The following is a 40,784-nucleotide window of genomic DNA, read 5'->3' as shown; positions in this document are numbered from 1 at the left end:
AAAGCCTGGGCGACCTATCTCCTTTACAGGCTCGAGGCCATTCGGTCCTACTCGGGATACACCCAGGCTGTGAGCGGTGGTAGCTAATCACCTCTCACTGGAGAGACACAAGGTCCTACGCCAGGGGTGAGGAGGATTCCTTCGAACGGGCTGGCCATGGATGGCCAGCACCGGTCCTGCAAGCGAAGCGGGACGCGAGAGCGCAGCAGGGCGTCGGTAGCGCCCAGGGAGGGGTTTACAGCGCCTCATCGCTGGTCCGACACTTCGGGGCTAGTCGCCAGGTCAGCCTCGAGCTACCGAGCTGTCAAACTCTCTGCGATAGCCCTGCGCAGGGAGTAGTTGCCGTGACCTTCCCCGCCGGGGCCGCTATGATGTGGCCCCGGTTTTTCTTGCGCCGTTGTTCCCTACGGCGCTTTTTCCACCAGATAGCTTCAGGACGTGTCGATGAGCATCAAATCCGACAAGTGGATCCGCCGCATGGCCGAGCAAGAAGGCATGATCGAGCCCTTCGAACCCGACCAGGTGCGCTACGTGAACGAGCGGCGAGTGATCTCCTACGGGACGTCCAGCTACGGCTACGATGTGCGCTGCGCCGACGAGTTCAAGGTCTTCACCAACATCCATTCGGCGGTGGTGGACCCCAAGAGCTTCGACGAGAAGAGCTTCGTCGACATCAAGGGCGATGCCTGCGTGATCCCGCCCAACTCCTTCGCCCTGGCGCGCACCGTGGAGTACTTTCGCATCCCGCGCAGCGTGCTGACCATCTGCCTGGGCAAGTCCACCTACGCCCGCTGCGGCATCATCGTCAACGTGACGCCGCTGGAGCCCGAGTGGGAAGGGCACGTGACCCTGGAGTTCTCGAACACCACCAACCTGCCGGCGCGCATCTACGCCAATGAAGGCGTGGCGCAGATGCTGTTCCTGGAGTCCGACGAGGTCTGCGAGACCTCCTACAAGGACCGCGGCGGCAAGTACATGGGGCAGAGGGGCGTCACCCTGCCGCGCACCTGAGAAGCGCCGCAGAGCTACAAGCGCAGAGCTACAAGCGCTGAGCTACAAGCGCTGAGCTACAAGCGCTGAGCTACAAGAAGACCCCCAAGGCCGAGGCCTTGGGGGTCTTCTTTTGCTTCGGGCGATGTCAGGCTGCCGCTAGGCCGCTTACTCCTTGACGTCCTCGTCGAGCTCCTCGGCGGCATCCTGATGGGAGAGTCGCATGCCGGTGGGCGGCAGCGCGACGCCGTCCATGGCGGCAGCGTTGCCCTTGAGCTGCAGGCGCCCCTCCAGGAACCATCGCACGGCGATCGGGTAGATCAGGTGCTCGCGTGCCTGGACCTTGGCCTGGAGGCTCTCCTCGGTCTCGTCCGGCACCACGGCCACCTCGGCCTGCAGGGCCACCGGACCCCCGTCGAGTTCCTCGGTGACGAAGTGAATGCTGCAGCCGTGCTCGGTCACGCCGTCGGCCAGCGCCCGGGCGTGGGTGTGCAGCCCGGTATAGGCGGGCAGCAGCGAGGGGTGGATATTGAGCATCCGGCCCAGGAAGCGGTTGACGAAGCGCGGCGTGAGGATGCGCATGAAGCCGGCCAGCACGATCAGGTCGGGCTCGTGACGCTCGATCACCTTGATCAGCGCGCCGTCGTAGGCCTCGCGGCTGTCGTACTCGCGATGGGGCAGGGCGACGGCGTCGATGCCGGCGTCCCTGGCGCGCTTCAGGCCGTAGGCGTCCGGCTGGTTGGAGATCACCGCGACGATCTCGCCGCCCAGTTCGTCATGCGCCTGGGCGTCGATCAGCGCCTGGAGGTTGCTGCCGCTGCCGGAGATCAGTACCACCACCCGCCGGGCCTCGCTGGGCTCGGGGGTGAAGGCGTTCAGGGTGTCGCTCTGATAGTCGGTCCCGCTCATGCCTGGAGGTTCTCCAGCTGGACCGGCTCGTCACCCTCGCCCCGGGCGGTGATCACCCCGATGCGGTGGACCGTCTCGCCCTGGGCCTGCAGGTGGGCGCGGGCCTGGTCGGCCTTCTCGGCCGGCACTACGATCACCATGCCGATGCCGCAGTTGAGCACCCGATGCATCTCCTGCTCGTCGACGTTGCCCCGCTCCTTCAGCCAGTCGAAGATCGCGGGACGGGTCCAGCTCGCAGCGTCGATGCGCGCGCCCAGCGTCTCGGGCAGCACGCGGGGGATGTTCTCGGTCAGGCCGCCGCCGGTGATGTGCGAGAGCGCATGCACCGGGATGTCGGTCTCCTTGATCAGCGACAGCAGCGGCTTGACGTAGATCTTGGTGGGCGCGAGCAGCGCCTCGCCCAGGGGCTTGCCATCGACGGCGGTGTCCAGGGCGGCGCCGGAGACCTCGAGGATCTTGCGGATCAGCGAGTAGCCGTTGGAGTGGGGGCCGGAGGAGGCCAGGCCCAGCAGCACGTCGCCTTCGCCGACCTTGCTGCCGTCGAGGATCTCGGATTTCTCCACCACGCCCACGCAGAAGCCGGCGAGGTCGTAGTCGTTGCCCTCGTACATGCCGGGCATCTCCGCGGTCTCTCCACCCACCAGGGCGCAGCCCGCCTGTTCGCAGCCTTCGCCGATGCCGGTCACCACGTCGGCGGCGATATCCACGTCCAGCTTGCCCGTGGCATAGTAGTCGAGGAACAGCAGCGGCTCGGCGCCGGCCACGACCAGGTCATTGACGCACATGGCCACCAGGTCGATGCCGATGGTGTCATGGCGGCCGATGTCCATGGCCAGGCGCAGCTTGGTGCCCACGCCGTCGGTGCCGGTGACCAGTACCGGCTCCTGGTAGCCCTTGGGGAGCTCGCACAGGGCGCCGAAACCGCCCAGGCCGCCCATCACCTCGGGGCGGGTGGTGCGTTTGGCGACGCCCTTGATGCGGTCGACCAGGGCATTGCCGGCATCGATGTCGACGCCGGCGTCCTTGTAGCTGAGCGAGGTCCCGGTCGGGCGGTTGGTGGAATCGGTCATGACGCTTCCTGTATGAGAATGGCGGTCGCGAGGCCTGTCGCAGGGCGAGGCGCGACGGTCGGGTTCGGGGAAGGAATTGTAGCATCACGGCGCGCGGCTGGCAGCCTGACGGCCGCGTCGATACAGGGAGGAGGCGATGCGCAGACAGTGGTGGATAGTGGCGGCGTGCACGGCGCTGGCGCTGTGGTTCCTGATCAGCATCGAGCCGGTGCTGATGCCGTTCTTCGTCAGCATGATCCTGGCCTACCTGGGCGACCCCCTGGCCGATCGGCTGGAGGGCAGCGGGCTTTCGCGGCGCCTGGCGGTCTCGCTGGTGTTCCTGCTGCTGACGCTGGTCATCGTGCTCACCCTGCTGGTGGTGGTGCCGATCCTCGGGCGGCAGCTGGGCCAGCTGATCGAGTCGCTGCCCGCGGTACTCAACTGGGTGCAGCAGACGGTGGTGCCTCACATCCAGGCGTTGACCGGGCTGGACCTCTCCACCGACATCGACCAGATGCGCCAGGCCTTCGTCGACAACTGGAAGGAGACGGGCACCTTCGCCGCCAGCCTGCTGGCCCAGGTGTCGCGCTCCGGCCTCGCGCTGGCGGCCTGGGTCGCCAACCTGGCGCTGATCCCGGTGGTCACCTTCTACCTGCTGCTCGACTGGGACATCCTCGTCGCCAAGGTACGCGGCTCGCTGCCGCGGGCGTGGGAGCCGGCCGCGGTGCGCCTGGCCGGCGAGTGCGACGAGGTGCTATCCGCCTTCCTGCGCGGTCAGCTGATCGTCATGCTCTGCCTGGGGGTCATCTATGCGGTGGGGCTGACGCTACTCGGCGTGCGGTTTGGCCTGCTCATCGGGCTGCTCGCCGGGCTGGCCAGCATCGTGCCCTACCTCGGCGTGATCGTGGGCATCTCCGTGGCCGGGGTGGTGGCCTTCTTCCAGTTCGGCGACCTCCTGATCCTGCTCGGCGTGGGTGCGGTGTTCGGCTTCGGCCAGCTGATCGAGAGCGTGGTGCTGCAGCCCAAGCTGCTCGGCGACAAGATCGGCCTGCACCCGGTGGCGGTGATCTTCGCGGTGCTGGCGGGGGGGCAGCTGTTCGGCTTCACCGGCGTGCTGCTGGCGCTGCCCGTGGCCGCGATGCTGATGGTGGTGTTGCGTTATCTCCACGATCACTATAAAAACAGTACCTTGTATGATGCCGGTCGTTCACGAACCCACGACGAGGAGTCGCCATGAGTCGAGCACCCGCGCAGTTGCCACTGGGCGTGGGGCTTCGCGACGACGCCACCTTCGCCAACTTCCACCCCGGGCCCAACGCGACCCTGGTCGACCGGCTCGTGCACCAGCTCGACGATGACGGCGAGCCCTTCCTCTACGTGTGGGGCGCCTCGGGCACGGGTCGCAGCCACCTGCTGCAGGCCGCCTGCCATGCCGCCTCCGACCGCGACGGCCGGGCGCTCTACCTGCCGCTGGCGGAGCTCGGCCACTTCCCGCCGCTGATGCTCGAGGAGATCGAGCGGCTGGACCTGGTGGCGATCGACGATCTCGAGCGGGTCGTCGGGCGCAAGCGCTGGGAAGAGGCGCTGTTCCACGCCTTCAATCGCCTGCGCGACGCCGGCAAGCGGTTGGTGATCGCCGCCGAGGCGCCGCCGCGCCAGCTGCCGGTGAAGCTTCCGGACCTGGCCTCGCGACTCACCTGGGGCATGACCTTCCACCTGCAGGGGCTCGACGACGCCGGCCGCCTCGCCGCGCTGCAGCTGCGGGCGAAGGGGCGCGGCATGCAGCTGCCCGACGAGGTGGCCCGCTATATCCTGCACCGCGGACCGCGTCGCCTGGACGCGCTGTTCGCCACCCTGGAGACCCTGGATCGCGCCTCGCTCTCCGCCCAACGCAAGCTGACCATTCCCTTCGTCAAGCAGTCGCTGGGCTGGTAGGCGCCGCCGCGCCTAGCGGCTGAGTTCGAGGCGGCGCGACTGCCCGTTGCCCAGGCTGACCTGCTGGATGATCACCCGCGTCTTGCCGCTGACGGGGTCCTGTGCGCTTGTCGAGACATAGAACTCCCCGGCCGGCAGGCCGTCCAGGCGGAAGCGGCCGTTGCCGTCGGTCCGCGTGGTGTGGGTGTAGGCTCTCGCCCGAGGATCGGCGGGCTCCACGGCGCGGCCTGCCAGCGCCTGCTCCGCCGCCTCGGCGGAGTAGGTGGTGATGGGTGCCACCGCGACCGGGCGGTCGGCCATCGGGCGGCCGCCGATCGTCAGGCGACCGCTGATTGCGGCGCTGCCGCGCTTTTCAAGCGCTGCGTATTCGTCGGCCGGGAAGGCCACCTGGCGGGCGACACGTCCATCGCTGGAGGGACGATCGGCGCGCTCGCCGGGCTCGGCCGCGTCCGGGGCCGAGGTACCACGCTCGATCACCTCGACGCGCTCGCTCTGCCCGCTGGGATAGCGAGGCTCGATGACCTGGCACCCGGAAAGCGCAAGCCCTACCAGGGCGAGAAGGATCCAGCGTGTCATGTTCACTCTCCGCAGGTGATGGATGAGATAGCGTGAGCGGAGAGCATAGCGCAAACGGGCCGCCGATCGATGATCGGCGGCCCGTTCTCGTTGTCCAGCGATGCTGGTCAAGCTGGCGTCGGCAGGGCCGACGCGGTCAGGCTTACTTGGCGGCCTTGGTGGCCGTGTCGGTGGCCTGCTTGACGCTCTCTTCGGTCAGCTTCTGGCTCTGCTGAACGAAGTCCTGCTGCAGGGAGACGACCTTCTCGGCGTCGCCCTTGAGGCGCTCGGTCAGGTCCTTGGCGACCTTCTGCTGGCCTTCCATGTAGGACTTCAGGCCTTCGGCATCCTTGACGTTCATCAGGCTGCGCAGCTGGGCCAAGCCGGTGTCGGTGTAGGCCTTGCCGGCGTCAAGCTGGGCGTTGACCAGCTTCTCGGTGTAGTCCACGGACAGGGCGGCGTAGGCGCGGGCCGGGCCGAAGAACATGGATTCGAACTGTTCGGTGAACTGCTTGGTGTCGAAGTTTTGCATCGTGATTCCCTCCCAGGGATTTCGGATCGTTTCGAAGGCCGTGGCGGGTTGCCGATGCCTTCTCCATCTCTGTTGCAATGCACAATAGCAGAGAGGTTTGTGCACTGCAACATGCGAAACATCAATTCGCTTTCACGCGCCGAATCGTCGACGCTCCATGCCGGGTGCCGTGCTCCGCGCTCATATCCGGGGCAGCCAGGGAGGCGAGGACCTTGCAGCCTGCCGATGCCGCCACCATGGTGAGAGGACAGGCGAAAAAAGGCCGTTCAGCGCAGGGCCGCGAGCCCGACAGAGGAGGAGCCGGACATGAACGATCATCGTATCGAGCGCGACAGCATGGGCGAGCTGGAGGTGCCGAGGGAGGCCCTCTACGGAGCCCAGACCCAGCGCGCGGTCAACAACTTCCCCGTTTCCGGCCAGCCCATGCCGACGGCCTTCATCCACGCTATCGCCCGCATCAAGCTGGCGGCGGCGCGGGTCAATCGCGAGCTGGGGCAGCTGGACGACGCCCGGTCCCGGGAGATCGTTGCCGCCGCCGAGGCGGTCCTCGCCGGGCATCTCGACGACCAGTTCCCGGTGGACGTCTTCCAGACCGGCTCGGGGACCTCGAGCAACATGAACGTCAATGAGGTGATCGCCCGGTACGCCAGTCGCGACGGGGTGAAGGTCGGCGCCAACGACCACGTCAACATGGGGCAGTCGAGCAACGACGTGATTCCGACGGCGATCCACCTCTCGGCGGCACTGGCGGTGACCAGCGAGCTGCGCCCGGCCCTCGAGCACCTGCGCGCGACCATCGATACGCGGGCCGCCGAGCTCGACGACGTGGTCAAGACCGGCCGTACGCACCTGATGGACGCCATGCCGCTGCGCATGAGCCAGGAGCTGGGCGGCTGGTCGAGCCAGGTGGGCCAGGCCATCGAGCGCTTCGACAGCGCCCTGATCCGGCTCTGCCGCCTCGCCCAGGGGGGCACGGCGGTGGGCACCGGCATCAACGCCCACCCCGAATTCGCCTCCCGCATGGCGCGCGAGCTGAGCGAGCAGACGGGGCTCACGTTCTCGCCCAACGATAGCTTCTTCGCGAGCCTGGGCTCCCAGGACGCCGCCGTGGAGCTCTCAGGGCAGCTTCGGGGACTGGCCTGCGTGATCATGAAGATCGCCAACGACCTGCGCTGGATGAACTCCGGCCCCCTGGCCGGGCTCGGCGAGATCGAGCTCGAGGCCCTGCAGCCCGGCAGCTCGATCATGCCGGGCAAGGTCAATCCGGTGATTCCCGAGTCCGCCGCCCAGGCGGCCGCACAGGTGATCGGGCTCGACACGGCGGTGACGGTGGCCGGCCAGAGCGGCAACTTCCAGCTCAACGTCATGCTGCCGCTGGTGGCCAGCAACCTGCTGACCTCGATCGCGCTGATGACGAACACCAGCCGGCTTCTGGCCGACCGGGCCATCGCCACCTTCAGGGTGCGTCACGACCATCTCGAGGGGCCGCTGGCGCGCAACCCCATCTTGGTCACGGCGCTCAATTCGGTGATCGGCTACGACGCGGCGGCGGCCATCGCCAAGCAGGCCTATCAGGCGGGGCGCCCGATCATCGAGGTGGCCGAGGAGCAGACCGAGCTGTCGCGGGGCGAGCTCGAGCGCCTGCTCGACCCTGCCGCGCTGACGCGGGGCGGCGTACCGGAATAGGCCGCCACGCCGCGCCGGCAGGAGGGGCGCGCCCCCCTATAAAGCAGCACACCCCCGGACCTCTCGTTCGCGGGGGTGTGTCGTGGGTGGGCCGGCTGCCACCGGCCCATGTCATCGAGGGGGCTAGAGTGCCTTGCGGCGCAGGAGGCCGGTCACCGCCTCGCCGACCAGCACCAGCGCGATGATGGCGATCAGGATCGTCGCCACGGTGGGCCAGGCGAAGGTGTCGATGGAGCCCTGCAGGATCACCCCGATGCCACCGGCGCCCACCAGCCCTAGCACCGTGGACTCGCGGATGTTGATGTCCCAGCGCAGGATGACGATGGCGAAGAACGCCGGCATCACCTGGGGCACTACCGCGTAGGCGATCACCTTGGCCTTGGAGGCGCCGGTGGCCTCCATGGCCTCCACCGGACGCCTGTCGATCTCCTCGATGGCCTCGCCCATCAGCTTGCCGATGAAGCCCACCGAGCGAAACATGATGGCGAGTATCCCCGCCAGCACGCCAGGGCCGAAGATCGCCACGAACAGCAGCGCCCAGATGATGGTGTTCACCGAGCGGCTGGAGACCAGGATGAAGCGCCCCAGCCACAGGCAGGCGCGGTTGGGGGTGGTGTTCTGGGCGGCGATGTAGGAGACCGGCAGGGCGATGAAGACGGTCAGCATCGTTGCCAGGGTGGCGATATGCACCGTCTCGATCATGGCGTCGACGATCTCGCCGAGTCGGCTCGGGTCGGGCGGCCACATGCGTGCGCCCAGGCTCGAGATCTGGTTAGGCGCGTCCCACACCCAGGGCCAGAAGATGTCGATGTCACGCACCGCCCAGACGACCACCATCAGGGTCAGCAGCATCACGCCATAGCGGATCAGCTGCTCTTTGGGGTTGTGCCGTCGCCAGACGCGATCGGCCAACAGGTCGGCATCATCTACCATATCTTCTTCCTCACCCAGCCGCTGACGCCCTCACTGGCCAGGATCACCGCGATGATCACCAGCAGGATGGCGAAGGCAAAGTCATAGTCGTAGCGCCCGAAGGCATTCATCAGCGTGCTGCCGATGCCGCCGGCCCCCACGATGCCTACTACCGCGGAGGCCCGCAGGTTGCTGTCGAGCTGATACATGGAGAGCCCCACCTGGCGGGGCAGGATCTGCGGAAAGACGGCGTAGTACAGCGTCGCCAGGTAGCCGGCCCCGGTGGAACGCATGGCCTCCACCTGCCCCCAGTCGATCTCCTCGATCTCCTCGGCAAGCAGCTTGCCGACGAAGCCGATGGAGTAGAGGGTCAGCGTCAGGATCCCCGCCAGCGGGCCGAAGCCGACCGCCGCCACGAACAGGATGGCGACGATCACCGGGTGGAAACTGCGCGAGATGATGATTACCGCGCGCCCCAGCAGGTAGATCGGCAGCGGCGCGACGTTGCGCGCCGCCATCACCGCGAAGGGCACCGACAGCAGCACGCCGAGCAGGGTGGCCAGAATGGCGATCTGCAGGCTCTCGGTGAAGCCGGTGAGCAGCAGGTCGAAGCGCGACAGGGTGGGGGGGAAGCCGCCGCCGAAGATGCGCGCCGCCCGCGGCAGCCCCTCGCTGATCCGCTCCCAGTTGAACGGCAGGCTGCCGAAGGCCCAGACCAGATAGGCCACCAGCACCACCAGCAGGCCGTAGCGCACCAGCGGGTTGGCGATGAAGGGCGGCTTGCGCCAGGTGCGCGGGAGGGCGGTCTGCTCGCTATCAGGCTTGGCCATCGCGCACCTCCTCGGGCGGTGGAGCCGCCTCGTCCTCCGGCGCCTCGATGCCGCCGTAGATAGCGTCGAGGGCGTCCTTGTCGAAGTCCGAAGGGGCCCCGTCGAAGATCATCGTGCCGTGGCGCAGCCCGACGATGCGGTTGGTGTAGGTCCTGGCCTGCGCCACGTTGTGGATGTTGATCAGCACCGGCAGCGACAGCTCGCTCGCCAGGCTCTGCAGCAGCACCATGATCTGCTCGGAGGTGCGCGGGTCCAGCGAGGCCGTGGGCTCGTCGGCGAGCAGCACCTCGGGTTCCTGCATCAGCGCCCGCACCACGCCGACACGCTGGCGCTCGCCGCCGGAGAGCTCGTCGGCGCGCTTGTTGGCGTAGTGGGCGATGCCCACGCGCTCCATCAGCACGAAGGCGCGCTCGATGTCCGCGGCCGGATAGCGGCGGGTGATGGCCTGGAACAGGTTGACGTAACCGAGCCGTCCGGCCAGCACGTTCTCCATCACGGTGAGGCGATCGATCAGGTTGAAGCCCTGGAAGACCATGCCGATCTTGCGTCGGGCGCGGCGCAGCTCGGCACGGCGCAGCGTGACCAGTTCAATGCCGTTGAGCTTGATCGAGCCCGAGGTGGGCTCCACCAGGCGGTTGATACAGCGCAGCATGGTGCTCTTGCCGGCGCCGGAGGCGCCGACGATGGCGACGACGCTGTTGTCCTCCACGGTCAGGTCGAGCCCCTTGAGTACCGGCTCGTCGCGGCCGTAGCGCTTGATCAGGTTGGATATCTCTAGCATGGGGGGTCCGTCGAGAAAGGGTCACCAAGACGACGGCGCCGGCCTTCCGGGAAGGCCGGCGCCGCTGACTCGCGAAGGTTACTGGAGGTTGTCGGGGGTGTACTCGACGCCGTTGGCATTCTGGATGGTGCGGATGACCTTCCAGTTGTCCTGATAGTTGATGGGGATGAACTTCTCGACGCCCTCGAACTCCTCGCCGAGCTCGGTGCCCGCGAAGTCGAAGCTGAAGAAGGCCTCCTCGATCTTCTCGACCAGATCCGGATGCAGGTTGTGGGCGTAGTTGTAGGAGGTGGTCGGGAAGCTGTCGGACTCGTAGATGATCTTGACGTCTTCCGGGTCATAGAGGCCGCGGGCGGCCATGCGATCGACCACCTCCGAGGCCACCGGGGCGGCGTCGTAGTCCTGGGCCACCACGCCGAGCATGGACTGGTCGTGGCTGCCGGAGTAGACCACCTCGTAGTCCTCGCCGGGCACGATGCCCATCTCGGGGAACAGCGCCCGCGGGGCCTGGTTGCCGGAGTTGGAGGTCGGCGAGGTGTGGGCGACCCGCTTGCCCTTGAGGTCCTCCATCTCGTCGATGCCGGAATCGACGTGGGTGTAGAGCTGCAGGGTGTAACCGAAGCGTCCGTCGTCCGAGCCCATCAGCGCGAAGGGCACCGCGCCCGCCAGGTTGACGGCGAAGGGCGTCGGGCCGGTGGAGAAGCCGGCGATGTGCAGGCGGCCGCTGCGCATGGCCTCGACCTGGGCCGAGTTGGACTGCACGGCGAAGAAGCGCACGTCGCGATCGGTGACCTCCTCGAGGTGCTCGATGAACGGCTGCCAGATGTCGGAATAGATGGCCGGATCCTCGACCGGGGTGTAGGCGAAGATCAGGGTGTCGGGGTTGGCCCATTCGGACTCGTCTGCCGGCCGGTCGGCGACCATGTCGCCGTTCTCGTCGCAGTAGATATCCGCCAGGGCGCCGCGCTCGCACTCCTCCTGGGCCTGTGCCTGGCTTGCCAGCATGGCCAGCGGCAGCAGCGTGGAGAGGGCGAGGGGGGCGAGCGGGAGTTTTCCGGATCGAGCGGAAGGGTGGATCATGGCGTGCCTCACGATTATTGTTCTAGAGCATATGTTGTGTTGCATGTTCGGATATCGACATGGCTATCTGCCGATGATTGATTCCGAATAACCTCCTTCAATCTAGGGTTTGTCACAAAACCATGTCAAACACTTTCCCCCCCGCCGAGGGCGCGTGGCGCAATCACTACCTGCTGATGCGCCACGGCCACAGCCTGGCCAACCAGGAGGGGCGAATCATCAGCGCGCAGCCGCTCGGCCTGACGGGGTTCGGCCTCTCCCCCCGCGGTCGCGCCCAGCTCGATACCCTGCTGGCCGACTGGCGCTGGGCGAGGCCCCAGCGCATCCTGCATTCGGACTTTCTGCGTACCACAGAGACCGCCGAGCGCGTCGCCGCGCATTTCGGCCTCACGCGCACCCTCGAGCCGCGCCTGCGAGAGCGTCACTTCGGCGAGCTCGAGGGACAGAGCGATACGCGCTATGCCGAGGTCTGGGCGCTCGACGCCCAGGACCCGACCCTGTGCCAGGGGGGCGTCGAGGCCGTGGCCGAGGTGGCGGCGCGCATGCGTGAGGTGATCGACGAGCTGGAGCGTCGTCATCGCGGCGAGACGATCCTGCTGGTCAGTCACGGCGACCCGCTGCAGATCCTGCTGACCGCCCTGGAGGGGCGCGCGCTGAGTCTCCACCGGGAGCGAGAGCCCCTGGCGCCGGCCAGTATCACTTCGCTAAAAGCTTCTCTGAAAGCGTAGCTAAAAGCTTCGCCGTGAGTCGTGCTTTAAGTCGCTCGGCTCAGGCCGTACGGCGAGGGCTCGGTCCCGACGGCGCAGCGCCGGGCGTGGCGTGCGGGACCGCGGCCTGGAGGTAGTCGGCCAGCCGCTGCCGCTCGCTTTCGGTGAGGCGCAGGGCCAGCTTGGTGCGCCGCCACAGGATGTCCTCGGCGCTGCGCGCCCACTCCTGCTCGACCAGGTAGTCGACCTCGGCGGCGGTCAGGCCGGCCCCGAAGGCCTCGCCCAGCGCCGCCTTGGAGTCCCGGCCGTCAAGGAACTCCCGGCACAGGGTGCCGTAGGTGCGGGCGAAACGCCGTGCCTGGCCGGCATCCAGGTAGGGATAGTCGGCGAGCAGTAGGTCCTCGAAGGCGGCGTGATCGCCAATCTCGCCCCCCGGCAGCAGCGCCACGGCGGTCCAGGCAGGCTGCATCTCGGGAAGATGCGGCGAGAGCGCCTCGAGGGCCGCCTCGGCCAGCTTGCGATAGGTGGTGATCTTGCCGCCGAAGACCGACAGCAGCGGTGCACCGCGGGTGTCCAGGTCGAGCGTATAGTCGCGGGTCATGGCGGAGGGATCGGCCGATTCGTCGTCGCACAGCGGCCTGACACCGGAGAAGGTACGGATCACGGCCTCGCGAGACAGCTGGGTGCGAAAGTGCGCATTGACCACCGAGAGCAGGTAGTCGATCTCCTCCTCGGAGGCCTCGATCCGTGAGGGATCTCCCTCATAGCGGCGATCGGTGGTACCGATCAGGCTGAAATCCTCCTCATAAGGCAGCACGAAGACGATGCGTTTGTCGGTGTTCTGGAGGATATAGGCCCGCTCGTCGTGGTTCAGGCGCGGCACGATCAGGTGGCTGCCCTGGATCAGGCGCACGCCGTAGCGGGAGTGGCGATGGGCCTTTTCGCGCACCACGCTCTCCACCCAGGGACCGGCGGCGTTGACCAGCGTTTTGCAGCGGCGCGTCAGGCGCGCTCCGCCCTCGCTCTCCTCCAGGGTGAGCTCCCAGAGCCCGTCGCGCTCCCGGGCATCGATGCAGCGGGTGCGCACCAGGATCTCGGCGCCGTGATCTCGGGCCTGGATGGCGTTGAGGGCCACCAGGCGGGCGTCGTCCACCCAGCAGTCCGAGTACTCGAAGCCGTGGGTGATGGTGGGGGCGAGCCCCTGCCGATGATCCAGCCGGATGCTTCGGGAGCTCGGCAGCCGCTTGCGCTTGCCCAGGTGGTCGTAGAGAAACAGCCCGGCGCGCAGCATCCAGGCCGGGCGCAGGTGGGGGCGGTGGGGCAGGATGAAGCGCAGCGGCCAGATGATGTGGGGGGCCTTGGCCATCAAGACCTCGCGCTCGCGCAGGGCTTCGCGCACCAGCCGGTATTCGTGATGCTCCAGGTAGCGCAGGCCCCCATGGATCAGCTTGCTGCTGGCCGAGGAGGTGGCGCCGGCCAGGTCCCCCTGCTCGCAGAGCCCGACGGAGAGCCCCCGGCCGGCGGCATCGTTGGCGATGCCGGCGCCGTTGATGCCGCCGCCGATCACGAAGAGGTCGAGGACCTCGTCTGGCCTGTTGCTCATGGAGACTCCCGTCCGGCCTGTCGTCGGACATTCGATGATGTTCGAAAACGAAAATAGATGAAATCAACTCGAACATCAAGGCGCGTGACGTGGTCACACGCCAACACGAGGCGGCGTGAGCGGTTCAGGAAACCGACGTGAAGGGGGTCTCAAGGAGGAGGCATGCGAGAAAGCCGGGCGGCACTTATTCGAGAGGGCCGGGCGGCCCTCAGGCCAGGTGCAGGGCGACGTCGTGCTGCTTCAGCAGGCGCATGATCGCCTCGGGCGGCTCACGATCGGTGAACAGGGCATCGAGCTGGGCCAGGTTGCCCTGGCGGACCACCGGATTGCGTTGGAACTTGGAGTGGTCGGTGGCCAGGAACACCTGCCGGGAGTTGCGCAGGATGGCCTGGGCCACCCGCACCTCCTGGTAGTCGAACTCCAGCAGCGAGCCGTCCTCGTCGATGCCGCTGATGCCGATGATGCCGTAGTCGACCTTGAACTGGTTGATGAAGTCGATGGTGGCCTCGCCGATGATACCGCCGTCCCGCGAACGCACCTGGCCGCCGGCGATGATCACGTTGAAGTCCTCCTTGTGCTGGAGGATCGCCGCCACGTTGAGGTTATTGGTGATCACCTCGAGCCCCTGGTGGTCGAGCAGCGCCTCGGCGATCACCTCGTTGCTGGTCCCGATGTTGATGAACAGTGACGAGTGATCGGGCACGTGACGAGCGAGCAGGGTCGCGATGCGCTGCTTGGCTTCCAGGTTGAGGGTCTTGCGGGTCGAATAGGCCGTGTTGACGGTGCTCGACTCCAGGCCGGCGCCGCCGTGCACGCGTCGGATGCGCCCCTCGGTGGAGAGCGTGTTGAGATCGCGGCGAATGGTCTGCGGGGTAACCGTGAAGTGCTCGGTGAGCTGCTCGATGCTGGCATATCCCTGGCGGCGGACCAGCTCGATGATGGCGTCCTGGCGTTGCTGCTGGTTCATGGTGTCTCCTTGGCTGCCCCGATTCTATGCCATCGTGAACGCGGATGCAGGCGCCCGGTGGGCCGCAGCGGCGTTCCTCCGAGGTCGGCTCGTGTCGTTCCTGAGCCCGCTACCTACGCGGTCGGAGGCTCGCCTGGCCGCATTTGAGCGCGGCGTCGGGCTGGAGTAGGCTTGATGATCATAAGCGAACATTAGCGTTAAAAAGCGAAATTGGCACGCCACGACAACCACAACAGGATGCTTGCTATGGCTTCTTATCTTCTGGCCATCGACCAGGGCACCACCAGCTCCCGCGCGATTCTGTTCGACCGCGAGGGGCGCAGCGTCGCCACGGCTCAGCGAGAGTTTCCCCAGCACTTTCCCCATGATGGCTGGATCGAGCATGACCCCGAGGATATCTGGGATACCGTGCTCGCCACCTGTCGCGAGGTGATCGAGAGCAGCGGGATCGGGCTTGCCGAGATCGCCGGCGTCGGCATCACCAATCAGCGCGAGACCACCGTGCTGTGGGATCGCGAGACCGGCAAGGCGCTGCACAACGCGATCGTCTGGCAGGACCGCCGCACCGATGAGACCTGCCGGCGGCTGCGCGAGGCGGGCCACCTGGAAGATGTCCAGGCGCGCACCGGCCTGTTGATCGACCCTTACTTCTCGGCGACCAAGCTCGCCTGGCTGCTCGATGAGGTGCCCGGCGCCCGGGCGCGGGCCGAACGCGGCGAACTGGCCTTCGGCACCGTGGATAGCTTCTTGATCTGGCGGCTCACCGGGGGGCGGGTGCATGCCACCGACGCCACCAACGCCTCGCGCACAGCGCTCTTCAATATCCACGAGCAGCGCTGGGACGAGGCGCTGCTCGCCCTGTTCGATATTCCGGCGAGCCTGCTGCCCGAGGTGAAGGACTCCAGCGACGATTTCGGTCGCGTCGATGCGCAATGGCTGGGCGGTGAGCTGCCCATCGCCGGGGTGGCCGGCGACCAGCAGGCGGCGCTGGTGGGGCAGGCCTGCTTTGCCCCCGGCATGGGCAAGAGCACCTACGGCACCGGCTGCTTCATGATCGTCAACACCGGGGAGGTGGCCGAGATGTCGCGCAACCGGCTGCTGACCACGGTGGCCTATCGCCTCAACGGCAGGCCGACCTATGCGATGGAGGGCAGCATCTTCGTCGCTGGCGCCACGGTGCAGTGGCTGCGCGACGGCCTGCAGCTGTTTGCCGATGCCGCCGAGACCGAGGCGCTGGCCTGCCAGACGCGCAGCGGGCACAGCGTCTACCTGGTGCCGGCCTTCACCGGCCTGGGCGCGCCCCACTGGGACCCCAAGGCGCGCGGGGCCATCCTGGGGCTGACCCGCGATACGGGGATCGCCGAGATCGTCGCCGCCGGCCTTCAGGCGGTCTGCTACCAGACCCGCGACCTGCAGGTCTGCATGGACGACGACATGGCGGCGTCGCCGGGCATCCTCCGGGTCGATGGCGGCATGGTGGCCAACAACTGGGTGATGCAGTTCCTGGCCGATATGCTCGGCGTGCAGGTGGATCGCCCCACGGTGCTGGAGACGACGGCGCTGGGGGCCGCCTACCTGGCGGGGCTGCATCTCGGCTGGTATCGCGATCTCGACGAGATCGCGAAGATGTGGCGCTGCGAGCGAAGCTTTACCCCGCAGATGGATCAGCCCGAACGCGAACGTCTCTACAGTGGCTGGAAGGAGGCCGTCGAGCGCGTCCGTACCCAGTAGCCGACAGCGCCGGGGAAAGGCCAACTCGCTGATTCGCCGGACAAGAAAGCGCACGACGGACTTGCATTTCTTATCCGGGGGCGTAGAATACGCATCCGTTGCCACGGCGAAGTCATGCCGAACACAGCATGCAGGACCATAGCTCAGTTGGTTAGAGCGCCACGTTGACATCGTGGAGGTCGGCGGTTCAAATCCGCCTGGTCCTACCATCACGCTTAATGGCACACCTTGTTGCAGGACCATAGCTCAGTTGGTTAGAGCGCCACGTTGACATCGTGGAGGTCGGCGGTTCAAATCCGCCTGGTCCTACCAGATTCGAGAACGCCCCTCAGCCACTGGCTGCGGGGCGTTTTTCATGCTGCGCGGTTTTCGCGAGCGCTTCGTCTCGACGGTCTGGTCGCGGGCGATGTGCTGTCGGTATGACGAGGTGCCCGGCGAGGCCGATCGCCTCGCCAGGCCGGGAGTCACGCCAGGTCGCTCTGTGCGACGAAGACGTCGACCAGCGCCTCGATGCCCGCGCGGTCGTCGTCAGTGAAGCGGCCCTGGGTCGGGCTGTCGAGATCCAGCACGCCCCACAGGCGATCCGCCACCACGATCGGCACTACCAGCTCGGCGCGGGAATCCGCATCGCAGGCGATGTGGTCGGCGACGGCATGGACGTCGTCGACGCGCTGTGTCTCGCGGCTGCGCGCCGCGGCGCCGCACACGCCCTTGGTGAAGGGGATGGGGTGGCAGGCCGGCTTGCCCTGGAAGGGGCCGAGGCAGAGCAGCTCGGGCTCGCGCTGCAGGTAGAAGCCGGCCCAGTTGAGCGCGGGAATCTCCTGCATGATGAAGGCGCAGGTCTGGGCGCTGTTGGTCAGCCAGTCGCGGGTGTCGAGCAGCGCACCGAGCTGGCGGGCGAGCAGGGGATAGTCGGGCTGGGGGCGATCCGGTGTCATGTGGGCTCCTTGAACAAGAAAGGCCGGCGCAGCGGCCGGCCTTGTTGCTTCGTTACATTCGTTTTCTATCGGGCGGCCCTTACTTCCAGCCGGGCACGGCCTGCGGCCCGAACAGCTCGCTCGCCTTGGCCTCGACCGCTTCGGTCTGGTAGGCCTCGACCAGCTGCTGGATGGCCTCGCGATCCTCGTCGCCGCCGCGCACCGCGATCAGGTTGACGTAGGGGGACTCGGCGCCCTCCTTGATCAGGGCGTCGTCCAGGGTCAGGCCGGCCGGCTGGGCGAAGGTGTTGTTGATGAAGGCCATGTCCACGTCGGGCAGCACGCGGGGCAGCTGGGCAGCTTCGATCTCGCGGAAGTCGAAGTCGTGCGGGTTCTCGGCGATGTCCAGCGGGGTGGCTTCCAGGAAGGTCGGGTCCTGGAGCGTGATCAGCCCCTCGTTGTGCATCAGGATCAGGGAGCGACCCTCATTGGAGGGGTCGTTGGGCAGGGCGATGGTGGCGCCCTCCGGCAGCTCCTCGATGCTGTCGTACTTGTCCGAGTAGGCGCCGATCGGGTAGACGAAGGTGTAGCCGGCGATGGCGAAGTCGTAGCCGCGGTCCTCGACCATGGAGCGCATGTAGGGCTCGTGCTGGTAGGCGTTGGCGTCGAGGCTGCCGTCGGCCAGGGCGGCATTGGGCGTCACGTAGTCGGTGAACTCGATGATCTCGACCTCGAGGCCGTAGTCGCGCTCGGCGATCTCGGCGGCGACCTTCATGACGTCGGTCTCGGGGCCGGCCACGGTGCCGACCTTGAGGGCGTGCTCATCGGCCAGGGCGGCGCCGGCGGAGAGGGTCAGGGCAGAGGCGGTCAGGGTGCCGATCAGGGTCTTGCGCATGTCGCGATGCTCCTTGTGAAAGACGAGTCGAGATCGATGTTAACGGAATAAGCAGAAAATTTGTAATGCATTTCGGTTATTTAAGAGGGCGCGTCACTTATGATCGCTCTTGCGCACCAGATAATCGCCCAGGCTCTGGAAGCCCTGCACCATCACCACCAGGATCACCACGGTGATCAGCATGATGGTCGGGTTGAAGCGGTTGTAGCCGTAGCGGATGCCCAGGTCGCCAAGCCCGCCGCCGCCCACGGCACCGGCCATGGCCGAGTAGCTGACCAGGGTGACGGCGGTCACCGTCAGCGCGGTGAAGATGCCGCCGCGCGCCTCGGGCACCAGCACCTTGGTGATGATCTGCCACGGCGTGGCACCCATGGACTGGGCGGCCTCGACGAGCCCGGGCGGGATCTCGTTGAGCGCCCCCTCGACCAGACGCGCCACGAAGGGGATGGCGGCGATGGTCAGCGGCACAGCGGCGGCGTTGGTGCCGATCGACGAGCCCACGAGCATCCGCGTGAGGGGGATGATGGCGACCATCAGGATGATGAAGGGGATGGAGCGACCGATGTTGGTGATCGCGCCCAGGACCCGGTTGAGCACCGGCTCGGCCAGGATCTGCCGCGGCCGGGTGACGTAGAGCAGCACCCCCAGCGGGATGCCGACGAGGGCCGAGATCACGCCCGACACCGCCACCATGTAGAGGGTGTCGAGGGTGGCCTCGAGAATCAGTTCAATCATCGCGCTGGACATGGCCGAGCACCTCCACCTGCAGGTCGTGGGATTCGAGATAGTCCAGGGCTTCGCGGGTCTTCTCCGCCGGCCCCATCAGTTCGGCGATCATCAGGCCCAGGGTGCGATCCTGGATCGACTCCACCTTGGCCTGGAGGATGCTGACGTCGACGCCGCACTCGCGGGCGAGCCGCGAGATCAGCGGGGTCGAGACGGCATCCCCGGAGAAGGCGAGGCGCACCACCGGGTGGCTGGCGGGGCCGGGCGTCTCCTCGAGGCGCTCGATGAGCGCCTGGGGCGGCTCGAGCTCGAGGAAGTCGTTGAGGAAGTCGCGGCCGAGTCGGGTGCGGGGCGCGGTGAAGAAGTCGCCGACCTCGGCCTCTTCGACCAGTTCGCCGTCGGAGATCAGGCTGACCCGATGGCAGATCGACTTGACCACCTCCATCTCGTGGGTGATCAGCAGGATGGTCAGGCCGAGCTGGCGATTGATATCGCGCAGCAACTCCAGGATCGAGCCGGTGGTGTGGGGATCCAGCGCCGAGGTGGCCTCGTCACACAGCAGCACCTTGGGGCGGCTGGCCAGCGCCCGGGCGATCGCCACGCGCTGCTTCTGGCCGCCGGAGAGCTGGGCGGGGTACTGGCGCGCCTTGTCGGCCAGGCCGACCAGCTCGAGCAGCGGCATCACCCGCTCCTTGATCTCGGCGCGCTTCATGCCCATCAGCTCCAGCGGCAGGGCCACGTTGGCGAAGACGGTGCGCGAGGTCAGCAGGTTGAAGTGCTGGAAGATCATGCCGATGCGGTGGCGGGCCTGGTTGAGCGCCGCGCCGGAGAGGGCGGTCAGCTCCTCGCCGTCCACGGTCACGGTCCCCGTGGTGGGGCGCTCGAGCAGGTTGACGCAGCGGATCAGCGTGGACTTGCCGGCACCGGAGAGGCCGATCACGCCGTGGATCTCGCCCTTGGGCACGTGCAGGTTGGCATTTTTGAGCGCCGTGACGGCGTCGGGGCCGCCGCTGCGTCCCTTGGGATAGTAGGTCTTGGAAACGTCGTGTAGTCGAATCATCGCAGCCGCCGGTGGGGCGCCGGCCGGGCGGGCGTGGCAGCGTCGGGCATAAAAAAAGGCCACCCTGACGGGTGGCCATCAACGCTGGACACACCCTTTTAGCTGCACTTCACGCCGCGGTTTGCCTCGAGAGGCGCTCCACGACGTCGGCGCCCGCAATCCGGGTACAAATCGGCGCCTTCAAAATGTAGCGCAATATTCTATGTTTCAAACGCCCGATCGTCAAGCTCGCCAGGGCATGTGCCCGGCGGGGTGGCGCTGTCGTGGTGATTTTTTCTGTCGCTCGGCCCGGCAGTGGTGATCCTTGCGCGTCGAACCGCACCGTGGCGGTCGTCGGGCGGCGCGGTCAATGGACGCGCCGGGCCGGGTTTCCTAGACTGGCCGTTTTGGCGCCCCGCCAGGGGGCGACGCGCACGAGGAGCAGTCATGTTCACAGGCATCGTACAGGGCACCGCCGAGGTGGTGGCCATCCAGGAGGCCGAGGCCTTCCGTACTCACGTGCTGGCGCTGCCGGCGCCGCTCAACGAGGGGCTGGCGCTGGGCGCCTCGGTGGCCCACAACGGCGTCTGCCTCACGGTGACCGCCATCGACGCGGAGCGGATCAGCTTCGACCTGATGCGCGAGACCCTGCGCGTGACCAATCTCGGTGCGCTGAAGGAGGGCGACCGCGTCAATATCGAGCGCGCGGCCCGCTTCGGCGACGAGATCGGTGGCCACGCGATGTCCGGCCACGTCATGGGCATGGCCGAGCTCGTCGAGCTCGACGAGGCGCCCAACAATCGCCGCCTGTGGTTCGAGGTCCCCGCGGCCCTGGGGCGCTACCTGTTCGACAAGGGCTACATCGGCGTCGACGGCATCAGCCTGACCATCGGCGAGACCCGCCGCGCCAGCGCCGAGCACGGCCCGCGCTTCTGCGTCGACCTGATCCCCGAGACCCTGGCCAGGACCATTCTGGTCGACCGTGTCCCTGGCGACCTCGTCAACATCGAGATCGACCCCCAGACCCAGGCCATCGTCGAGACGGTGGAGAGGGTGCTCGAGGCGCGCGGGGTCTGATCGCACGGGACGGATCGGGCGGGGTGCGTCGCTGCGTTGGCAGGCCGGGTGGCGAATGGCCCGGCGATTGCTTAACTGTGGGGGAGCGTGCCGCCCGGACGCCTCGCAACGCGCAGAGGCTTTGGGTACCATAGGCCGCTTTTCTCGCCACCCTCCGGTGTTCCGGGCCATGAGACGGCTCATGATATCCGGACGCCCAGACGTCACCGCGCGCAGGAAGGACACCCATGTTGAAACGCCTCATCGACAACCACTTCAAGCTCACCGAGCACCGTACCGACGTGAAGACCGAGGTCATCGCCGGGATCACCACCTTCCTGACCATGGCCTACATCATCTTCGTCAACCCGAGCATCCTCTCCCAGACCGGGATGGATTACGGGGCGGTGTTCGTCGCCACCTGCGTGGCCGCGGCCGTGGGCTGTCTGATCATGGGACTGTGGGCCAACTATCCTATCGCTCAGGCGCCGGGCATGGGCCTGAACGCCTTCTTCACCTACGGCGTGGTGCTGGGCATGGGCTACACCTGGGAGGCGGCGCTCGGCGCGGTCTTCTTCTCCGGCTTCATCTTCTTTTTGCTCAGCGTCTTTCGCATCCGCGAGTGGATCATTAACTCGATCCCGCTCTCCCTGCGCCTGGGGATCGCCGCGGGCATTGGCCTCTTCCTCGCGATGATCGCGCTCAAGAACGCCGGCATCGTGGTGGCCAACGAGGCGACCTTCGTGTCGCTTGGCGATCTCACCGAGCCGTCGGCCCTCTACGCGCTGCTTGGCTTCTTCGCGATCACCGCCATGGCCTACCTGCGGGTCACCGGGGCGGTGATGATCGGCATCCTCGGCGTGACCGCGCTGGCGATGGTGCTCGGCCACAATGAATTCGGCGGGCTGATGTCCATGCCGCCCTCCATCGCGCCGACCCTCATGGCCCTGGACCTCGCCGGGGCGTTCGACGTGGCGATGCTGAGCGTGATCTTCGCCTTCCTGTTCGTCGACCTCTTCGACACCTCCGGCACTCTGGTGGGCGTGGCCCACAAGGGTGGGCTGCTCGACGAGAACGGCAAGCTGCCGCGCATCGGTCGCGCCATGATGGCCGACAGCGGCGCCTCCATGGCGGGCGCGGTGCTCGGCACCTCCACCACCACCAGCTACGTCGAGTCCACCGCGGGCATCGTATCCGGCGGGCGCACCGGCCTCACCGCCGTGGTGGTGGCGGGACTGTTTTTGATCAGCCTGTTCTTCGCGCCGCTGGCCGGTTCCATCCCGTCCTACGCTACCGCCGGGGCGCTGCTTTACGTGGCGGTGCTGATGGCCGGCAGCCTCTCCCACGCCGACTGGGACGACCCGACCGAGGCCGCGCCGGTGCTGATCGCGGCCCTGGCGATGCCGCTGACCTTCTCCATCGCCGAGGGCATCGCGCTGGGCTTCATCAGCTTCGCCGCCATCAAGGCGCTCTCCGGGCGGTTCAAGGACCTGAATCCGGCGGTGATCGTGCTGGCGCTGCTGTTCGCCGCCAAGTTCCTGTTCCTCAGCTGATCCTGGCTGACCGCATTCACTGATCGAGGCTGCATCCGATGAGCATCTACGGCGACTACATCAAGTCCGTGATCCGCACCGTCCCCGACTGGCCGCAGCCGGGGGTTAACTTCCGCGACATCACCCCGCTGCTGCAGAACAGCGCGGCTTTCCGCAAGCTGATCGACAGCTTCGTGCATCGCTACCAGGAGATGGAGATCGACGCCATCGCCGCCATCGATGCGCGCGGCTTCATCGTCGGTGCGCCGCTGGCCTACGAGCTCGGCTGCAGCTTCGTGCCGGTGCGCAAGAAGGGCAAACTGCCGTTTCGTACCATCAGCGAGACCTACACCCTGGAGTACGGCGAGGCCGAGGTGGAGCTGCACTCCGATGCCTTCCGCGAGGGCGACCGCATCCTGGTGGTCGACGACCTGATCGCCACCGGCGGCACCATGCTGGCCGCCGCCAAGCTGATCACCCGCAGCGGCGGCCAGGTGGTGGAGACCGCCACCATCGTCGACCTGCCGGACCTCGGCGGCGCGCAGCGCATCCGCGACGCGGGCTTCAGCGTGTTCGCGGTCTGCTCCTTCACCGAGGACGAATGACGCCATGAGCGGCTCTCGCTATCACCAGCGCCTGATCATCTCCTGGGACCAGCTGCATCGCGACGTACGCGAGCTCTGTCAGCGGCTGGTCGAGCGGGATATCAAGGGTATCGTCGCGATCACCCGCGGCGGGCTGATTCCCGCTGCGCTGATCGCCCGCGAACTCGACGTGCGGCTGATCGATACCGTGTGCATCAAGAGCTACGAGCGCATGGAACAGGGCGGCCTGGAGGTGATGAAGGGCGTCGATCACGACGGCGCGGGTTGGCTGCTGGTCGACGACCTGGTCGATACCGGGCGCACCGCCCGGGCGGTGCGCGACCTGCTGCCCAAGGCGCACTTCGTGACCGTCTATGCCAAGCCCGAAGGCAAGCCGCTGGTCGATCAGTACCTCACCGAGGTGGCCCAGGACTGCTGGATCCAGTTTCCCTGGGACATGGGCGTGGCCTATGTCGAGCCGCTGATCGACCAGGGGAAGCGCTGAGTCATGACGTGTCCGCTTCCCGACAGCTGGCAGCAGTGGCTGGGCCCGGAGTTCCACGCGCCCTACATGCAGTCGCTGCGCGATTTCCTGGCCGCCGAGAAGGCGGCCAGCAAGGTGATCTATCCGCACTCGTCCAATTGGTTTCGCGCCTTCGAGCTGACGCCGCTTGATGAGGTCAAAGTGGTGATCCTCGGCCAGGACCCCTACCACGGGCCGGATCAGGCGCACGGCCTGTGCTTCTCGGTGCGCCCCGGGGTGCGGGTGCCGCCCTCGCTGGTCAACGTCTACAAGGAGCTGGCGGCGGACGTCGGCACCCATCCGGTGGCGCACGGCAACCTGGAGGCCTGGGCGTGCCAGGGGGTGCTGCTGCTCAACACCTCGCTGACGGTGGAGCAGGGCAGTGCCGGCTCCCACCGCGGCAAGGGCTGGGAGACCTTCACCGACCGCGCCATCGCCACGGTCAGCGAGCACGCCGCGCCGTCGGTGTTTCTGCTGTGGGGCGGCCATGCCCGCCAGAAGAAAGCGCTGATCGATACCCGGCGCCACCTGGTGCTGGAATCCCCGCACCCCTCACCGCTCTCGGCGCATCGTGGTTTCTTCGGCAATCACCACTTCTCGCGCGCCAACGCCTTCCTCGTCGAGCAGGGCCGTGAGCCCATCGATTGGCAGTTACCGGCCACTGTGTAGCAGCGTGGCTCCCGCGAAACTGGCGACTCCTATCGCCTTGCAAGCAAGGCTCCCACGCAAACCAGCCGAGTGGTACCGAAGCCCTGTGGGAGCGCTGCTTGCAGCGCGATCCGCTGCGCAGCGGCGGCTGAGCCGGCACCATTACCGAAGATCACTTGGGCGTCGCCTTGCAAGCAAGGCTCCCACAAGAGCAGCGCCCAGCCTTAACCTCGGCGCCGGATGCGTTTAGAATGGCGCGCAATTTGCCGCCATCGTCCATCCGACGATGGTCGCCGTCTTCCCGCCGCCGTCGAAGAGGTCATCCCCATGAGCGTCCACGCCATCCAGCATCCCCTGGTCCAGCATAAGCTTGGCCTGATGCGCGAAGCCGGCATCAGCACCAAGAGCTTCCGCGAACTGGCCGGCGAGCTGGCCAAGCTGCTCACCTACGAGGCGACCAGCGATCTCGAGCTCGAGACTCAGAACATCGACGGCTGGAGCGGCGAGCCGATCCCGGTGCAGCTGCTCAAGGGCAAGAAAGTCACCATCGTGCCGATCCTGCGCGCAGGATTGGGGATGCTGGACGGCGTCACCGACCTGATTCCCAGCGCACGGGTCAGCGTGGTCGGGCTCTACCGCGACGAGGAGACCCTCGAGCCGGTGCCGTACTTCGCCAAGTTCGCCAATGACCTGGACGAGCGCATGGCCATCGTCATCGACCCGATGTTGGCCACCGGCGGCACCATGGTGGCGACGCTGGACATGCTGCGCGAACGCGGCTGCAAGCACATGAAGGTGATCGTGCTGGTGGCGGCCCCCGAGGGGATCAAGCGCGTCCAGGAGAGCTATCCGGACATCGAGCTCTACACCGCGGCGGTCGACGACCACCTCGACGAGAACGGTTACATCGTCCCGGGCCTGGGCGACGCCGGCGACAAGATCTTCGGCACCCGCTGAGCCTTCCGCTTTATCCTCCCACACCCGCAGGACCTTGCCTGCGGGTTCACCCTTTCCCGTCACATACCCTTCGCCATCCCTTCTCGCTCCGTCCTGAAGGCATACGTTCCCTGCCATTCCCGTCTCGCCCGGTCGCTCCGTCTGCTTCCGTCGTGTCTGCCCGCTATCGCCTTTCTCGAGTCGAATGTTTGTGGCGTGTTGTATCATGTTCGTTTTCGCACATGACGTCCCGCCGGCGTCCGGAGCCTGTCGCTCCCGTCTTTGATTAGACAAAAGTTTAACATCGAAGAAAAATCAAGCCTTTCATTGGCTTGCGAAAGAAGATTCGATGTCGGAGGGAAGGGTGCCAATATTTTCGCTTGGCGACATTTGTGTTTGAAAGTGAATCTCGACTACGTTGGATGGACGAGTCCTTGCACTCGCCACATAACAACGACACCTCGAGATCCGTATGTCCCTGATCCTAGACAACATCGATCATATGGTCGGTGGCTCCACACATATCGCGGGCGTGAACCTGGAGCTCGGGCCCGGCTCCTTCAACGTCCTGCTGGGACGTACCTTGTCTGGCAAGACCACCCTGATGCGGCTGATGGCCGGGCTGGACGTTCCCAGCAAAGGCCGCATCGTGATGAACGGTGAAGACGTCACCGGCCGCTCGGTGCGCAAGCGCAACGTCTCCATGGTCTACCAGCAGTTCATCAACTATCCGGCCCTCTCCGTCTTCGACAATATCGCCTCGCCCCTGAAGCTTGCTCGGGTACCGCGGGCCGAGATTGACCGGCGGGTGCGCGAGGTGGCCGAGATGCTGCACATCGAACACCTTCTCGACCGCCTGCCGCTGGAGCTCTCCGGCGGCCAGCAGCAGCGCACCGCCATGGGGCGGGCACTGGTCAAGGATGCCGACGTCGTGCTCTTCGACGAGCCGCTGGTCAACCTGGACTACAAGCTCCGGGAGGAATTTCGCGACGAGCTGCGCAGCGTGTTCAGCGAGCGCAACTGCATTGCCGTCTATGCGACCACCGAACCCGCCGAGGCGCTGGCGCTCGGCGGCAACACCGCCGTGCTCCACGAGGGGCGCCTGCTGCAATACGGACGCACCGAGGATGTCTACCATCGCCCGCGGGATATCTTCGCCGCCGAGATGTTCTCCGAACCGCCGATCAACATCGTGAACGGCATCATCTCCGGGGCCGAGGTGACCTTCGATGAGCGCACGCACTTTCCCCTCAACGACGATCTGCGCTCGCTGCCCCCCGGGGAGTACCGCTTCGGCGTGCGCGCCTCGCACATCTCGCTTGCCCCCCGGGCCAAGGACGACATCGAGGTGCCGATGATCGTCGACCTGGCCGAGATCAGCGGCTCCGAGACCTTCCTGCACGTGCACAACGACCGCTTTCACATGACGGTGCACCTGGCGGGCGTTCACGAGTTTGGCGTCGATGCGCCCGTGACCCTCTACTTCCCGACCCACAAGGTCTATGCCTTCGATCGCCACGGCGACGTGGTGCATATCCCGACCCACCTGGGGGGCGTGTGACATGGCCGAGATCACCCTGAAGTCGCTGGCCCACACCTACCTGCCGAACCCGACGTCGCCCGAGGACTATGCCATCCGCGAGATGGATCACGTCTGGCACCAGGGCGGCGCCTATGCGCTGCTCGGGCCTTCCGGCTGCGGCAAGTCGACCCTGCTCAACATCATTTCCGGCCTGCTGGAGCCCTCCAGCGGCGAGGTGCTCTTCGACGGAGAGGTGGTCAACGCCCTGCCGCCGGAGGCGCGCAACATCGCCCAGGTTTTCCAGTTCCCCGTCATCTACGACACCATGACCGTCTACGACAACCTGGCCTTCCCGCTGCGCAACGTGAAGACGCCCCAGGAGAAGGTGCATGAGCGGGTGATGGAGGTCGCCGAGGTGCTGGAGCTGACCGGCCAGCTCAAGCGCAAGGCGAAGAACCTCACCGCCGACGAGAAGCAGAAGGTCTCCATGGGCCGGGGGCTGGTTCGGGAAGACGTCTCGGCCATCCTCTTCGACGAGCCGCTGACCGTCATCGACCCGCAGCTCAAGTGGAAGCTGCGCCGCAAGCTCAAGGAGATCCACCAGCGCTTCGAGATCACCATGGTCTACGTGACCCACGATCAGCTCGAGGCCTCCACCTTCGCCGACAAGATCGCCGTGATGTACGAGGGCCAGGTGGTGCAGTTCGGCACGCCCCGCGAGCTCTTCGAGACCCCCAACCACACCTTCGTCGGCTACTTCATCGGCAGCCCCGGCATGAACTTCCTGACGGTCACGACCCACCAGGGGTGGGTGATGGCCGGCGAGACCCGGATCGAGGTGGGGAAGGGCGTTCACGACGCCGTGGCCGGGGCGCGCTCGGCCAACGTCAAGCTCGGCATTCGCCCGGAGTTCATCGAGGTGCACGCGGAACCCGTCGTCGGGGCCATGGAGGCCCGGGTGGAGCACGCCCAGGATCTCGGCACCTACTCGATCGTCACTCTGAGCCTGGGCGGCACGCCCCTCAAGGCGCGCATCGAGGAGGGCCAGCCGGCCCCGAGCGGCCGCGCCTGGCTGCGCTTCCCCGACGACCGGCTAGGCCTGTACGTCGACGAGTTCCGCGTGGAGTTCGACCATGAATAAAGTCTACAACAACCGGGCCTGGTGGCTGATCCTGCCCATGCTGGCGCTGGTGGCCTTCTCCGCGGTCATCCCGCTGATGACCGTGGTGAACTACTCGGTGCAGGACGTCTTCGACGCCAATACGCGCTTCTTCACCGGCACCGAGTGGTTCAAGGAGATGCTCAACGACCCGGCCCTGCAGGCGGCCGTGCTGCGCCAATTCGCCTTCTCGCTGACGGTGCTGGCCATCGAGGTGCCGCTGGGCATCGGCATCGCCCTGATCATGCCGAAGAAGGGCTGGCAGGCCTCCGCGGTGTTGATACTGGTGACCATGCCGCTGCTGATCCCCTGGAACGTGGTGGGCAGCATCTGGCAGATATTCACCCGCGGCGACATCGGCCTGATGGGCTGGAGCCTGCGTGAGCTGGGCTACGGCTACAACATCACGGCGAGTCCGGTGGATGCCTGGGCGACCATCGTGCTGATGGACGTCTGGCACTGGACGCCGCTGATCGCGCTGCTCTGCTACAGCGGCCTGCGCTCGATTCCCGACGCCTACTACCAGGCCGCGCGCATCGATCGCGCCTCGAAGTGGGCGGTGTTTCGCTTCATCCAGCTGCCCAAGCTCACCAACGTGCTGGTCATCGGCGTGCTGCTGCGCTTCATGCACTCCTTCATGATCTACGCCGAGCCCTTCGTGCTCACTGGCGGCGGGCCCGGCAGCTCCACGACCTTCCTGAGTCAGTCGCTGACCACCATGGCGATTGGCCAGCAGGACCTGGGGCCCTCGGCCGCCTTCTCGCTGATCTACTTCCTGATCATCCTGCTGGTCACCTGGGTCTTCTACACCGCGATCATGAACATGCAGAAAGACAGCCACCAACAGGAGGCCCGCGATGAGTGATTCCTTGCCCACGACCCCGGATGCCGTGCGCAAGCGTGCCGCCGCGGCCGACAATCGTCGTCGTCGCCGGGCGCGCCCGGCCTCCCGTCAATGGCGCCGTCGGGGCCTGATGACGGCCTACATCGTCTTCGTGCTGCTGCCGATCTACTGGCTGCTCAACATGTCCTTCCAGTCCAATACCGAGATCCTCGGCGGGCTGACCCTGTGGCCCGAGGACTTCACCCTGGAGCACTACGCCAAGATCTTTACCGAGCCCAGCTGGTACATGGGCTACGTGAACTCGATCACCTACGTGCTGATGAACATGCTGATCAGCATCGCGGTGGCGCTGCCCGCGGCCTACGCGTTCAGCCGCTATCAGTTCATCGGCGACAAGCACCTGTTCTTCTGGCTGCTGACCAACCTGATGGCGCCGCCCGCGGTCTTCCTGCTGCCGTACTTCCAGCTCTATTACACGGTGGGGCTCTTCGATACCCATATCGCCGTGGCCCTGGCCCACTGCCTGTTCAATATCCCGCTGGCGGTGTGGATCCTCGAGGGCTTCATGAGCGGCGTGCCCAAGGAGATCGACGAGACCGCCTTCATCGACGGCTACAGCTTTCCGCGCTTCTTCGTGAAGATCTTCATTCCGATGATCAGCTCCGGGATCGGCGTGACGCTGTTCTTCCTGTTCATGTTCTCCTGGGTTGAGCTCTTGCTGGCCAGCACTCTGACCTCCACCGGCGCCCAGCCCATCGCCTCGGTGATGACCCAGACCAAGGGGGCCTCGGGGATCGACTGGGGCACCCTGGCCGCGGCCGGCACCCTGACCATCCTGCCGGGCATCGTGGTGGTCTACTTCGTGCGCAATCACATCGCCAAGGGCTTCGCCCTGGGCCGGACCTGAGGAGGGGCGACATGGAATGGATGGTCTGGACCACGCCCACCACCGTCTTCTTCGCGGTTATCGCCGCCATGCTGGTCGGCATGACGGCCTGGGAGGTGGCCTCGCCGACGGTCGAGCGAAAGGGGTTCCTGCCGATCGCGACCACCCGCGGCGACCGACTCTTCATCGGGCTGCTCTGTGCCGCCTACATCCACCTGCTGGTCGTGGGCTTCACCCCGCTCAGCATCTGGCTGGCCCTGGGGGCATCGGTGATCTGGCTACTGATCCTGATGCGCTGGGGCTGACTGCAAGGCCATGGGATCCCGCCATGGAAACCACGCCATGGAACACAGGCTTCATGGACGAATGACCACAACCAACGAGGTCAACATGACAGCAATAACAATACGACGCTCACTGGTGGCGGCCAGCATCATGCTGGCCAGCGCCTCCCTTCACGCCGACAACCACGATGCCCGGGCGATCGCCGAACGGCTGATCGATGAGCATTTCCAGGACTCGACGCTGACGCGCGAGCAGCAGATCGAGGAACTGCTGTGGTTTGCCAAGGCGGCCGAGCCGTTCCGCGGCATGGAGATCAACACCGTGGCGGAGGGCCTGACCACGCACATCTACGAGCGTGATGTGCTGGCCGAGGCCTTCAGCGAGCTGACCGGCATCGAGGTGACTCACAACATCATCGGCGAGGGGGACGTGGTCAATAACATGCAGACCCAGATGCAGTCGGGTCGCAACATCTACGATGGCTACGTCAATGACTCCGACGCCATCGGCACCCATATTCGCTACGGCACCACCATCAATATCTCCAACGCCATGGAGAATGAGTGGGCCGATGTCACCCTGCCGACCCTGGATCTCGACGACTTCATCGGCCTGCAGTACGGCACCGGACCCGACGGCAGCCTCTACCAGCTGCCCGACCAGCAGTTCGCCAACCTCTACTGGTTCCGCTACGACTGGTTCCAGCGCGAGGACCTGCAGGACCAGTTCCGCGAGCTCTACGGCTACGACCTGGGCGTGCCGACCAACTGGACCGCCTACGAGGACATCGCCGAATTCTTCACCGAGCACGTCGGCGAGATCGACGGCACCAAGGTCTATGGCCACATGGATTACGGTCGCCGCGACCCGTCGCTGGGCTGGCGCTTCCACGACTCCTGGCTCTCCATGGCCGGCATGGGCAGCCCCGGCGTGCCGTTCGGCAACCCGGTCGACGACTGGGGTATCCGCGTCAACGAGCAGAGTGAGCCGGTGGGCGCGAGCGTCAGTCGCGGCGGTGCCACCAACTCCCCGGCCTCGGTCTTCGCCGTGACCAAGATGGTGGATTGGCTCGAGAAGTACGCGCCGCCCGAGGCCAGCGGCATGACCTTCGGCGAGGCGGGACCGGTGCCGGCCCAGGGCCAGATCGCCCAGCAGATGTTCTGGTACACCGCCTTCACCGCCGACATGACCGATCCCGCCCTGCCGGTTACCGACGAGGAGGGCAACCCCAAGTGGCGCATGGCGCCGTCGCCCGCCGGTCCCTACTGGGAGGAGGGCATGAAGGTCGGCTACCAGGACGTGGGCTCCTGGACCTTCTTCGACTCCACCCCCGAGGATCGTCGCACCGCGGCCTGGCTGTTCGCCCAGTTCACCACCGCCAAGACGGTGTCGCTGGAGAAGCTGATGGCGGGCCTCACGCCAATCCGCGAGTCCGACATCTTCTCCGAGCAGATGACCGAGATGGCGCCCCGCCTCGGCGGCCTGGTCGAGTTCTATCGCAGCCCCAACGAGTCCAACTGGACGCCGTCCTCCACCAATGTGCCGGACTATCCGCGCATGGCGCCGCTGTGGTGGCAGAACCTGGCGCCGGCGGTCAGCGGCGACATCTCGCCCAAGGAGGGGCTGGACAACCTGGCCGCGGACCTCGACAGCATCATGGCGCGCCTGGCGCGGGCCAAGGTCTTCACGACCTACGCCCCCAACCTGAACGAGGAGCGCGATCCCGAGTACTGGCTCTCCCAGCCCGGCTCGCCCAAGGCCAAGCTGGACAACGAGATGCCCCAGGGTACCACCGTGCCCTACGACCAGATGATGGAGGAGTGGATGGCCGCCGGCTCGCGCGAATGATCGGCGGGCGGGTCGCCTGACCCGCCCCATCCGACGCCGGGCCTGCCCGGCGCCGAATCAGCACGTGTGACCGGTTGCCTGAACGGGACCCAGGGTCCCGCTCGGTGCACGCCGAGCGGGACCTGTTCGTTTGAGGTCGTCGTCTTTCGCCTCGGCGCGTGCTGCCCGCTGTGCTTCGAACGGGGCGCGTCGATGCCAGTGCTTCCTACGAGGCGCTTCGAAAAAAGGGCCAGACATGCAACTCAGAGAGAACAACCTTCGCAAGCTTCCCGAGCGGGTCTTCGATGCGCTGATCATCGGCGGCGGCATCAACGGCGCCGCCGCCGCGGCCGCGCTGAGCGGCAAGGGCGCCCGGGTGGCGCTGATCGATCGCGGCGACTTCGCCGGCAGCACCAGCATGCACTCGTCCAACCTGGTGTGGGGCGGCATCAAGTACATGGAGAGCGGCGACTTCGCGCTGGTGCGCAAGCTCTGCAAGAGCCGCAACCACCTGATCGAGAGCTATCCCTCCACGGTGCAGGAGATTCGCTTCCTGACCACCATCAACAAGGGCTTTCGCCACCATCCCCTCTACCCCTGGGCCGGCACCTGGCTCTACTGGCTGATGGGCAGCGCCTTCACCCGGAGGCCGAATTTCCTGAGTCCCGGCGGCATCAAGGCGCGGGAGCCGATCATCGACACCGGCCAGGCGCAGGGCGGCTTCGAATATTCCGATGCCTACCTGCACGACAACGATGCCCGCTTCGTCTTCAACTTCGTGCGCGGGGCGCTGGATTTCGGCACCGTGGCGGCCAACTACGTCGAGTCGATGGGCGCGCGGCGCGAGGGCGAGCTGTGGGTTACCCAGATGCGCGACCGCATGGACGGCCACACCTTCGAGGTCCGCTCGAAGGTGCTGATCAATGCCGCCGGGCCCTGGGTCGATCAGCACAACAGCCTCTCGGGGCAGCAGACCGACCACCGTCATGTCTTCTCCAAGGGCATCCACCTGATCGTGCCGCGGCTGACCGGCAGCAAGCGGGTACTGGCCTTCTTCGCTGACGACGGCCGGCTGTTCTTCGTGATCCCCATGGGGCCGCGAACCTGCATCGGTACCACCGATACCCGGGTCGAGAAGCCCGAGGTCGGGGCCACCGAGGACGATATTCGCTTCGTGCTCGATAACATCAACACCCGCCTCGCCCTGGACAAGCCGCTTGGGAAGCAGGACATCATCGCCACCCGCTGCGGCGTGCGTCCGCTGGCGGTGAAGCCCAGCGGCGGCGACGACCGGGACTTCCTCAATCTGTCACGCAAGCACGCCATCGATATCGACCCCGAGATGGGCCATCTCAGCATCTTCGGCGGCAAGCTCACCGACTGCCTCAACGTCGGCGAGGAGGTCGTTGCGGAGGTGGCCCGCCTCGGCGTCGAGATCCCCTATCCGGATGTTCGCTGGTACGGCGAGCCGGATGCCTCGGTGCGCGAGGCCTTCATGCACCAGGCACGGCTGATGGACCTGGACGCCATGACCGGGGAGGGTGCCTCGGAAGCGCTCAGCATCCGACTGTGGCGGCGCTACGGGGCTCAGGCGCTGGAGATGCTCGAGGACATTCGCCAGGACCCGCGACAGGGCGAGGTGCTGATCGAGCACACCGAGTACCTGCGCTGCGAACTCAAGCTGGCCAGGCGTCGCGAGATGGTGACCAAGCTCGAGGATTTCCTGCGCCGCCGCTCGAAGATCTCGCTGGTCGTCCCGGAACAGACCATCCGCTCCTCCCCCGGGCTGCGCGAGGCCTGCGACATCCTCTTCGATGACCAGGCCGAGGAGCGACTCCAGGAGTATCTGGTGACCGCCTCGCCGGAGTCCGCGGGGCTCGAGCGTGAGGGGTAGGGCGGTCGGGGTCCCAAGCCGTGGAGAGGCTGGTAGAATGCCGCGCAACTCGACTGCCCCTCCCCGGATTTGATGGAGTCCATGACCATGAACGACCAGACGGCGGCTTCCCCCCTGCCGACGGAAAGCCCCCTCCGCATTCTGCTGACCGGGGCGCAGATGCTCTTCGTCGCCTTCGGCGCCCTGGTGCTGGTGCCGCTGCTCACCGGCCTCGACCCCAACGTGGCGCTGTTCACCGCGGGCATCGGCACCCTGATCTTCCACGGCGTCACCCGGGTCAGCGTGCCGGTCTTCCTGGCCTCGTCGTTCGCCTTCATCGCGCCCATCCAGGGCTCGGTTGCCAACTACGGCATTCCCGCCACCCTCGGCGGGCTGATGGTCGCGGGCCTGGTCTACGTGGTGATCTCCCAGTTCGTGCGCCTCAAGGGCACCGTCTGGCTGCATCGCCTGCTGCCGCCGGTGGTGGTGGGGCCGGTGATCATGGTGATCGGCCTGGCACTGGCGCCGGTGGCGGTGGACATGGCCACCGGCGAGACCAGCGAGGCCATCGGCTACGGCACCGCTCTCTTTCTCTCCATGGCCAGCCTGCTGGTCACGCTGGTGCTGGCGGTGTTCGGGCGCGGCCTGATTCGGCTGATCCCGATCATGGGCGGCATCCTCACCGGCTACGCGCTGGCGACGCTGATGGGCGTGGTGGACTTCTCCCCGGTCAGGGACGCGGCCTGGCTGGCGCTGCCGTCCTTCACCGCGCCGAGCTTTCACTGGGCGGCGATCCTGTTCATGATTCCGGTGGCCATCGCCCCGGCGGTGGAGCACATCGGCGACATGGTCGCCATCGGCTCGGTGACCCGCAAGAACTACCTGGAGAAGCCGGGCCTGCACCGCACCCTGCTGGGCGATGGCCTGGCCACCGCCGCCGCGGCGATCTTCGGCGGGCCGCCCAACACCACCTACTCCGAGGTCACCGGCGCCGTCACCCTGACCCGCGCCTTCAACCCCTGGATCATGGTCACCACCGCCTGCATCGCCATCGTGTTGGCCTTCGTCGGCAAGCTCGGCGCGCTGCTGCAGACCATCCCGGGGCCGGTGATGGGCGGCATCATGACGCTGCTGTTCGGCTCCATCGCCGTGGTGGGCATGAACACTCTGGTGCGGGCCGGCAAGCCGCTCACCGCGCCGCGCAACCTGGTGGTGGTCTCCCTGGTGCTGGTCTTCGGCATCGGCGGCATGCAGTTCGGCAACGGCCAGTTCACCCTGCAGGGCGTCAGCCTGGCCGCGCTGGTCGGCATCGTGCTGAACTGGGTGCTGCCCCGCGCCGAGGAGGAGTGATCCCGCTCAGGCGTGGTGCCGCTCCTGGCCCGCGTCGGAGAAGGTTGGCGGGGTGCTGGCGCTGACGATCACGCACTCCTCGTCGCCGACGTTGCGAAAGCGATGGGGCAGGCGTGAGTCGAAGTAGTAGGCGTCGCCGGCGACCAGCACGCCCACTTCGCCATCCACGGTGATCTCGATGCGCCCCGAGATCACCACGCCGCCTTCCTCGCCGTCGTGCTCGAGCATCTCTTCGCCGCTGTCGGCGCCCGGCGGATAGCGCTCGTGGATGATCGACATCTGGCGGTCCGGGCGGCGGGCTGCCACCAGCCCCCAGGAGAGGGTGCCATCGCCGATCTCGGTCAGCTCGTCCGCCCGGTAGAAGGGCTTGGGCTGGGTCGGCTCGTCGCCGGCGAAGAAGGCGCTGATCGAAACGGGTAGGGCGTCCAGGATCTTCTTCAGCGAGCTCACCGACGGGCTGACGTGGTTCTGCTCCACCAGTGAGACCGTGCTGTTGGTGACGCCGGCGCGCTTGGCCAGTTCGCGCTGCGACAGGCCGCGGGCCAGCCGCAGCTGCTTGAGTCGGGCGCCTACGTCGAATGCCGCTTCCGTGTCTTGATCCATGTCTCGGTCCTCGGGACGTTCGCCGCCGTGTTCGTGGAATATTTTCAACATATCATACCGCCTCGTCGGCAGCCGGATAAGGGGCCCTTGACCCGCATCAGGGTCGCGGGCCGAGCCGCTCGCTCGGCATGGCACCCGTGAGCGGGCTAAGGCATCATGGGGGCTGACACGATCGATTCGTCAGGAGAGCCCATGATCACCCGAGAAGCGCTCACCGGCATGATCCTGGCCGGCGGCCAGGGTCGCCGAATGGGCGGTCGAGACAAGGGGCTCGAGCCCTTCGCAGACCGGCCGCTGGTGGCCCATGTCCGCGAGCGATTGGCGGGGCACGTCGCCGAGGTGCTGATCAACGCCAACCGCAACGTCGAGCGCTATCGGCCGCTGGCCGACCGCGTGGTGACCGACGCCGAGGGGGGCTATCAGGGCCCGCTGATGGGCATCTATACGGGCCTGCGTGCCGCGAACACCCCCTGGCTCATCGTCACGCCCTGTGACACCCCTGTGCTGCCCAATGATCTGGTCGAGCGCCTGGTTGCCGGTATTTGTGAGCATGAGGGCGAGCACGACATCGCCGTGGCCTTCGATGGCGAGCGCCTGCACCCGGTGGTGGCGCTGATGCGCACCTCGCTGGCCGATGATCTGGCTGCGGCCCTGGCCGACGGCGAGCGCAAGATCGACCGCTGGTACGCTCGCCACGCCTGGTGTCGGGTGGACGTCAGCGACTGCCCCGATGCCTTCGCCAACCTCAATACCGATGACGAGAAACAGCGCCTGGAGCATGCCCTCGGCGAGGCGGCTCGGGCGACGAGAGTAAGCCCATGAGCGAGCGCGTGCCGGCTAGCCTGCCCTTCGACGACGACCTCCCGGTGCTGGGCATCGCCGCCTGGAGCGGCACCGGCAAGACCACCCTGCTCGAACGGCTGCTGCCTGCCTTGCGGCGCCGGGGGCTAGGGGTGGCGGTGATCAAGCACGCCCATCACGCCTTCGATGTCGACCAGCCCGGCAAGGACAGCCATCGCCTGCGCCAGGCCGGTGCCTCGCCCATGGTGGTCGCCTCCCGGGCGCGGGTGGCGCTGATGATGGAGACCCCGGATCGCGAGGAGGCTGACCTGGCCGCGCTGATCGAGATGGTGCGCCCCCAGCGTCCCGACCTAGTGCTGGTGGAGGGCTTCAAGGCCTGGCCGCTGCCTAAGCTGGAACTTTATCGGCCCGAAGTGGGCAAGCCGCTGCGGGTCGCCGAGGACCCCTGGGTGCGGGCCGTGGCGAGCGATGCCACCCTGGCGCTGCCCGAGGGCGTCGAGGCACTGGACCTCAACGACCTAGAGGCGCTCGCCGACTGGATCGCCGCCTGGCCCGCCCGCTGGCCGGCCCGCCAGCGCCCGCGCGAGGAGGTCGTGTCATGACGCTCTCCTGTTTCGATCTCGGCGAGCGCATGCTGACGGTGGAAGAGGCGGGCGAGCGACTGGCGACCCTGATCGAGGGGCCGCTGCCCGTCGAGCGAGTCGCGCTATCCGAGCTCCACGGGCGTGTGCTGGCCGAGGACGCCGTCTCGCCCATCGACGTACCACAGAATACCAACGCCGCCATGGACGGCATCGCCCTGGCCTGGCCCGGTGATTCCGCGCGGCACGGCGAGTGGCGCCTGGTCGGCGAGGTGCTCGCCGGCGGGCGGCGCCTCGAGAGGCTGGCGGCAGGGGAGTGCGTGCGCATCACCACCGGCGCCCCACTACCGCCCGGGGCCGACACCGTGATCATGCGCGAGCAGCTCGATGAGCGGTTTTCCGAAGAGCAGGGTGATGCCGTGGTGATCGACAGGCCCGAGCGCGTCCGCCGCGGCCAGCACGTGAGACAGGCTGGGGAGGACATTTCTCATGGTCATCGGGCGCTTCACGCCGGCACGCGGCTGGGTGCCGCTGAGCTGGGGCTGCTGGCCTCGCTGGGCCTGGCCGAGGCCCGGGTCCATCGTCGGCCGCGGGTGGCGCTCTTCTCCACCGGCGATGAGGTCATCGCCCCGGGCGCGCCGCTGCCGCCGGCCGGCATCTATGATGCCAATCGCCACACCCTGGCGGGCCTGCTGGTCGAGCAGGGCGCCGAGCCGATGGATATCGGTATCCTGCCCGACGATCGCGAGGTCATGGAGGCCGCGCTGCGCGAGGCCGCCGGACAGGCCGACATGGTGATCACCAGCGGCGGCGTCTCGGTGGGTCATGCCGATTTCACCCGGGCGGCGCTAGAAACGGTCGGTCGCCTGGCGTTCTGGCGCATCGCCATCCGCCCCGGGCGCCCCATGGCCTGCGGCCTTTTGGGGGAGCGCGGCGTCCCCTTCCTGGGGCTGCCCGGCAATCCCGTCGCGGTGATGGTCACCTTCCTGCAGTTCGTGGCACCGCTGCTGGCGCGACTGCAGGGGCGAGGGGCCGTCGGCCCTCGGCGGCTCACCGCTATCGCCGATGAGGCCCTGAAGAGTCGCCTCGGCCGGACCGACTTCCTGCGCGGACGCTTTCACGCCGCCGACGATGGTCGCCTCCACGTGCGCAGTACCGGCGCCCAGGGCTCCGGCATCCTCTCCTCGATGGTGGCGGCCAACTGCCTGATCGAGCTCGCCGACGACCGGGAGGGTGCGGCCCCCGGCGAGGCGGTGAGCATCCAACCCCTTCACCGATTGCCTTGAGGCGCCGACTCCCCATGTCCATGACCGACCAGCCCTTGACCCACCCGTCCCTGACCCATCTCAACGCCCGCGGTGAGGCGCACATGGTCGATGTCGCCGACAAGCCGGAGAGTCGCCGGGAAGCCTCGGCCTCCGGGCTCATTCGCATGCGGCCCGCGACCCTGGCGCTGCTCGCCGAGGGCGGGCTGCCCAAGGGCGATGTGCTGGCCACGGCGCGCATCGCCGGCATCCAGGCCGCCAAGCGGACCCACGAGCTGATTCCTCTCTGCCATGCCCTGGCGCTCTCGAAGGTGGCCATCGACTTCGGCCTCGACGAGCACAACGCCTGCGTGCACGTCACCGCGACCTGCCGCCTCAATGGCCGCACCGGCGTCGAGATGGAGGCCCTGACCGCGGTCTCCGTGGCCTGTCTGACGCTCTACGACATGTGCAAGGCCGTGGACAAGGACATGGAGATCGGCGCCATCCATCTGGAGACCAAGACCGGCGGCAAGTCCGGCGACTACCGGCGCGAGGCACCATCGGCGCCGGCCACCTCCGTCATCGAGGCCGCCACGGCGCCCATCGTCACCGGCGAGGGGGCCGCCGGCGAGGTCTCGGTGGGCACGCGCTGCGACATCGCCGCCCCCTGCATCCGGGTCAAGTGCCTGGCCGAGCTGCGCGAGCGCCTCGGCGTCGGCGACATCTCGGTGCCCTTCCACGATCTGCCAAGCGCCGACGTGGCAGGGCTCAAGGCCGCGCTCAAGGCGCAGGATCCGAGCTTTGAGGGGCTCGATCAGGGGCGCGTGCTGTGCGCCGTCAACCAGGTGATGGCCGGCGATGCGACGCCGTTGACCGACAACGACGAGGTCGCCTTCTTTCCCCCGGTCACCGGAGGCTGAGTGATGATACGCGTGCAGCGAGAGACCTTCGACGTCGGCGCCGAGCAGCGCGCGATCCTCGACGGTCGCAGCGATGTCGGGGCGGTGGTCAGCTTCACGGGGCTGGTGCGCGACTTCAACGAGCGTCCCGAGGTGCAGGCGTTGACGCTTGAGCACTATCCGGGGATGACCGAGGCCGCCCTCGAGGAGATCGTGCAGGAAGCCGAGGGTCGCTGGCCGCTTCAAGGGGTGAGCGTGATCCACCGGATTGGACGCCTGGCCCCCGCGGACCCTATCGTGTTGGTAGTGGTCGCCAGTGCCCATCGACGTGCCGCCTTCGAGGCCTGCGACTTCATCATGGACTATCTCAAGACCCGCGCTCCCTTCTGGAAGAAGGAGCACACGGCCAGCGGGGACTACTGGGTTTCGGAACGCGACGGCGATCATCATGACGCCCGTCGCTGGGAGTTCTCTTAATGACCGATGAGCTGATCGACGATTTCGGCAGGCGGGTGAGCTACGTGCGCATCTCGGTCACCGATCGCTGTGACTTTCGCTGCGTCTACTGCATGAGCGAGGAGATGACCTTCCTCCCGCGGGCTCAGGTGCTGACCCTCGAGGAGCTGGCGACGGTGGCCCGCGCCTTCACCGAGATGGGCGTGGAGAAGATCCGCCTGACCGGGGGCGAGCCCCTGGTGCGTCGTGACATCGATCGCCTGGTCGATGACATCGGCGCGCTGCCCGGCCTCAAGGATTTCGCCATGACGACCAATGGCGCGAGCCTGCCGAAATTCGCCGGCCGCCTGCGCGACGGGGGTCTCAAGCGGCTCAATATCAGCCTCGATTCACTCGACCCCGAACGCTTTCGTCGTCTGACCCGCACCGGCGATCTGAACAAGGTCATCGCGGGCATTCGTGCCGCCCGAGAGGCCGGTTTCGAGCGCATCAAGCTCAACGCTGTGATCCTCAAGGGTCGCAACGACGATGAGGTGATCGATCTGGTCGACTTCGCGCGTGCCGAGGGGCTCGATATCAGCTTCATCGAGGAAATGCCGCTGGGCGATGTCTCCGACCACTCTCGGGCCGAAACCTTCTGCTCGAGCGATGAGGTCCAGGAGCGCATCCAGACGCGTCATGAGCTGATTCCCACCACCGAGTCGACGCTCGGGCCATCACGCTACTTCATGATGCCCGACAGCGAATCGCGGGTCGGCTTCATCTCGCCCCACAGCCACAACTTCTGTGACACCTGCAACCGAGTGCGCGTCACCGTGGAGGGGCGCCTGCTGCTGTGCCTCGGCAACGAGCACTCCGTGGACCTGCGCGCTGTCCTGCGTCGCCACCCGGGGGATATCGAGGCCGTGAAGTCGGCCATCGTGCGTGCCATGCCGCTGAAGCCCGAGCGTCATCACTTCACCACCGATGGCGATGTCCAGGTGGTACGCTTCATGAACATGACCGGCGGCTGAACCGCCGCACGGTAAAGCCAGGCGATGCCTGCAGGAATTTTCGGGCGACACTCCGGTGTCGCCCGCTGCTTTTTGCCCCCCTAATCGCCGTGCCTCCTCGGGAATTTCGGGCGTCGGCCTTGGAGGTTTGGCGATCATTTCGCTCTGTTAGATCCTCGCTTTTCCTCCAACACTTCTTGCCAATGTGGTATCAGTGCATATACTTTTGACGTGTCATTAATCGTTGCTACTTTCCAACATTCGGCATGGAGACCGCCAATGTCCAGCGAAACCCTGGAGCGCATTGCTCGCAACAAGAACGTGGCTCGTGCCGCG

Annotated in this window: 42 protein-coding genes and 2 tRNA genes (1 of these 44 running past the window's edge); 29 read left to right on the top strand and 15 right to left on the bottom strand. The window is 66.8% G+C overall.

Going from position 1 to position 40,784, the window contains the following annotated elements; all coding sequences use genetic code 11:
• Positions 1-444 precede the first annotated feature (444 nt).
• Positions 445-1,011, top strand: a complete 567-nt coding sequence (gene dcd, locus ABE957_RS06520) for a dCTP deaminase (protein ID WP_349757862.1) — start codon at positions 445-447, stop codon at positions 1,009-1,011.
• A gap of 147 nt (positions 1,012-1,158) precedes the next feature.
• Here the strand turns inward: dcd and purN are convergent, their stop codons facing one another.
• Positions 1,159-1,899, bottom strand: a complete 741-nt coding sequence (purN, locus tag ABE957_RS06515; protein WP_349757861.1) for a phosphoribosylglycinamide formyltransferase — start codon at positions 1,897-1,899, stop codon at positions 1,159-1,161.
• Positions 1,896-2,969, bottom strand: coding sequence for a phosphoribosylformylglycinamidine cyclo-ligase (gene purM, locus ABE957_RS06510; RefSeq protein WP_349757860.1), 1,074 nt, complete (start codon positions 2,967-2,969; stop codon positions 1,896-1,898). Before purM ends, purN begins: the two co-directional genes overlap by 4 nt.
• 136 nt (positions 2,970-3,105) lie before the next feature.
• Here purM and ABE957_RS06505 point away from each other — a divergent pair, with 136 nt between their 5' ends.
• On the top strand, positions 3,106-4,185 hold the full coding sequence (locus tag ABE957_RS06505; protein ID WP_349757859.1) for an AI-2E family transporter: 1,080 nt from the start codon (positions 3,106-3,108) through the stop codon (positions 4,183-4,185).
• Positions 4,182-4,883, top strand: a complete 702-nt coding sequence (hda, locus tag ABE957_RS06500) for a DnaA regulatory inactivator Hda (protein ID WP_349757858.1) — start codon at positions 4,182-4,184, stop codon at positions 4,881-4,883. Before ABE957_RS06505 ends, hda begins: the two co-directional genes overlap by 4 nt.
• Before the next feature lie 12 nt (positions 4,884-4,895).
• Here the strand turns inward: hda and ABE957_RS06495 are convergent, their stop codons facing one another.
• Both ABE957_RS06495 and ABE957_RS06490 read right to left on the bottom strand, forming a co-directional pair.
• Positions 4,896-5,459, bottom strand: coding sequence for a carboxypeptidase-like regulatory domain-containing protein (locus tag ABE957_RS06495; RefSeq protein ID WP_349757857.1), 564 nt, complete (start codon positions 5,457-5,459; stop codon positions 4,896-4,898).
• A 142-nt stretch (positions 5,460-5,601) separates the two neighbouring features.
• Positions 5,602-5,970: a phasin family protein gene (locus tag ABE957_RS06490; RefSeq protein ID WP_108444511.1), complete on the bottom strand. Its 369-nt coding sequence runs from the start codon at positions 5,968-5,970 to the stop codon at positions 5,602-5,604.
• A 306-nt stretch (positions 5,971-6,276) separates the two neighbouring features.
• Here ABE957_RS06490 and ABE957_RS06485 point away from each other — a divergent pair, with 306 nt between their 5' ends.
• Complete coding sequence (locus ABE957_RS06485; RefSeq protein ID WP_349757856.1) at positions 6,277-7,656, top strand: class II fumarate hydratase; 1,380 nt, start codon at positions 6,277-6,279, stop codon at positions 7,654-7,656.
• Between the two features lie 123 nt (positions 7,657-7,779).
• Here ABE957_RS06485 and phnE (ABE957_RS06480) read toward each other — a convergent pair whose 3' ends face one another.
• The 4 genes from phnE (ABE957_RS06480) to phnD form a co-directional block, all read right to left on the bottom strand.
• Positions 7,780-8,589, bottom strand: coding sequence for a phosphonate ABC transporter, permease protein PhnE (gene phnE / locus ABE957_RS06480; RefSeq protein WP_349757855.1), 810 nt, complete (start codon positions 8,587-8,589; stop codon positions 7,780-7,782).
• On the bottom strand, positions 8,583-9,398 hold the full coding sequence (gene phnE / locus ABE957_RS06475; RefSeq protein ID WP_349757854.1) for a phosphonate ABC transporter, permease protein PhnE: 816 nt from the start codon (positions 9,396-9,398) through the stop codon (positions 8,583-8,585). Before phnE (ABE957_RS06475) ends, phnE (ABE957_RS06480) begins: the two co-directional genes overlap by 7 nt.
• Positions 9,385-10,179 (bottom strand): phosphonate ABC transporter ATP-binding protein, encoded by a 795-nt coding sequence (gene phnC / locus ABE957_RS06470; RefSeq protein ID WP_349757853.1) that lies wholly within the window; start codon positions 10,177-10,179, stop codon positions 9,385-9,387. Before phnC ends, phnE (ABE957_RS06475) begins: the two co-directional genes overlap by 14 nt.
• A gap of 78 nt (positions 10,180-10,257) precedes the next feature.
• Entirely contained in the window at positions 10,258-11,259 is a 1,002-nt protein-coding gene (phnD, locus tag ABE957_RS06465) for a phosphate/phosphite/phosphonate ABC transporter substrate-binding protein (protein WP_349757852.1), read from the bottom strand.
• A 122-nt stretch (positions 11,260-11,381) separates the two neighbouring features.
• On the opposite strand from phnD, the gene ABE957_RS06460 reads away from it, so the two are divergent.
• A complete protein-coding gene (locus tag ABE957_RS06460) occupies positions 11,382-11,987 on the top strand; it encodes a histidine phosphatase family protein (RefSeq protein ID WP_349757851.1) in 606 nt (201 codons plus the stop codon).
• Positions 11,988-12,027: 40 nt separating this feature from the next.
• On the opposite strand, the gene glpD is transcribed toward ABE957_RS06460, so the two are convergent.
• Positions 12,028-13,569, bottom strand: coding sequence for a glycerol-3-phosphate dehydrogenase (gene glpD / locus ABE957_RS06455; RefSeq protein ID WP_349757850.1), 1,542 nt, complete (start codon positions 13,567-13,569; stop codon positions 12,028-12,030).
• Positions 13,570-13,777: 208 nt separating this feature from the next.
• Positions 13,778-14,536 (bottom strand): DeoR/GlpR family transcriptional regulator, encoded by a 759-nt coding sequence (locus ABE957_RS06450; protein ID WP_349757849.1) that lies wholly within the window; start codon positions 14,534-14,536, stop codon positions 13,778-13,780.
• 246 nt (positions 14,537-14,782) lie between these two features.
• Here ABE957_RS06450 and glpK point away from each other — a divergent pair, with 246 nt between their 5' ends.
• The 3 genes from glpK to ABE957_RS06435 all read left to right on the top strand — a co-directional run bounded on the left by glpK (position 14,783) and on the right by ABE957_RS06435 (position 16,579).
• Positions 14,783-16,267, top strand: coding sequence for a glycerol kinase GlpK (gene glpK, locus ABE957_RS06445; RefSeq protein ID WP_349757848.1), 1,485 nt, complete (start codon positions 14,783-14,785; stop codon positions 16,265-16,267).
• Between the two features lie 132 nt (positions 16,268-16,399).
• Positions 16,400-16,476: transfer RNA gene (locus ABE957_RS06440), tRNA-Val, on the top strand.
• A gap of 26 nt (positions 16,477-16,502) precedes the next feature.
• A tRNA-Val gene (locus tag ABE957_RS06435) sits at positions 16,503-16,579 on the top strand.
• Positions 16,580-16,731: 152 nt separating this feature from the next.
• Here ABE957_RS06435 and ABE957_RS06430 read toward each other — a convergent pair.
• The 4 genes from ABE957_RS06430 to ABE957_RS06415 form a co-directional block, all read right to left on the bottom strand.
• A complete protein-coding gene (locus ABE957_RS06430; protein WP_349757847.1) occupies positions 16,732-17,205 on the bottom strand; it encodes a GAF domain-containing protein in 474 nt (157 codons plus the stop codon).
• 79 nt (positions 17,206-17,284) lie between these two features.
• A complete protein-coding gene (locus ABE957_RS06425; protein ID WP_349757846.1) occupies positions 17,285-18,079 on the bottom strand; it encodes a MetQ/NlpA family ABC transporter substrate-binding protein in 795 nt (264 codons plus the stop codon).
• Between the two features lie 93 nt (positions 18,080-18,172).
• Positions 18,173-18,826 (bottom strand): methionine ABC transporter permease, encoded by a 654-nt coding sequence (locus tag ABE957_RS06420; protein WP_349757845.1) that lies wholly within the window; start codon positions 18,824-18,826, stop codon positions 18,173-18,175.
• A complete protein-coding gene (locus ABE957_RS06415) occupies positions 18,807-19,865 on the bottom strand; it encodes a methionine ABC transporter ATP-binding protein (protein ID WP_349757844.1) in 1,059 nt (352 codons plus the stop codon). Before ABE957_RS06415 ends, ABE957_RS06420 begins: the two co-directional genes overlap by 20 nt.
• A 426-nt stretch (positions 19,866-20,291) precedes the next feature.
• On the opposite strand from ABE957_RS06415, the gene ABE957_RS06410 reads away from it, so the two are divergent.
• The 14 genes from ABE957_RS06410 to ABE957_RS06345 all read left to right on the top strand — a co-directional run bounded on the left by ABE957_RS06410 (position 20,292) and on the right by ABE957_RS06345 (position 34,869).
• Positions 20,292-20,921 (top strand): riboflavin synthase subunit alpha, encoded by a 630-nt coding sequence (locus tag ABE957_RS06410; protein WP_349757843.1) that lies wholly within the window; start codon positions 20,292-20,294, stop codon positions 20,919-20,921.
• Positions 20,922-21,148: 227 nt separating this feature from the next.
• Positions 21,149-22,453 (top strand): NCS2 family permease, encoded by a 1,305-nt coding sequence (locus ABE957_RS06405; RefSeq protein WP_349757842.1) that lies wholly within the window; start codon positions 21,149-21,151, stop codon positions 22,451-22,453.
• Between the two features lie 38 nt (positions 22,454-22,491).
• Positions 22,492-23,037: an adenine phosphoribosyltransferase gene (locus ABE957_RS06400; protein ID WP_108444495.1), complete on the top strand. Its 546-nt coding sequence runs from the start codon at positions 22,492-22,494 to the stop codon at positions 23,035-23,037.
• Positions 23,038-23,041: 4 nt separating this feature from the next.
• A complete protein-coding gene (gpt, locus tag ABE957_RS06395; protein ID WP_349757841.1) occupies positions 23,042-23,521 on the top strand; it encodes a xanthine phosphoribosyltransferase in 480 nt (159 codons plus the stop codon).
• Positions 23,522-23,524: 3 nt separating this feature from the next.
• Complete coding sequence (gene ung, locus ABE957_RS06390) at positions 23,525-24,208, top strand: uracil-DNA glycosylase (RefSeq protein ID WP_349757840.1); 684 nt, start codon at positions 23,525-23,527, stop codon at positions 24,206-24,208.
• Between the two features lie 306 nt (positions 24,209-24,514).
• Complete coding sequence (gene upp, locus ABE957_RS06385) at positions 24,515-25,144, top strand: uracil phosphoribosyltransferase (RefSeq protein WP_349757839.1); 630 nt, start codon at positions 24,515-24,517, stop codon at positions 25,142-25,144.
• 451 nt (positions 25,145-25,595) lie between these two features.
• Positions 25,596-26,684 carry an ABC transporter ATP-binding protein gene (locus ABE957_RS06380; RefSeq protein ID WP_349757838.1) on the top strand — a complete coding sequence of 363 codons (1,089 nt, stop codon included), beginning with the start codon at positions 25,596-25,598 and terminating at the stop codon, positions 26,682-26,684.
• A 1-nt stretch (position 26,685) separates the two neighbouring features.
• Positions 26,686-27,786: an ABC transporter ATP-binding protein gene (locus ABE957_RS06375; protein ID WP_349757837.1), complete on the top strand. Its 1,101-nt coding sequence runs from the start codon at positions 26,686-26,688 to the stop codon at positions 27,784-27,786.
• Positions 27,779-28,669 (top strand): carbohydrate ABC transporter permease, encoded by an 891-nt coding sequence (locus tag ABE957_RS06370; protein ID WP_089850555.1) that lies wholly within the window; start codon positions 27,779-27,781, stop codon positions 28,667-28,669. The genes ABE957_RS06375 and ABE957_RS06370 overlap by 8 nt, the downstream gene beginning before the upstream one ends.
• A complete protein-coding gene (locus ABE957_RS06365) occupies positions 28,662-29,555 on the top strand; it encodes a carbohydrate ABC transporter permease (RefSeq protein WP_315585335.1) in 894 nt (297 codons plus the stop codon). The genes ABE957_RS06370 and ABE957_RS06365 overlap by 8 nt, the downstream gene beginning before the upstream one ends.
• An 11-nt stretch (positions 29,556-29,566) precedes the next feature.
• Positions 29,567-29,839, top strand: coding sequence for a DUF2160 domain-containing protein (locus ABE957_RS06360; RefSeq protein WP_349757836.1), 273 nt, complete (start codon positions 29,567-29,569; stop codon positions 29,837-29,839).
• A 61-nt stretch (positions 29,840-29,900) separates the two neighbouring features.
• Complete coding sequence (locus ABE957_RS06355; RefSeq protein ID WP_349757835.1) at positions 29,901-31,667, top strand: ABC transporter substrate-binding protein; 1,767 nt, start codon at positions 29,901-29,903, stop codon at positions 31,665-31,667.
• A 235-nt stretch (positions 31,668-31,902) separates the two neighbouring features.
• Complete coding sequence (locus ABE957_RS06350; RefSeq protein WP_349757834.1) at positions 31,903-33,540, top strand: glycerol-3-phosphate dehydrogenase/oxidase; 1,638 nt, start codon at positions 31,903-31,905, stop codon at positions 33,538-33,540.
• An 87-nt stretch (positions 33,541-33,627) separates the two neighbouring features.
• Positions 33,628-34,869 carry a uracil-xanthine permease family protein gene (locus tag ABE957_RS06345; protein WP_349757833.1) on the top strand — a complete coding sequence of 414 codons (1,242 nt, stop codon included), beginning with the start codon at positions 33,628-33,630 and terminating at the stop codon, positions 34,867-34,869.
• A gap of 6 nt (positions 34,870-34,875) precedes the next feature.
• Here the strand turns inward: ABE957_RS06345 and ABE957_RS06340 are convergent, their stop codons facing one another.
• A complete protein-coding gene (locus tag ABE957_RS06340) occupies positions 34,876-35,472 on the bottom strand; it encodes a cupin domain-containing protein (protein ID WP_349757832.1) in 597 nt (198 codons plus the stop codon).
• A 192-nt stretch (positions 35,473-35,664) separates the two neighbouring features.
• Here ABE957_RS06340 and mobA point away from each other — a divergent pair, with 192 nt between their 5' ends.
• The 7 genes from mobA to ABE957_RS06305 form a co-directional block, all read left to right on the top strand.
• A complete protein-coding gene (gene mobA / locus ABE957_RS06335; RefSeq protein WP_349757831.1) occupies positions 35,665-36,294 on the top strand; it encodes a molybdenum cofactor guanylyltransferase MobA in 630 nt (209 codons plus the stop codon).
• Positions 36,291-36,875: a molybdopterin-guanine dinucleotide biosynthesis protein B gene (mobB, locus tag ABE957_RS06330; RefSeq protein ID WP_349757830.1), complete on the top strand. Its 585-nt coding sequence runs from the start codon at positions 36,291-36,293 to the stop codon at positions 36,873-36,875. Before mobA ends, mobB begins: the two co-directional genes overlap by 4 nt.
• Positions 36,872-38,140 (top strand): molybdopterin molybdotransferase MoeA, encoded by a 1,269-nt coding sequence (moeA, locus tag ABE957_RS06325; RefSeq protein WP_349757829.1) that lies wholly within the window; start codon positions 36,872-36,874, stop codon positions 38,138-38,140. Before mobB ends, moeA begins: the two co-directional genes overlap by 4 nt.
• A 14-nt stretch (positions 38,141-38,154) precedes the next feature.
• Positions 38,155-39,021 carry a cyclic pyranopterin monophosphate synthase MoaC gene (gene moaC, locus ABE957_RS06320; RefSeq protein WP_349757828.1) on the top strand — a complete coding sequence of 289 codons (867 nt, stop codon included), beginning with the start codon at positions 38,155-38,157 and terminating at the stop codon, positions 39,019-39,021.
• Positions 39,022-39,024: 3 nt separating this feature from the next.
• Positions 39,025-39,477: a molybdopterin synthase catalytic subunit MoaE gene (moaE, locus tag ABE957_RS06315; protein WP_349757827.1), complete on the top strand. Its 453-nt coding sequence runs from the start codon at positions 39,025-39,027 to the stop codon at positions 39,475-39,477.
• The gene (moaA, locus tag ABE957_RS06310; RefSeq protein WP_349757826.1) at positions 39,477-40,469 is read left to right on the top strand and encodes a GTP 3',8-cyclase MoaA; all 993 of its coding nucleotides are present in this window, start codon (positions 39,477-39,479) and stop codon (positions 40,467-40,469) included. Before moaE ends, moaA begins: the two co-directional genes overlap by 1 nt.
• A 258-nt stretch (positions 40,470-40,727) precedes the next feature.
• Positions 40,728-40,784 carry the beginning of an H-NS family histone-like protein gene (locus ABE957_RS06305; RefSeq protein ID WP_089850534.1) on the top strand. 234 nt of this gene lie beyond the right edge of the window, so the window shows 57 of its 291 coding nt (coding positions 1-57); its start codon is at positions 40,728-40,730; its stop codon lies beyond the right edge, outside the window.

Origin of the sequence: Halomonas pelophila (assembly GCF_040196315.1) — a bacterium.
Classification (GTDB): Bacteria; Pseudomonadota; Gammaproteobacteria; order Pseudomonadales; family Halomonadaceae; genus Halomonas; species Halomonas pelophila.
The sequence above is the reverse complement of the archived record's forward strand: the minus strand, read 5'-3'. Positions and strand labels throughout refer to the sequence as shown.

Bases quoted from the DNA above. Each gene is read 5' to 3' on its own strand.
- dcd (WP_349757862.1), top strand. From the start codon at position 445: ATGAGCATCAAATCCGACAAGTGGATCCGCCGCATGGCCGAGCAAGAA.
- purN (WP_349757861.1), bottom strand. From the start codon at position 1,899: ATGAGCGGGACCGACTATCAGAGCGACACCCTGAACGCCTTCACCCCC.
- purM (WP_349757860.1), bottom strand. From the start codon at position 2,969: ATGACCGATTCCACCAACCGCCCGACCGGGACCTCGCTCAGCTACAAG.
- ABE957_RS06505 (WP_349757859.1), top strand. From the start codon at position 3,106: ATGCGCAGACAGTGGTGGATAGTGGCGGCGTGCACGGCGCTGGCGCTG.
- hda (WP_349757858.1), top strand. From the start codon at position 4,182: ATGAGTCGAGCACCCGCGCAGTTGCCACTGGGCGTGGGGCTTCGCGAC.
- ABE957_RS06495 (WP_349757857.1), bottom strand. From the start codon at position 5,459: ATGACACGCTGGATCCTTCTCGCCCTGGTAGGGCTTGCGCTTTCCGGG.
- ABE957_RS06490 (WP_108444511.1), bottom strand. From the start codon at position 5,970: ATGCAAAACTTCGACACCAAGCAGTTCACCGAACAGTTCGAATCCATG.
- ABE957_RS06485 (WP_349757856.1), top strand. From the start codon at position 6,277: ATGAACGATCATCGTATCGAGCGCGACAGCATGGGCGAGCTGGAGGTG.
- phnE (WP_349757855.1), bottom strand. From the start codon at position 8,589: ATGGTAGATGATGCCGACCTGTTGGCCGATCGCGTCTGGCGACGGCAC.
- phnE (WP_349757854.1), bottom strand. From the start codon at position 9,398: ATGGCCAAGCCTGATAGCGAGCAGACCGCCCTCCCGCGCACCTGGCGC.
- phnC (WP_349757853.1), bottom strand. From the start codon at position 10,179: ATGCTAGAGATATCCAACCTGATCAAGCGCTACGGCCGCGACGAGCCG.
- phnD (WP_349757852.1), bottom strand. From the start codon at position 11,259: ATGATCCACCCTTCCGCTCGATCCGGAAAACTCCCGCTCGCCCCCCTC.
- ABE957_RS06460 (WP_349757851.1), top strand. From the start codon at position 11,382: ATGTCAAACACTTTCCCCCCCGCCGAGGGCGCGTGGCGCAATCACTAC.
- glpD (WP_349757850.1), bottom strand. From the start codon at position 13,569: ATGAGCAACAGGCCAGACGAGGTCCTCGACCTCTTCGTGATCGGCGGC.
- ABE957_RS06450 (WP_349757849.1), bottom strand. From the start codon at position 14,536: ATGAACCAGCAGCAACGCCAGGACGCCATCATCGAGCTGGTCCGCCGC.
- glpK (WP_349757848.1), top strand. From the start codon at position 14,783: ATGGCTTCTTATCTTCTGGCCATCGACCAGGGCACCACCAGCTCCCGC.
- ABE957_RS06430 (WP_349757847.1), bottom strand. From the start codon at position 17,205: ATGACACCGGATCGCCCCCAGCCCGACTATCCCCTGCTCGCCCGCCAG.
- ABE957_RS06425 (WP_349757846.1), bottom strand. From the start codon at position 18,079: ATGCGCAAGACCCTGATCGGCACCCTGACCGCCTCTGCCCTGACCCTC.
- ABE957_RS06420 (WP_349757845.1), bottom strand. From the start codon at position 18,826: ATGTCCAGCGCGATGATTGAACTGATTCTCGAGGCCACCCTCGACACC.
- ABE957_RS06415 (WP_349757844.1), bottom strand. From the start codon at position 19,865: ATGATTCGACTACACGACGTTTCCAAGACCTACTATCCCAAGGGACGC.
- ABE957_RS06410 (WP_349757843.1), top strand. From the start codon at position 20,292: ATGTTCACAGGCATCGTACAGGGCACCGCCGAGGTGGTGGCCATCCAG.
- ABE957_RS06405 (WP_349757842.1), top strand. From the start codon at position 21,149: ATGTTGAAACGCCTCATCGACAACCACTTCAAGCTCACCGAGCACCGT.
- ABE957_RS06400 (WP_108444495.1), top strand. From the start codon at position 22,492: ATGAGCATCTACGGCGACTACATCAAGTCCGTGATCCGCACCGTCCCC.
- gpt (WP_349757841.1), top strand. From the start codon at position 23,042: ATGAGCGGCTCTCGCTATCACCAGCGCCTGATCATCTCCTGGGACCAG.
- ung (WP_349757840.1), top strand. From the start codon at position 23,525: ATGACGTGTCCGCTTCCCGACAGCTGGCAGCAGTGGCTGGGCCCGGAG.
- upp (WP_349757839.1), top strand. From the start codon at position 24,515: ATGAGCGTCCACGCCATCCAGCATCCCCTGGTCCAGCATAAGCTTGGC.
- ABE957_RS06380 (WP_349757838.1), top strand. From the start codon at position 25,596: ATGTCCCTGATCCTAGACAACATCGATCATATGGTCGGTGGCTCCACA.
- ABE957_RS06375 (WP_349757837.1), top strand. From the start codon at position 26,686: ATGGCCGAGATCACCCTGAAGTCGCTGGCCCACACCTACCTGCCGAAC.
- ABE957_RS06370 (WP_089850555.1), top strand. From the start codon at position 27,779: ATGAATAAAGTCTACAACAACCGGGCCTGGTGGCTGATCCTGCCCATG.
- ABE957_RS06365 (WP_315585335.1), top strand. From the start codon at position 28,662: ATGAGTGATTCCTTGCCCACGACCCCGGATGCCGTGCGCAAGCGTGCC.
- ABE957_RS06360 (WP_349757836.1), top strand. From the start codon at position 29,567: ATGGAATGGATGGTCTGGACCACGCCCACCACCGTCTTCTTCGCGGTT.
- ABE957_RS06355 (WP_349757835.1), top strand. From the start codon at position 29,901: ATGACCACAACCAACGAGGTCAACATGACAGCAATAACAATACGACGC.
- ABE957_RS06350 (WP_349757834.1), top strand. From the start codon at position 31,903: ATGCAACTCAGAGAGAACAACCTTCGCAAGCTTCCCGAGCGGGTCTTC.
- ABE957_RS06345 (WP_349757833.1), top strand. From the start codon at position 33,628: ATGAACGACCAGACGGCGGCTTCCCCCCTGCCGACGGAAAGCCCCCTC.
- ABE957_RS06340 (WP_349757832.1), bottom strand. From the start codon at position 35,472: ATGGATCAAGACACGGAAGCGGCATTCGACGTAGGCGCCCGACTCAAG.
- mobA (WP_349757831.1), top strand. From the start codon at position 35,665: ATGATCACCCGAGAAGCGCTCACCGGCATGATCCTGGCCGGCGGCCAG.
- mobB (WP_349757830.1), top strand. From the start codon at position 36,291: ATGAGCGAGCGCGTGCCGGCTAGCCTGCCCTTCGACGACGACCTCCCG.
- moeA (WP_349757829.1), top strand. From the start codon at position 36,872: ATGACGCTCTCCTGTTTCGATCTCGGCGAGCGCATGCTGACGGTGGAA.
- moaC (WP_349757828.1), top strand. From the start codon at position 38,155: ATGTCCATGACCGACCAGCCCTTGACCCACCCGTCCCTGACCCATCTC.
- moaE (WP_349757827.1), top strand. From the start codon at position 39,025: ATGATACGCGTGCAGCGAGAGACCTTCGACGTCGGCGCCGAGCAGCGC.
- moaA (WP_349757826.1), top strand. From the start codon at position 39,477: ATGACCGATGAGCTGATCGACGATTTCGGCAGGCGGGTGAGCTACGTG.